The organism is Paenibacillus sp. 10L310 (assembly GCF_056395745.1).
Genome location: NZ_JBFTKC010000029.1, coordinates 1 through 56,553 on the forward strand (window position 1 = coordinate 1; position 56,553 = coordinate 56,553).

The window sequence follows — 56,553 nt, forward strand, 5'->3', positions numbered from 1 at the left end:
TGCAAGGTGCCATGGCCATATTTACTGTTAATCTCAAGCGAATCATTACACTCATGAAAGACTCAAAGTAAAAGGATAGAGAAAAAGGCTATATTCCGTTCCAATGTGAACGAAATATAGCCTTTTTGATTTAAAATGAATCTTAACAATTGAAATGGTAAGTTTTTCAGTGGCCTCTGAAATGTATAGTGTGTTTTTTATATTCATTAATTTAGGTTTCTTATAGTCTATCGGTTCTCCTTAATTGTTACTAAGCTTCTCATAAGCCATCACCGAGTCCGCATTGGTGTAAATATAAGGCGCGGATGGCTCGGCTACAGGTGTCACCTTTGTGGCGCGAATTTCAATCGTATCCTTACCGTTCACCTGTGCAGAGCCAATGCTGCCATCAATTTGCACCCAGCTGTCTGTAGTGAAGCTATCCGCTTCTGGGATGTGAATCATTACGCCGAAGGGAGCCGCATCCGCGGGGCAACACATGACGAGAAATCGTCCTAGTGCAAAATGTGATTCATGATCCATGCTTTTGTCCCGGTAAACGAACCCGGTTAAGGAGATATCTTTGCCTGCAAATTGTCGCTGGAACATATCAATCGTGCCGAGGGTTTCAGAGAAAATTTCAGGATAGACTCGAATGACCTGTTCTGCATACAACTTCTCCGCCAGTTCAGCGAATTCGCGGCTATACTCGTCTGGGGGAATGAATTGTACTTTGGTAGCCGAAGCAGCCTGAACAGCCGTTGGTTTTTGCGTGAGATCTTGTACTTTCAATTGCGTTGCCGGATCAGGTAAAGGCTCTTTTCGACGAATCTCGGGAGGGGCATAGGTGAGAGACATGCCTTTCTGACTGGCCATGGAACTGCCGAGAGCCCGATCAGGTAACAGAAACCCCAGCAACAAGGGGATAGCAATCAGACCATATACCATTAAGCTACGAAGGAACCCCGAGGGTGGTGGATGTTCACAGTCGCAATGAACCTCGTTTCTGCCGAACAGTCCGTGCCATGCCATGATAACGGCAATAAACAATAAGGGAACAGGACAGCATAATAGCAGTTTTTGCATGGTAGGAGCCAAATAATAATGAAGCGAATCACTTGAATTCAACTGAATAATGTACACTGCCACCCCGCCGATCCAGCCTGCACGGATCAGGTTATGCCATTGGATGACGTGTGACCTTGGAACAGGAGGCTTGGTCATCGTATAGATAGTGTGGTTCATATATCATCACCTCATTTCTATTCATAGTCAGAATGCAAGTTCATGGGATTAACCATTCAGGTCATGAAGTATTGGGCTCAACCTTTATACCAGCAGGTTAATCAACCACGAGCCGGCGAAGACGAGTGTGATAATCGCTAGACTTAAACCTATAACAAACCGAGTACGGAAGGTTGAGAGCAACATGAGCGTGCTTTTGAAATCCAGCATTGGACCAAGAACAAGGAAGGATACCAGCGGCCCCAGTGCAAACGTATGTGAGAACGCAGAAGCCACAAAAGCATCAGAAGTGGAGCAGAGAGACAGTACATAAGCAAATCCCATCATGAACACATAGGAGGCAACAGGACCATTACCAAGAGAGATCAGATCGCTGCGGCTAATGAATGTTTGGATGCAGGCTGTAATCAGGGCACCGATCACCAGATATTTGCTCATATCGACAAATTCGTCTCCGGCGTGAATGAAGAAGCTGCGCCAGTTTTTTACATGGTTATGGTCATGAGCGTTTGCGTGTGCATGAGCATGAGGTTGCGCCATTTTAAACCCGGCATGTGTCTTGACCTCTGTCACTGCGATCTTTGGCATCCGAAGGGGATTTCGACGAACAAACACATACACAAGCATCCCTATGGAAGCTGCTACAGCAAAGGCCAGTCCCATACGGGCAATGGTAATCTCAGGATGGGAGGGAAAGGCAAGCAAGGTTGCGGTAAATACGATGGGATTGACTACGGGACCACTCAAGATGAATGTAACTGCGATATAGGCTGGCATGCCTTTGTGCATCAACCTTCTCACTACCGGGATCATGCCACATTCACAGATGGGAAAAATAATACCGAGTAGTCCTGCGACCAGCACACCACCGATCGGATTCTTGGGTATGAGTCTGCGGACCATTTCTTCAGATACGAACCACTGCATGAGCGAGGACAATAGTACACCCATGAGCAGAAAAGGCGCGGCTTCAAGAAAGATACCTATGAATACGGTTTTCATATTTTGCAAAGCTTCACTGTTCCATGCTTCCTTCAAGTCTGGAGCCATTGTGATCAACACGGGAACAAGAAATGCACAAGGGACCAGGAAGGACAGGAGCTTCAGATTGGCTGCCATTTTCATGAAACAGACCTCCACAACTAGGACTTTGCTAAAATATATGCTTGTACGTGCGGCAACATACATCATTCCTATGTTCTAATCAACATTTTTACGATTAAATTCACAACTTAAACAGAGTGGAGGAAACAGAAATGTCAGATCAACAGGTTCAACAGCGGGATCCAGTAACCGTACTTAGTGGATATTTGGGTGCAGGCAAAACGACACTTCTCAATCATGCAAAGGCCTGATGTGGCTGGCGACAAGAAACCATATGGCAATCTCTTTCAGTCATGCAGGTACATCGAAGCAGCTTGCACCAGCAGGAATATGGGTAGGTGCGATGAGTGAGGAGGAAAGGGAACTTCATTTTGGCGACACGCTGCCAAGCATACCGGACTGGGATGATGAGTTGGGTGACCGGGTAACCAAATTAGTATTCATCTGCATTGACATGGACCGGGCGGAGATTAAACGTACATTGGATGAGACCCTTCTTACGGAGGAGGAGATGTTGATGAACTGGCGTGAACTGAAAGATCCTTTTCCAGCGTGGAGTTGAAGTGAAAAGAAAAGATCTTCAAGTGCAATAGTGCCCCTGAAGATCAATGATTATATTGCATTAAGGACTTTAGCTAAAGTACAAATCGCCAAGATAAAAATCACCGTTACCACTTTTTTGCGGACTAAACACAAAGGTAAGGTACACTCCATAGGAACCCGTCCATCCTTGTGGATAATAAATGGCTTTGTAACTGTGTCTTGTTTTGGTTTTATCATTCATTGCAATCACTTTAAAATCAGCTGATTTCACATTAATCAACTGATCTGCATATTTAGTCAGCGTTTTTTTATCATTTGCTGCAATGATACCTTTGACTGTAGTCTTAAATTTATCTTTCTGGGATTGCTTACCCAGATCAAAAATGTCGATCTCGGGATTTTCAATAACTTTAGCATCTATGTATTTATCAAATTCACTAGTGCTACCTGTTTTAAGTGCTTTACCATACATCTTGATCAGTGTTAAAGATTCTTTTTGCAATTTGACTATCATCTGAGCGTCAGTTCCAGTCATCTTGATTGAGCCTGAATTAGAAGTACTTGAGTTACTTGAACTACTTGGTTTACTTGAATCTTCAGAACCTTTGGTACCTGTACTGCTGTTATTACTACTCGAACTGCTTGACTTACCGCTACCTGAATTAGTGATACTTACAACTTTGTTACTAACATTCAGAGATACGTTGGCTCCGAGTGCTTCTGCTGTGGTACTTACAGGCAAGTATACATCACCGTCATATACCAGTGCATTCAGTTTGTCTCCAGCTTCATTCTTGGGTGTCCAAGACAGACCGTTTACTTTAAAGCTAATGTTGCTGTCGAGTGCTGCTTCAATATCTTGAATTCCGTTTGAAGCTGCTACACCCAGGGCACCGAAAGCCAAACTGCATGCTACCAATGACCCAATAAAAGTTGATTTTTTGATCTTCATCTAGTTCCTCCGTAGGTAAAGTATAATGATACCAAAGCAGTATATCATATGAAATTATATTATGCATACAAAATTTTACTGTAACAGATATGGAGTTGACAAAATAAAAGCTATAGACTAATATCATTAAATAGTAATAATTACGATTAAATAAGAGGAGGCAACAACCATGAGAGTCATTGTAACTTTAGCCTGCACCGAGTGCGGGGACCGCAACTATACAACAACCAAGAACAAACGTAACCATCCAGAGAGACTTGAGATGAAGAAGTACTCCCCACGTTTGAAGAAAATGACGATCCACCGGGAAACCAGATAAAATTTTTTTGTTATTTTTAAATCGTAATATTTACGAAAAGAGGGAATGGCATGATACTATCCTCCATGCGTGATGTTGTATTTGGATATGGCAAAGAGCCGGTCATTGATCAACTGTCGCTGGATATCCATGTGGGAGAGTTCATAGGCATCACAGGTCCCAATGGTTCTGCCAAAACGACCCTGTTAAAGCTGCTACTAGGGCTATTAAAGCCCTGGAGCGGCACGATACATATGAATCCGCAGTTGAAACGTGGGAACAAGTCCAATATTGGTTATGTGCCCCAGCAGGTGGCATCGTTCAATAGTGGATTTCCCAGTACGGTGAATGAGCTGGTCCGGTCCGGGTGTTACACCAGGCTGGGACTATTCCGAAGCTTCACAGCAGAGCAGGTTGCCATCGTTGAACGCAGTTTGCGGGAAGTTGGCATGTGGGAATATCGGAATACACGAATCGGTGAGCTGTCTGGTGGACAGAAGCAACGGATCTGTATTGCAAGGGCTATGGCTGGGCAACCGCAGGTTCTGGTACTGGATGAGCCAACCACGGGAATGGACCGCCACAACCGTGAAGGATTTTACAATCTGATGCGCCACTATGTTGATGCTCATGGGATAACGATTATTATGGTTACTCACGGACTGGAAGAGATGGGGAATCGATTGGATCGAACGATTACTTTGGAGCGGCAAGAAAGTGAGGAATGGCAGTGTTTGAGTACGAATTCATGCAACGTGCCTTCTGGGCAGGTGGACTGATTGGAGTCATCGCTCCAATTCTCGGGGTCTATCTGATGCTCAGGCGGCAGGTACTAATGGCAGACACGTTATCCCATGTCTCACTCGCAGGGGTTGCGCTCGGTTCGGTCATGAATCTTAACCCGGTGATCTGCGGATTCGCCATTGCAATTATCGGTGCATTACTGGTTGAACAACTGCGGCGAAGTTACCGAACCTACAGCGAGGTACCTGTGGCGATCATCATGACTTCGGGGCTGGCTCTTGCTGTGGTATTGATGAGTCTCAAAACCAATCTGTCCAAGACCTTCAGCTCATACTTATTTGGATCTATTGTCGCGGTTAGCGATATACAATTGTGGATGATGGCAGGTGTGTGTGTCATTGGTTTACTTTTTTTCATCCTGCTCCGAAGACCGTTATATAACTTTACGTTTGATGAAGAGACTGCTTCCATTGGAGGCGTTCAGGTAAGAGGTTTATCGTTTGCATTTGCCATTCTGACAGGAATGACTGTAGCTTCAGCCATGCCGATCGTCGGTGTGTTGCTGGTATCTGCTCTCATTGTTTTACCTGCTGCCTTGGCATTGAGAGTGTCTCGCAGTTTTACATCAGCGATTATTGTCGCGGTAATTACAGGATTAATCGGTATTTTTAGCGGGCTCACAACATCTTACCATCTAAATACACCACCGGGAGGAACAATTGCACTCATCCTGTTGGTTATCCTATTGACTGGAATATCAGCGCAAAAGCTGATTGCACGATATAACCGCAAGCGTCACCGCAAAGAAACGAAATCACAGCACGTCATTCTGGTCAACCATTCTAGGAGGAATACATCACATGAAATTCAGTAAAAAAGCTACGCTCGGATTGTTGTTTAGTCTTACACTTATCGTCGCAGGATGCGGACAAAAATCCGCTTCTGATGCAAATACAGCTTCGACAGGCACTTCCGTTCCAGTCGAGACGGAAACTGCAAAATTAAACGTGCAGGTCAGCTTCTACCCGATGTATGAGTTCACCAAAAATGTGGCAGGTGATCTGGCCGATGTGCATACACTCGTTCCAGCAGGAATAGAGCCCCATGATTGGGAGCCTACACCACAAGATATTGCCAGCATTGAAAAAGCGGATGTGCTTGTATACAACGGTGCGGGCATGGAATCTTGGATTGATCAGGTCACCGGAAGTCTGAGCAATGCTTCACTCATTCAGGTGGAAGCGAGCAAAGGCATCAACCTTCTTGAAGGTGGAGAGCATGAACACCATCAAGAAGATTCAGAGGCAACAGAACATGACCACGATCATGAGCATGCGAATGAAGCGACTACAGAAGAACACGACCATGATTATGACGCAGAGGCAGAAGCAGAAGCAGGACATGATCACGATCACGGTGGACTCGATCCCCACGTATGGCTGTCACCTGCATTGGCTGTAAAAGAAGTGCGCAATATTGAAGCAGGTTTGGCGCAGGCTGCCCCGGAACATGCCGAACAGTTCAAGCAGAATGCAGATGCCTACATTGCTCAACTGGAGTCACTGGATCAGGACTTCAAGGCGGCTGTGACGGATAGCAAACGTAAGGATTTCATCACACAACACGCTGCATTTGGTTATCTTGCCAAGGAATATGGATTGCAACAGGTGCCCATCGCAGGTTTGTCTCCTGAGCAAGAACCTTCAGCAGCGCAGATGGCATCTGTCATTGATTTTGCAAAAGAGCATCAGGTGAAAACGATTTTCTTCGAAACACTGGTTTCATCCAAAGTGTCTGAGACAATCGCAAGTGAAGTGGGGGCCAAGACGGCTGTATTGAATCCGATTGAGGGACTCACCGAGGAAGAAATTGCGGCGGGAATGGACTACATTAGCGTGATGAGACAGAATCTGGAGGCTCTGAAACTGGCACTAAACGAATAATTAAAAATCAGTTTGATGCCTGTCACCGAAAAAGGTACAATAATACAACATGCTGAGGAATGGATCGCCATTCCTTTGCCTTTTTGCAAAGCAGAGAGCACAGGGATGTGCTCTCTCTTTGTTTAATAAGGTGACCGGATCAAGGAGAACAGGAGGACACATTGCATGAATTTAAATGAGGAACATGAAGTGCTGTTAAGTGAACAGCCTGCCCATCTGTGGAGACGGCGTAAGCTGGAGCTGATGAACTGGACGGAACGTGATAAACATACAGTAGCCGCGAAGAAAACAGAGATTTGGAACGGTGTTGAAGTTGATGCCGAGCTTGTGAAGGCATTGTCCATACTTCAGAGTGCGGGCGTGAGGACGGAATTTTCATGTGCAGGGGTGAGTCCGCTTGATGAACCTGTCGATCATTCCCTTTATGCTTATGTTACCCTGATACAAAGTGAGGTAGCAGATCAATTCGTGCACTATGCCCTCCGTCGGATGCGGAATCGACTGCTCGTTACGCTAGAGGCCGAAAAGGGCCGTTATGATCTATCTTCTTTTTTCATTGGACACAATCGAAGCTTCTGCTGGTGGATGGAGCACTGTGCCTTACAGTTTGGAAGCCGAAACGAATCGAGTGAAAAAAGCGTAGTATAAAGGATAGGCTTGTTTACTTGAAGGTAAAGGAGGTATACACGATTGAATAAGTGGGTCAAAACGATACTTTTTCTACTAGGCTCCGTCTTTCTTACACGATTCATCCCATTTTCGTCCTTGTTCCGCAATCTGGATACGATGATTCACGAATTCGGTCATGCACTAATGACACTAATATTGTCTGGTAAAGTGCTACGGATTGAATTGTACGCTGATCATAGTGGTGTAACTTACTCTTCCATGCTGACGCCAGGCAGATCGATCCTAGTTTCTCTGGCGGGATATATCAGTGCATCACTGTTCGCCTTGCTGTTGTTTTACTTATACCGTAAAGGCTTGCACATGTGGGGACTCGGTATTATGACGGCTGTCGCTCTGGTGTCGCTCCTGTTATATGTAAGAGGGGAGTTCGGCATGTTATGGCTGACCGGGTTCATCGTACTGAACGTTGTCATTATGATTTTTGGTGCCAAGATCGTGAAGTACTATTATCTGTTACTGGCGTTTCTTACGCTGGAAGAGTCGGTTGTTAGTGCTGTATACGTTGGATTTATGTCCTGGACTCAGCCCTCACGGGCAGGGGATGCAGCGAATCTCGCTCAACAGACATTCCTTCCCGCGCTGTTCTGGGGCACGCTGTTTGCTTTGTTTGCACTGTGGTGTGCCAAGGGAGCACTCGGTCTCTTTTTCCGCAAAGAAGGCACTTCGCGATCGTCAAGGCCTCGGGGATTACGAAGAGCGTAACGGATATAAAGTTATATCAAAGCAAAGAAGGCACTTCCTTTATTCATAAAAGGATAGTGCCTTTTGTTTTTAGACTTACAATCTGATATTAAGTCTGATATTAAAGATATTGAACCTAATCTCCAAGATTATCCCATAACACATAAAAGTAATAAATCTCTTCCATAATCGCCTTATCATCCTCTGCCGCAACGCCGCCCTTGATCCGAGCAAGCGTGCCCAGAATATCATATATCGTTTCACGTTCCACACTGAACTGAATGCGGTTGACGACTTTATCCCAAGCTTGCATTGCATAATTAATTTGGGACTTGGCTTCAGTCCATTGTTTTCCCTCGACTTGTTTCTCCAACATCTGTACAGATTCAAGCAAGCGATCATCGGTACCAAAGGGCTTTTTGAGAAAGGCTCCGCTAGCCATAATCGCAACGAACACAAGAATGAGGAAGATCGGAAGCACATATAACAGCCAGAAACGCGTTTTCATTCAACCGCCTCCTTGATGTAAAGAGTTTAGAAAGGCCCCTCATAATCGCCCATGTCGATTTTTTCGGTGATCTTATCCTTGAACAGATCAACATACAATTTGTCATTAGGCAATATGGCGGCAAAAGCAATATCCTGTATCGTGATCTTTTGTTTCTTAAGCTGTTCACTGAGCCAATTAATATCTTTGTGTCTTTCCTCCAGATTTTGCTTAATCAGCAGGCCATCAATGATAATCTCGGTCATCAGCTTGCTCTTGGGCGGGTGCATATGCATATCTTTGGCGGTTACAGGCTGATTCTCAGGTTTCAAAACAACCGAGAGGCTACCATCCGGTTCCAGAATCGCATAATCCAGCGTTGTAATATCAAATACATCCTTTTGCCGTAGCATCATGGTCAATTCGTCAAATTTGACTCGCATTTTACTCAGGTTCTGTTCAAGAATTTTACCGTTCTGGATGATCAATGTGGGATCAGAGTCCATTAGTTTGGAAATGGTGCGATTTTTCAGCGTAATATACTGAAAGATGATCGTAATGATTGTGAAAATGGTCAAGGCCACAAAATGAATCCACGCCTTGGAGGAAAGATCGGTTGCAAAAGTCCCCGCAATGGAACCGATTGTGATACCGTTAATGTAATCAAAATACGTCAAGTTACCCATCTGTTGTTTGCCCAGCACCCTTGTGTAGATGATCAGGGTCAGAAAAGCAATAATAGACCGTACGGCAACAACCCATGTTTCTTCCATCATATATGTATCACCTTCCTTTAGTTCACCGTAGCTGTAATAAGAGATTGTTTAAAAAGTTTGCTTTTGAACATGTATTATAACAAGCTTTTCCTATGCTGGAGGATCTTATGCTTGAACGCAAAAAACCGAAACCTGGGTATGTATCCCAAGCTTCGGTTTCATTAAATACCTATATTAGTTGAACTGATTCATTTACACGTTAATCATTATACACCTGAATAGGCCATAAATCCGCCATCTACCGGAATGACTGTGCCAGTGACAAAGCCGGACTGCCTTTCATCCACAAGCCACATCAATGTGCCAAGCAGGTCTTCCGGTTTGCCAAAACGGCGCATGGGTGTATGCGCAATAATTTTACTGGAACGTTCCGTAGGTGAGCCGTCTGGTTGCAGTAATAGATTACGGTTTTGCTCAGTCAGGAAAAACCCGGGTGCAATAGCGTTGACACGAATTCCGGATTCGGCCAGATGAACGGCGAGCCATTGCGTGAAGTTGTTAATGGCTGCCTTCGCAGCGCTATACGCAGGAACTTTCGTCATGGGCGATGGGGCGCTCATGGAAGAAATGTTTATGACAGTAGCGGGAACATCGCGCTCTATCATATGTTTTGCAAAGATCTGAGTAGGGATGAGAGAACCGACAAAATTCAAATCCATCACCTGACGAAATCCCTCTACACTCACATCAAAAAATGTAGTGACATCGCTCTTTTCCAGATCTTCCAATCTGAAGATTTCATTGGTGGTGTTGGCACTGGCGTTATTGCCACCCGCGCCATTGATCAGAATATCACATGGTCCGAGCTGTTCCAGCACCGCATCTGCCGCTGCTTGCACACTATCGGCCTGGGTTACGTCACAGGCAATAGCAATCGCTTTGCCACCGGCAGCTTCTATCGCAGATACAACTTCCTGTCCCTTGGACACCGTGCGGTTCAGGATGGCTACACTTGCACCGTGCCGAGCGAGTTCTTCCGCCATGGAGCGGCATAATACTCCAGCACCTCCGGTGATTACAGCTGTTCTGCCTTCAAGACGAGATGAGCGTTCATATTGAAGTTCACTCATGCTTTTGCCCTCCTTTGCAGGGAATCCCAGACGCCCCAGAGATACATGATGCCCAAAGCCCGGTCATAGAGTCCATACCCAGGTCGGCACTGTTCTCCCCAGAGATGACGACCGTGGTCGGGTCTTGCATAACCTTCATAACCGATATCGTGATAAGCCTCAACAACCCCTGCAATATCAACACTGCCATCCTGACTGCGATGTGAGGTTTCGATAAAGTCACCATTATCGTAGATTTTGACATTACGAATGTGGGCAAATGGAATCCGATCCTTGAACTCGTGTATCATCCCGATAATGTCATTATCAGCATTCGCTCCCAAAGAGCCACTGCATAGTGTCACGCTGTTGTAAGGGCTATCATAAAGATTCAAATATTTCCGAACATTCTCCTGACTTGTAATAATCTTTGGTAATCCAAAGATTGGCCATGGCGGGTCATCTGGATGGATGGCCATTCGAATCCCCAGCCGTTTGGCTGTAGGCATAATCTCTTGCAGGAAATAACGTGCGTGCTCCCACATATGATCCTCGGTTACATCCTTGTAGGCTTCGAACAGACCTGTTAAATACTGCAATCGTTCCGGTTCCCAACCTGGCATGGTGAGTGCGGAGTTTTCCGTAATGCGTCGAACGAGTTCTAGAGGTTCTATATCTGCAAGTTTACTGTGCTCATAGAAGAGGGCAGTTGAGCCATCCTCCATTTCCTTGTGCATATCCGTGCGAAGCCAGTCGAAGATCGGCATAAAGTTGTAACAGATGACCTTCACACCAACTTGAGCCAGTTTCTCCATTGTTTTAATATAGTTCGCAATGTATTTATCCCTTGATGGCAGGCCCAACTTGATATCCTCATGGATGTTCACACTCTCAACGACATCCAGATGTAACCCGGCCTTGTCTGCTGCTGTTTTGACAGCGAGTATTTTGTCCATTGGCCATTCCTCGCCAGCAGGAACATCGTGCAGTGCCCACACAATACCTTCAACACCCGGAATCTGCCGGATATGATCCAGCGTTACCGTATCATTGCCTTCGCCGAACCAGCGAAAAACCATTCTCATCACGTTCACCTCATCATGAATAGTAGGAAGAAAATTCAGTCATTGAAAATAGGACGGATATGTATCCTGCAGAACAGCCAAATCGGTGACAGTTAAATGCAAGTGTTCCTGCATCAGTCGCTCTGCTGTGTCGGCATCATGCTGCTGAATGGCCTTGACCATAGACCGGTGCTGTTCAATCAGATGATCCCACTGGTGGTCCGAGGACAGGCGTAACATGCGACTTCGATTCAAATGTACATTCATCTGCTGGATAACAGTCCAGGTGTTGCTTTTGTTGCAGCCTGCAAAAAGAGTGCTATGGAATTCCTCATCCAATTGGAACATTCGTTCATCATCCGGTTTGACCCTGCATTCCTGTTGCCACGCAAGGTTCTGTTCAAGAGCTACCATCTGTTCGTTCGGAAAGTTCTCGCAGGCGAGTCTGATTACGGCTCGTTCGAGCTGTTCACGCATGAACCGTGCTTCCTCAACGAGATCGACCTGAATCAGAGAGACGTATGTGCCACGCTGTGGATACACTTCCAGCAGACCTTCCTGTGCAAGCCTTACAAAACTTTCTCGAACAGGTGTCCGGCTTACCTGGAACTCCAGCGAAATTTCCTTCTCTGAAATAGCTGTTCCCGGAGGCATTTTCAAACTCAAAATGAGTTGTTTCAGCGTGAAGTAAACGACATCTCGCGTTGAGTAAGATTGCTTATTATTCATGGAAGACATATTGCTCGCAACAGGCAACAAACCGGCTCTGGATGATAACTTTGGGGTATATTCCACAACTTCAACTCCTTCAATGACATACTACCATACTTGTATGGTAGTATGGAAGCGCTTTATAAGCATTATTTTAAATTTAGTTGATGGTTCACTTGCAGTTCAAGTGATTAAAGAGTACAATTCAGTCATTAGGTTCGAATGTTTAAACTAACAGACATCAAACAGATAAAATATACGTAGAAACAATGAAGAAGAAATAGTATAGAGGTGAAACCATGGGACAAAAAGCAATTAGCGTTTTTCAAACCTGTATTCCGTTATTTCAGGTGTTAAGTGACAACCATCGTCAATCCATTTTGCTGACACTCACCGAGAAAGGCAGAATGACAGTGAATGAAATTACCGAACAATCCAGCCTATCCCGACCAGCCATATCTCATCATCTCAAGCTGTTGTTAGAGAAGGGACTGATATCTGTGGAGCAGAAGGGCACACAGCGTTATTATTCGGCTTCATTGAATGCATCGGTGGAACTGCTGAAGGAACTGGTAGCTGCTTTGGAAGAAGAGTGTCTGTAGATTAATCGTGATAAAACATGCTTTTGCATGTGCCTTATAGGTTCGTAAGTTTAAACGCTTGATCAATAATGAATAGAGGAGTATGTATATATGACAACGACTATACAGGAAGTAACCAGTCTGGAAGTTGAACAGATTTTGGAGCAGCAACGACAGTTCTTTCGTTCCGGGGCAACAAGATCGGCAGAAGTTCGAATTGCACATCTGACCCAACTGAAGCAGGCCATTCAAAAGTACGAATCCAGACTGACAGAAGCTCTCTATCAGGATTTGGGCAAAAGTGAGTTCGAATCCTACACAACCGAGATCGGATTTATGATGGATAGCATCACACACACCATTCGTAAAGTGAATAAATGGGTGAAACCCGTTAAAGTGAAAACACAAATGGCACTCCTGGGTTCCAAAAGTTATATCATACCCGAACCCTACGGGGCGGTTCTGATTATCGGACCGTTTAATTATCCTTTTCAACTCTTAATCGAACCATTGGTAGGTGCTATTGCAGCAGGTAACACAGCCGTGCTCAAAGCGTCAGAGAATACACCTGCGGTATCCGCTGTTGTACGTGAAATGATTGCGAGCGTGTTCGAACCGGCATACGTACAGGTACTTGACGGTGCTAAAGACACAACAACAGCGCTGATTAACGCGCCATTCGACTATATCTTTTTTACAGGCAGTGTACCGGTAGGCAAGATTGTAATGGAGGCAGCTGCCAGAAATCTCGTTCCCGTTACGTTGGAACTGGGCGGCAAAAGTCCGGTCATCGTTGATGATCAGGCGGATATCAAAGTAGCAGCAGAGCGTATTATATGGGGCAAACTGCTCAATACAGGACAGACCTGTATCGCACCCGATTATTTACTTGTGCATGAGCGCGTGAAGGAACCGTTAATTACGGAGATGAAGGCAGCAATCGTGTCCTTCTTTGGTTCGGATATCCAACACAACAAGGACTATGGGCGAATCGTGAACAAGGGACATTTTAAACGTCTGACGACTTTGATTGAGCGGGATCAGGCCAAAGTGATATATGGGGGAGCTTCGGATGAGGAAGATCGCTTCATTGAACCTACACTGATTGATGCGGAGTCCTGGGATGCAGCGACGATGGAAGATGAGATTTTTGGACCCATTCTGCCAATCATTAGCTACCGTAACATTGATGAAGCCATTGTAGAAATCGTAAAGCGGCCGAAACCACTCGCCTTGTATCTGTTTACTTCCGACACCCGGGTTCAGGACAAAGTGCTGCGTGAAGTTTCTTTTGGAGGCGGCTGCATTAACGATACCATCACTCATGTAGCGAATCCACGTCTGCCGTTTGGCGGTGTTGGTCATTCCGGTGTTGGCTCGTATCATGGGCAGTACAGCTTCGAAACCTTCTCTCATCTCAAAAGTGTACTGAAAAAAAGCACCAAGTTGAATCTGCCGATTCTATATCCACCGTATGATAACAAGCTGAAGTTGATTAAGCGTTTGTTGAAATGAAAAATAAGAAAGACAAACAGCTTGCTACTGGACTTCATTCCAGAGCAGGCTGTTCCTGTCGGTAACGGGAGGGTGACATGCCGGACCAGCGCTTGAATTGACGACTGAAATGGGCAATATCCTTGTAACCAAGCATGACGGCAATATTTTGAACGGAGAGCTTCGGATTGCCCAGAAGAAGCTTCGCTTCATGCAAAACCAACTGGGATAATACAGCACGTGGAGACTGACCGAACACCTCCTTGAACACGCGATTACAGTGAGAAGAACTGATGCCCAGCTCTGCTGCAATATCATCAATGCCATAGTGACCGTTGGACTCGTGTCCCTGTTTGAATTGCTGACTCATCAGGCCTTGCAACCGATTACGAATCTGGTGGGCGAGTTCGATCTTCTCGTGTCCGTCGGTAAACCAGTGAGCTGCCTCTTTCGAGACCGCCTCCCACAGATGGCCAAATAGTTCAAATACCGCAGATTGCAGCTGCATACGCTGTACCATCGTATTTGCTGTTTCATCATCCGCAGATGACATCAATTTGCGCAGAACCGGCTCAATCTGCTGTGTAACCGGACTATCCGCACTGAATCGCACTTGTTTGATGCGCGCCAGCAACGATAAGAACAACTGATCATCAATGTCAAAATGCATGCAAAAATATGTGAATCCCTTGCCGTTATGGCTCTGGCTGGAATGAATGCTTCCCGGAGGAATCAGGAGCAGTTCGCCAGCCTTTTGAATGTATAGGGTACCATTCACCATCATGCGTTGCTCGCCTTCCGTGACATAATTCAATTCATATTGAGGGTGCTCATGTGCCGGATAATCCCAGTCCATACCCACACTTCGTAAATGAATGGCAAACAGATTGACCGTTGTTTGTACATCTGGATAAAAAACTTCATGGACACTTTCTCCCAAAGTAGGAGGCAAATACGTTGAAGACATGGAAGATCCCCCTTCATATGAGGTTGTTCAAAAAATGTGATTTTGATTACGCACGTATATCTAATGGAATGTTTTTGTGTAACCGCTTTAATCTATTATAGTCTATCAGCTTGATTTGGGTAAATATCCGATTGATTTGATCATGGTCGGAGGTGGAACCACGTGTTAGGATGGGGCTAATGAAAACGTATGCAACCATTCTGAGAGGGGTTATGATTCATGAATACGTCGAAATCCATCTTTTATAATGCACATCACGCACCGATTGGTGCTTTTGCGAGTTTTACACTGGGTTACAAAGGAGCCAAAGGCGGGCTGGGTCTTGAACTCGGCAAGCCGGCTGACCAGAATGTATATATTGGATTACAATCTCGCGATGGCGACAATTATCAGGCGCTTCCTTTTTATGAAGCTTCCGAGGATGAGAGCAGCCGCTATGATGTAGAGAAGTTGGATGACGGGGAAACGGCGTCGACAACAGCGTCCAAAGTTCCAAAACCTCTTATTACGGCTTTTCGCGATGAAGATATTACCCGTGAATTTACCTCAGGTACGGATACGTGGACCGCTGGAGATCTGACGTTCCGTATCTACTCTCCTGTACGTCCAGTACCTGATCCAACGAATGGGGATCGTGAAGAATTAATGGATGCACTCGTACCTGCCGTATTGGTTGAGATGACGATTGACAATACGGCAGGTCAACAACCCCGTAAAGCCTACTTTGGTTATCAGGGCAATGATCCGTACTCTGCTTTGCGTCTGATTGGGGGACCGGAAGGTGGCTCCATCACAGGTGTGGGACAAGGTCGACTTACAGCGATTATGTCAGCAGATGATGGACTGTGGCCCGCACGCGGATTTACGCTGGAGAAACTGTTGCAGGAGAAACATCGGGAGAATCTGGCATTTGGACTTGGCTCAACCGCTGCACTACTGATGGAGGTGCCGGCTGGAGAGAAACGTACGTATCAATTCGCAGTATGTTTCTATCGCGGGGGCATTGTGACGACCGGCATGGACACAACGTATTGGTATACGCGCTATTTCTCCGATATTCAGGCAGCAGGAGAGTATGCACTACAACGCTTCAGTGAGTTGACCGCATCCTGTGGAGAGGTTGAACAGCGCCTTGGATCCGCTGCTTTGACCGAAGATCAATCATTCATGCTTGCTCATTCCATTCACAGTTATTATGCCAGTACTCAACTGCTGGATGCCGATGGCGAGCCACTATGGGTGGTGAACGAAGGGGAGTATCGGATGATGAACACACTTGATCTGACAGCTGATCAGTTGTACTTCGAGCTTGCCTTGAACCCATGGACGGTGCGTAATGAGCTGGAGTGGTTTGTGAAACGATACAGTTATACGGATCAGGTTCGTTTCCCGGGGGAAGAGAAGTTATATCCGGGCGGAATTACCTTTACCCATGATATTGGTGTTGCCAATGTGTTCTCACGCCCTGGACACTCGGCGTATGAGCTGGTTGGCATTGACGACTGTTTCTCACAGATGAGCCACGAGGAGCTGGTGAACTGGCTCTGCTGCGCGACAGTATACATTGAACAGACACAGGATCAAGCTTTTGTGAAAAACATGTTGCCTGTTATCGAGGATTGCTTCGAAAGCATGCTTAATCGGGACCATCCCGACGCAGAGCAGCGTAACGGTCTGATGGGTCTGGATAGCAGTCGTACCCAAGGTGGAGCGGAGATTACAACTTACGACAGCCTGGATGTGTCACTTGGTCAGTCTCGCAATAATATCTATCTGGCGGGTAAATGTTGGGCGGTCTATGTTGCATTGGAGAAGCTGTTCGCAACTGAGAAGTTGGCAGATCTGTCCCATCAAGCAGGGATTCAAGCAGATCGCTGCGCTGCCAGTATTGCTGCACAATTGACTGATGGCGGCTACATTCCAGCTGTTATTGCAGAAAATAATGATTCTCGAATCATTCCGGCGATTGAAGGTTTGGTGTTCCCGTACTTTACAGGCTGTGAAGCAGCACTGGATGTCAATGGTCGCTTTGGCCCTTATCTGAAAGCACTCCAAACTCATCTGAAGACGGTTCTTGTACCGGGAACATGTCTGTTCGAAGATGGGGGCTGGAAACTGTCCTCAACAAGCAATAACTCGTGGCTGAGCAAAATCTATTTGTCCCAGTTTATCGCTAGAGAGCTGCTGGGTGTGGAATGGAATGAGACAGGCAAGGCAGCAGACGCGGCTCATGTCAACTGGCTGTTGCATCCGGAGGAATCCTACTGGTGCTGGAGTGACCAGATCCTGTCTGGTGTGGCGGTTGGCAGCAAATATTATCCGCGTGGTGTAACGTCGATTCTATGGCTACTCGAAGGAAAAGGGAATCGCCTTGGGCAGATCTATGCCAGCAAGGAGGCGGTACAATGAGCCAATCCGTCGTTCAATCTGCTTTGTCGGGTCCACAGTACGATGCGTGGCTGGGGTATCACTCTAAATTGCCAGGAGCGAATGGACTTGCCCAAAAGACGGCTCCTGCGTGGAGCAAGCTGATATTGGTGGAAGAGAACCATGGAGTGATCACAACAGCTCTGACCGAACTTTCACGGGGACTGGGAAGGTTATATGGCGTGAAACCGTCGGTCAGTCATCTGTCTGATGCTCAGGAAAGTGAACGGAACAATCACGCTTCCGCTCCCGCAATACGAATCGGCACTTGGACAGGGAGCGATTCCGTGGCTGGGTCGTTCAGTGAGACAGAGCGTTCAACTGTTCAAGGAGAAGGCTATGTCATTCGTGAGAACGAGACCGAGGGTATACTGGTCATTGGATCAGAGACCCCCCAAGGTGTGCTGTATGGTGCATTCCATCTGCTTCGTGAGCTGACAATGGATCAAGGAAGAGCACATGAGGCGGATGGCGCTGTGAATAAGTGGAGCTTCATTACAGAGCAGCCAACCAATGCACTACGGATGATTAATCAGTGGGATAACGTGGACGGCAGCATTGAGCGTGGGTACGCAGGAGAATCCATTTTCTATGATAACGGGGAATTCACGCTGGACTTGGGTCGCATCCGGGATTACGCACGTTTGCTCGCTTCCACGGGAATCAATGCCATATCGATCAACAACGTCAATGTACACCGCCGTGAGAGTCTGTTTCTGACAGAACGTTATCTTAGTGATGTGGCGAAGGTTGCCGCTGAATTCAGAGCGTATGGCATTCAATTGTTCCTGAGCGCCAACTACGCAAGTCCAATTGAGATTGGTGGTTTGCGTACGGCTGATCCGCTGGATGCGCAGGTACGGGAATGGTGGAACATTCAAACGGCCAAGGTGTACGCAGCGATTCCGGATTTTGGCGGTTACCTGATCAAGGCAGACTCCGAGAATCGTCCGGGACCATTCACGTATAACCGTGATCATGCCGATGGTGCGAACATGTTGGCTGAAGCCCTTCGGCCATTCGGTGGATTGGTCATCTGGCGTTGCTTTGTCTATAACTGCAAGCAGGACTGGCGGGATCGTTCCACTGACCGTGCACGTGCAGCCTATGACCACTTTACGCCGCTGGACGGGCGTTTTGCTGAAAATGTCATTTTGCAGATCAAAAACGGGCCGATGGACTTTCAGGTGAGAGAGGCGGTATCCCCGCTGTTTGGTGCCATGGAAAATACAAATCAGGTGATTGAATTTCAAATTACACAGGAGTATACCGGGCAACAACGTCATCTCTGTTATCTGGTTCCCCAGTGGAAAGAAGTATTGGACTTTGACACATACGCCAAAGGCGAAGGTTCAGAGATCAAGCGAATTGCGGACGGTTCTCTGTATAAACGACCATACAGTGGCTTCGCCGCAGTATCTAATATTGGTGCAGATGCCTGTTGGACAGGACATCCACTCGCGCAGGCGAATCTATATGGATACGGAAGACTTGCGTGGAACCCGGAGCTGTCCGCGGAAGAGATTGCCGATGAGTGGGTGAGACTCACATTTGGACATGAAGACGAAGTTGTGCGGCAGGTTACGGGCATGCTTCTGACTTCACTAGAAATCTATGAGAATTATACGGCGCCTCTCGGTTTAGGTTGGATGGTTAATCCGGATCATCATTACGGGCCGAATGTAGATGGATACGAGTATTCCAAATGGGGAACGTATCACTTTGCCGATTGTCATGGCATTGGTGTAGATCGAACCGTGAACAGTGGTACAGGATACACTTCACAGTATCACCCTGAGAATGCTGATCGTTATGAGTCCGTAGACACCTGTCCGGATGAGCTGATCTTATTTTTCCATCACGTGCCATACACCCATGTTCTGCATTCGGGTAAAACGGTCATTCAGCATATTTATGATACACACTTTGAAGGTGTTGCGCAGGCGGAGGCGTTAGCCGAGACATGGAGAGGGCTGGAGGGCAAAATCGACCCGGTCATTTTCAGTAAAGTTGCTTCATTACAGGACAACCAGGCCGAACATGCGAAGGAATGGCGGGACATGATCAATACGTACTTCTATCGCAAGAGCGGCATAGCGGATGAACAAGGTCGAACAATCTATTGAGTGGAATTGCGGATGCAGATGAACTTGGTAATTAGGAAGGAAGTAAGAAGATACCTTGTTTTCTTTAATGTACAATAGACAGCATGGACATACATGAGGAGGAGAACCGTATGGGACAACATCAACTGCCTGAGACCATGAAAGCTGCTATCATGACAGAGCCAGGACACATTATTATTGAGGAACAACCCGTCCCGCAACCGGCAGCGGATGAGGTGTTAATCCAGGTGATGGCTGTCGGGGTATGTGGCTCGGATGTGCATTATTTTGAACATGGACGCATTGGCAGATTTGTGGTGGAGAAACCGATCATTCTGGGTCATGAGTGTGCGGGGATCATTGCTGCTGTTGGCTCGAACATATCACGTCTGAAAACAGGGGATCGGGTTGCTATTGAGCCTGGGGTGACTTGCGGACGTTGTACGGCATGCAAAGAAGGTCGTTATAACCTGTGTCCGGATGTACAATTTCTAGCGACTCCTCCGGTGGATGGGGCATTTGTACAATACATGGTGATACGTGAAGATATGGTATTCCCGATCCCGGATCATCTGTCTTATGAGGAAGCAGCTATGAACGAGCCATTCTCTGTTGGTATTCATGCTGCACGCCGCAGCAAACTGGCTCCGGGTACAACCCTGACGATTATGGGCATGGGTCCCGTTGGACTCATGGCTGTGGCTGCTGCCAAATCTTTCGGTGTAGAGAAGATCATAGTAACGGATCTGGAGGAAGTTAGGCTGGAAGCAGCTCGCCGCATGGGTGCCACTCATACCATTAATGTGCGGAATGAAGATGCGCTGGCTGTGATTCGCGAGTTAACAAATGGTGTGGGTGTTGATACTGTATGGGAAACAGCGGGGAATCCGAAGGCGCTACAATCTGCTCTGTATTCACTTCGACGTGGAGGAAAACTTGCGATTGTGGGCCTGCCTGCACAGGACGAGATCGCACTCAATGTTCCATTTATTGCGGACAATGAAGTTGATATCTATGGCATATTCCGTTATGCCAATACGTATCCGGCAGGAATTGAATTTCTGAGCTCCGGCCAGCATGACGTGATGTCCCTGATTACAGATCGTTATTCACTCGAAGAGACACAGCAAGCGATGGAGCGTGCATTACACAATAAAAGCGGCAGTCTGAAGGTCATGGTATATCCGAATGGTATGTAAGAACAACCTGGAAGAGTCCTGCGGTTCAGGACTCTTTTTTTGTTTTTTTTGCAAAAAAGTATGGGTCAAGCTCCCATAACATGGTATAATTCATGATGATTTTAATATATAAATGGATACACACCATATTGGTGAATAAGTACTTAGCGAAAGGAACTGAAGGTTGTGAGAGTACATGAATTTATGATACACGCTGATTTTCATCGGGATGATTTGATGTCGGTATCTTCTCAAGCGTCGCGTTTTTCCTCGGATATTATTTTGTCGTATATGGAGTCTGAGCATGAGCATCGTGTAGATGTCAAAAGCCTGCTTGGAATGGCGTTACTACCCATTCGATATGGTAGTGTTGTCAGATTACAGACAAGAGGCAGGGATGAACTGGAGGCTTTGGAGTACATGTTGAATGTACTGGAGAAAGGGACGGCGTGACACCTGATTAGGTGCAAAATCACAGATATCATATTTTTTTTAGCTATTCCTCAAAACCTGCTGGTACTTTGTCCAAAAAAAGAGTATAATAAAATGTAGTTTGATTCTAAAGAAGTACCCATATTAAAGGAGTGTAAATAGATTATGCCAAAAGTTGACATCCATCCAAAGACACAACTCGTAATTTTTTACGATGCAAGTGCTGATTTCAAATTCCTGAGTTCTTCCACGAAGTTCTCTAACGAAACTATGGAATGGGAAGACGGTAACTCTTACCCAGTAATCCGTGTGGACACTAGCTCCGCATCACACCCATTCTTCACTGGTAAACAAAGAAACGTGGATATCGGTGGCCGTGTTGATAAATTTAACCGTAAATACAACATCACCAAATAAGTTTGTCCATACATTACAAAAAAACCTCGGGATTTGTCCTGAGGTTTTTTTGTGTACATTAAAAATTAATTCAACCAATTATTGCGCTTACAACACATTCGGATGTACACTAGAAAACGAGTACGAACATATTGGAGGAGGAAATAGAGATGAGTAGCATCACACATATGGTAACGTTTACACTTTACGCGGGTAAAGATACACCGGAGGCCGAAGCCTTTTTGAAGGAAAGTTCGGATGCACTGGCTGTCATTCCTGGCGTAGAGCAATTTCAGGTTCTGAAACAGGTAAGTGAGAAGAATGAGTTTGACTACAGTTTCTCTATGGTCTTTGCAGATCAGGCTGCGTATGATGCATACAACAATCACCCGGTTCACCGTCAATATGTAGAAGAGCGTTGGGAAAAGGAAGTCAGTCGCTTCCAGGAAATTGATCTTATTCAACAACATAATTAATAGTCTCCACATATAGGAAAAAAGTTGAACTACCATATACAGCATTGAACAATGCTGTATATCTCTCTGAATAACGCGCAATGAATGAAAAAAGTAACATATTTCCGAAATCGTTTTCGGGTAAATGAATTTAAGGAGGTTTTCGCTGTTATGCAATTGGATCTCTCAGGAAAAACGGCTCTGGTTACAGGCGCAACCGGACAACTGGGGAGAGTCATCGCCCGTACGTTGGCATCCTGTGGCGCCAATCTGGCTCTACATTACATAAATAATGATACCAAGGCTCGGGAGCTTCAAGGTGAGATTGAAGCACTCGATCGTAAGGCTGTAATTGTACAGGGGGATATTACAAAGCAGGATACAGCATTTCGGATGCGTGATGAAATTCAGCCTGTCCTCGGTGGAGTGGATATCGTTGTTGCCAATGCAGTCATTCAATATGAATGGACAACGGTGTTGGAACAGTCTCCTGAAGATTACTTGAGCCAGTTTGAATCCTGTGTCATGCAGAGTGTGTATCTTGCCAAAGCTTTCATTCCACATATGCAAGATATCAGAGCCGGTCGGTTCATTGGCATCAATACGGAATGTGCGATGCAAAATTTCGCTCATCAATCGGCCTACACCGCTGGTAAGCGTGGAATGGATGGTGTATATCGCGTGCTTGCCAAGGAGGTTGGTGAGTATCAGATTACCGTAAACCAGATTGCACCTGGATGGACAATTAGTGAACGTGATCGGTCCAGTGAGCCTGGACATGATGAGGCATATACGCGTACCGTGCCGCTGAAGCGCAGGGGTGAAGATCAGGAAATCGCCAATGCGGTAGCTTTTCTTGCGTCGGACCTGTCCTCATTTATCACGGGTGCCTATATCCCGGTTAGTGGTGGCAATGTGATGCCTGCTATCTAATGTCTGATTTGGATTCGGAAATCCAGATGGAATAACAATAAACCTAGTTTAACCGTAATCCGTTTGTCATTCGACAAGCGGATTTTTTGGCATTTTGCTATAGCTGGAATAAAGGTTTAAGGGGCTGGTTTTGTTTCATATATCCAGACATACATATTGAGTTGGTTCGGTTTTCGAAAGATTGGGGTATAAGAATAGGTATATTAACCGAGTGGAAACATAATCAAAATGAGCAATTAAAGGAGACTCACCTATTATGAAAAAAACAGTCGCGGACGTTCTGGTTGAATCCTTATTGAACGCTGGCATCAAACGTATATATGGCATTGTTGGAGACTCCTTGAATGCGGTACTCGACTCCATTCGTCGTTCTGGGAAAATTGAATGGATTCATGTACGACATGAAGAAGTAGCTGCATTTGCTGCTGGGGCGGACGCTCAGGTCAGTGGAAGTATCGCTGTCTGCGCAGGTAGTAGTGGTCCTGGTAATATGCATCTGATCAATGGTCTGTACGATTGTCACCGCAATCGTGTTCCTGTACTCGCCATCGCTGCACATATCCCAAGTGACGAGATTGGCAGTGAATATTTTCAGGCGACCCATCCGGAGTATCTGTTCCAGGAATGTAGCGATTATTGTGAAGTCATTACAACAGCCAAACAGATGCCGCGTTCTCTGACGATGGCCATTCAGACAGCAGTTGCACGTTCAGGTGTGTCCGTCGTTGTATTGCCGGGGGATGTAGCAGGACTTGAAGCAGCGGATCTGCCTGTGCCTGAGCATGTGTATCACGCAACCAACCCCGTGGTACATCCCTCTGAGCCTGAACTCGTGAAACTGGCGGAATATCTGAATGAAGGCAAAAAAATCACGTTGTTGTGCGGTGCAGGCTGCGCGGGCGCTCGGGAACCCCTCATGCAGCTCTGTGATCGATTGAAATCCCCGATGGTTATTGCGCTAAGAGGCAAGGAATATTTGGAGTATGACAACCCCTATTCCGTGGGTCTTACGGGTTTAATTGGGTATTCATCCGGTTATCATGCCATGATGGACTGTGATGTATTATTAATGCTGGGAACGGATTTCCCATATCGTCAATTCTATCCCGAAGATGCGAAAGTCCTTCAGGTCGACATTCAATCTTCCCATCTGGGTCGGCGCACGAAGCTGGATTACGGCGTATGTGGGGATGTGAAAGCGACCATTGAAACTTTGCTTCCTTATCTGACAGAAGAACACAGTGACAAACATCTGCGTAAAAGTGTGGATCGTTATGTGAAAGTACGCAAAGATCTAGACGAGCTGGCCGTTGGAAAACCGGGTAAAAAGCCCATTCATCCGCAGTACCTGACCAAGGTCATTAGTGATGCAGCAGCTGAAAATGCCATCTTCACCTGTGATGTCGGTACTCCGACAGTATGGGCGGCCCGTTATATCGAGATGTCTCGTAATCGCAGACTGCTCGGTTCATTCAGTCATGGTACGATGGCAAACGCTTTGCCACAGGCAATTGGTGCTCAGGTCGCTGATCCGGGCAGACAAGTCATCTCGTTGTCGGGTGATGGCGGTATTACGATGCTGATGGGTGATCTGTTGACATTGAAACAGCATAATCTGCCGATTAAAGTTGTGGTGTTTAATAATGGAGCACTCGGTTTTGTTGAGCTGGAGATGAAAGCTGCCGGATTCCTGGAATCGGGAACAGAGCTTATTAATCCCAACTTTGCGATGGTTGCTCAAGCCATGGGCATGGAAGGGATTCGGGTTGAGGATCCGGATGAACTCGAAGGAGCTGTACAGCGTGCGCTTCAGCATGATGGTCCTGTGCTGATTGACGTGGTGGTGAATCGTCAGGAATTGTCCTTACCTCCGAAGATTGATATCAAACAGGCGGAAGGATTCACCTTATGGATGATGAAAGCCGTGCTCAACGGACGAGGGGACGAAATTATTGAATTGGCAAAAACGAATTTGCTGCGTTAAAGTGTTTTGATAAGCGGATATGCACCGTTTGAAGTTATAGAGATACCGAATTAAAAAGTATTGTATTTGTAAAAGAGGAGCATGCAACAAGACGTAATAGTTGTGTGCTCCTTCAATAAAAATGCTGAAAATGTGACAGGTGATATAGTATGAATACATATTATATGATTTGTTTTTATGTCGAAAGTCTATTAGAATAGGTAAAGTCAGGAAGGTTTTATGCCATTTTTGACCTACATATTGCATCATTGCATGTAAGTACGTTTCATATCGTATTCATCGATCCAATCACAAGATGACACACACACATGGAGGAGATCAACATGAGTCACGCAGGAAAAGTAGCCATTATTACTGGAGCAGGAAGTGGATTGGGCCAAGCAGCAGCATTGAAGCTGGCTGAGAAGGGTGCATCCATTGTCGTTGTGGATCTTGTCGAAGAGACAGGTCTTGAAACGGTTAAGCAGATTGAGAAGCTGGGAAGTAAAGCTATTTTTGTACAAGCAGATGTAAGTAAAGCACCTGAAGTTGAGAATTATGTGAAAAAAACAGTCGAAGAGTTCGGACGAATCGACATGTTCTTTAATAATGCAGGTATTGCAGGTCCTGGTATCAAGCTGATCGAACATACAATTGAGCAGTTTGACCAGATTATTGATATTAACCTGAGAAGTGTATTCTACGGGTTGAAGTATGTAATTACTGAAATGCTCAAAACAGGTGGAGGTTCCATTCTGAACACGGCCTCTACGGCCGGTATTGTTGGTGTACCCGCAGTTGCACCATACGCAGCAACCAAACATGGCGTAGTGGGCTTGACCCGCACAGCTGCGATTGAATACGGCAAGGACAACATTCGTGTAAATGCGATTGCCCCAGGTACAATTGAGACACCGATGGTCATTCAGTTCGGTAAAGACAATCCTGAAGTGTTCAAGGCAACTGTTGACAGCATTCCATCCGGACGTCTGGGCAGACCGGAAGAGATCGCGAACTTGGTTTCCTTCCTGCTTGGAGATGAAGCGCCTTATATCAATGGTGCAGTATATCCGATCGATGGTGCAGTTACGGCCCAATAAGAGTTCTGCTTATCGGTAATAGAATAGCCGTTAAAATGCTTAAAGAGAGGCAACTGTATACGTACAGTGCCTCTCTTTTTGGTTTGTTTTTTGTACTACAAATTCATATCATGCAACGTTGTGCGATGTATTGGTTTGTGTACTTTTGAGAGGTGCTGAACGATACGAGCCTATAACGATGATGACGGCAACAGCGACTCCGACAGCGCCAATCCAGGTAATGGATGATAATGAAACGTTGCTGACCGCGATTCCGCCAATACCTGCGCCGGTAGCCATGGCTAATTGCATAACCGAACTATTCAGACTTAGCATAATGCCAGAGGATTCCGGAGCCATGGTGATCAGGTTATATTGCTGAGTTGGACCCGAAGACCAGGCGGCAAAAGACCACAAAATCAGAACAAGGAAGACAGCCAGATGAGAGCTTGCCGTTATATTCAACAGGACCAGACTTACGATATGCAATGTCATGCCTGTGATCAGCGTTCGTTTGACACCCAATCGGTCAGCACTGAACCCTCCAACTTTTGAACCGATCAGACTTGCTATGCCAAATGCAAGTAAAGCTGAACTGAGTAGTGCTTCGCTCATTCCTGAAACGGATACAAGGTAAGGTGAAATGTACGTGTAGGCAATGGAATAACCACCTAACCAGAAAAATGTCACCAGCAGTGCCAAAACAATTCGTGGCTGTTTGAGCAAAGACAGTTGTTTCTTCAGCGGAACAGGCGCTTCTGCTTTGGAAGGCGGAATGGCGGCCGCGATTACCAGCATGGCGAGAACTCCAAGAACGGCGATACCGGCAAAAACAAGCTTCCAATCCCAAGATGCAGCTACAAGCCTTCCGAGCGGAACGCCAACGATCAAAGAAGCCGTAAATCCAGTGATTACTGTGGCGATTGCACTAGCTTGTTTGCCCTCCGCCGCTATTTGGGAAGCAACCGTTAATGCCGTGACAACAACAACGCCCGCGCCTAAAGCCATCAACACTCGTGTTGCGACGAACAGTCCATAACCCGGCAACAGGTAAGCAAGAACATTAGCCACAACGAATAGACCGAGGAAGTATAGCAACAGCTTGCGACGGTCCCAGCGCGAAGTCAGTGCAATAATGACAGGTGTACCGAGCGCATATACGAGTGAAAAAATTGTAATGAGCTGTCCGGCAGCGATTAAAGAGATATTCATGGTATCTGCAATGCGATCCAAAATGCCAGCAATGACATATTCGGACGTTCCTACAAGGAAACTGACCAAGGCAAGAACATAGATTTTGAGCGTAGAAGACATGGAAACATAACCTCTTTCTGATTATTATTATATTTTTAGAAATATAGAAATAAAGACGATAGAACAAGACATGAATGCTCTAAATGCAACCCATCTGCGCGAATGGTAATGCTACAACCTAGATAATGAATATTGGTATAAGCGTAAACTTAGGTGACCTAGTTTTACTAATAAATATTGTACATTGCTTCAATATTTCTAATTATATAGAAATATAAATCAAATTTTTTATTTATTTAGCAGATAGGGAACAAACTTTTGTGCGGTCTCCGTGTTTAGGCTGTAGTAGATATACGTACCCTTCTTCTGCGATGTGAGCAGGCCGCAATCGGATAGCTGTTTCAGATGATGAGACAGAGTTGATAGCGCAACCGTAACAAGGCGGCTCTCCAGATCAGCAGGACACAGGTTGCTTTCGCCCGATAAAATCTGAATGATTTTGTAGCGTGTTTGCTCGCCCAGTGCTTTATGAATTTTGACGACTTGTTCAATCTCATTTGAGTTTGATTGCATAATGATCGGTCCTTTCGTCTTTATTTCTTATTTCTAGTAATATAGAAATAACAGTAGCATATGTCGTTTGAAAAGTAAACTCTCGGTGAAGATTCCAGACTTTCTACTGCGTCTGTGTTAACAGCCGAAAGTCTCGAGTAACTTCCCCCGAGAGTTATGTGAGTTGTATATTACCGATCGAGAGAATCAACATAGTCTTTGGCTTCCTTCAACGAAAGACCTCTGGCTTCACGCAGTCGTTTGATCGCCATAATTTTTTTCCCTTGTTGTATCAGTGTAAGCAGTTCCTGATCCAGATCCGTTTGGGCTGGTTGGCTTGTGTGGGAAAGAGATGCTTCTTTCGGCGACAAGGTGTAATTGAAGTCGGATCGGACGCTGTCGGTTGAACCGTTCTCCAGACGCTCGACATCTCTTTTCAATTCATTTAATTGGCGTTGCAGGCTGGTGACTCTGACCAGTAACACAAAGATCAGAAGCAGCAAAACGATCGATACCAAGGTGTTCATTTCCATGATGTAATGTGCCTCACTTTCATTTATTCATATTTAGCCATTATTTTAGTTGAACCGGGATTTCCTTGACACCACGAACATTCATACCAGGTCTCCATTCCAGTTCATTCACATCTGCCTGAAGTTGTATATTTGGAAAACGATTCAGAAGTGTGCTGACTGCAATCTCACCTTCCAGACGAGCAAGCGGTGCTCCCAAGCAGAGATGAATGCCTTTGCCAAAAGCCAGATGCGAACTCTTCTCGCGTGTGATATCGAAAATATCAGCATCCTTAAACTGCTGTTCGTCCCGGTTGGCGGAATCAAGCGCAACAATGACAAGATCACCTTGAGCGATACGTTCTCCACGGAATTCAATATCTTCCAGAGCCCAGCGGGATGTGCTGAACTCCACCGGTCCGTTATAGCGAAGCATCTCTTCAATGGCATTGTGAATAAGCTCGGGCTGGTTGATGAGCAGTTCGCGTTGCTCCGGATGCTCCAGCAGGGCGAGAATCCCATTTCCAATCAGATTCACGGTTGTTTCATGACCGGCAATAATTAATAAGGAGACAACGCCAAGCAGTTCTTGTTCAGTTAACTGCTGCCCGGATTCTTCCGCAATAACGAGCTGGCTGATCAGATCAGTGCCGGGATCTTGGCGAACTTTTGCAAACCAGGCCGTAAGGTAATCCGTAAACTCCCTGGCATGTTGCTCAAACAGCTCGGCGCTCTTGGCTATGGAAGCATCAATTATCGTATTGGACCAGATGCGGAATTTGTCACGATCGTCAAGAGGGACTCCCAGAATTTCACTAATGACAATGATGGGCAGTGGGAAGGCAAAGTCATCGATCAGATTCATTTTTTCCTGTGACGGGAGGTTGTCCAGCAGTTCATCAGCAATGCCCTGAATATGGCTCCGCATGTCTGCGACCAGTTTGGGTGTGAATGCTTTCTGCACAAGTCCCCGAAGACGTTTATGATCCGGCGGATCGGAGAACAACATATTATTGGAGAAGATGCTTTGATTGTCAGCGCCGTAACGTCGGACCATATCTTTGCTGAAGCGAGGATCTTTCAGGATCTGAACTGCATCCTCGTATCGCGTAATAATCCAGCCGAATTCCCCGTGAGGAAACATGACTCTGAAAACAGGCTCCTCTTTTCTTAACATTTCATATACCGAGTAAGGGTTATGCGTGAATTCTTTCGTGAAAAACGCTGGCTTTGAGGACTCGTTGGATTCATTCGGATTCAAATGCAAAATCTCCTCTCATATTCCTGCATAATACCTGCACCCTCTATATATTCAATACACAAGCTTTTGAAACCTTGTTTTTTCTTCATATGGATGATAGAGCAGGAAAATAGAGGAAGATGGAAGAAGACATGGTAGAGAGAATCGGTTATTATGCTTGGTAAAAATGAAAATGAGGTGAACGCTGACATGTCTTACGCACAACTTCCTTTGCATCATCACCAGATTCCGGCAAGTCGAATGGTTCTTGGCTGTATGCGGTTTGGGGGTGAATGGGATGGGTTCCCCATTACTTCAGATCTTGTCGTAGAAGGTCATCAAGCGGTAGAGGCAGCTATTGAAATCGGCATTAATCACTTTGACCTGGCGGATATTTACACACGTGGTAAGGCAGAGCATGTCTTGGGACGAGTTTTATCCGAAACTCCCGGTTTGCGTGAACAGATCATTATACAGTCGAAGTGCGGTATACGTCTTGTGGGTGATGATGAAGGACCGCAGCGTTATGACACCTCAGGTGCACATATCCTGGCGAGTGTGGACGGTATCCTGGAACGGCTCGGAATCGGATATCTGGATATTTTGCTGTTACATCGTCCTGACCCACTTGCCCATCCGCAAGAGATTGGAGAAGCACTGGCTGAGCTGCATCATTCCGGTAAAGTGCGCCATTTTGGTGTGTCTAACATGGGTTCTGAACAGATTCGTCTTCTTCAGCTTCATAGTAAAGTACCTCTGATTGTGAACCAGCTGGAGATGAGTCTGGACAAAATCGGATTCGTAGAGGCTGGTGTGACGGTAAATCGTCCTCAAGCCAGAGACAACGTGTTTCCCTATGGCACGATGGAATATTGTCAGGCAGAGCATATTCAACTGCAAGCTTGGGGTTCCCTTGCTCAGGGGCGATTTACTGGCAGGGTAGTTGAGGGACAGCGTCCTGAACTTGAGCATACGGCTCAATTAGTTGATCGAATGGCTAAGGAGCGTGGAGTTACACCGGAGTCTATTGTATTGGCTTGGTTAATGAAGCATCCAGCAGGGATTCAACCTGTCATTGGTTCGATTCGACCAGAACGTATTCTGGCCTGTCGTGATGCAACGAATATTGAACTTACCCGTTATGAGTGGTACGAGCTGTATTCCGCCTCATGCGGGCGTAGAATGTAAGTAGGAACTTCTAAGAGATTGGTTGTTTCGATCAAAATTCATAGATATTGGGTGAAAATTGAACATATAAGAAGACACAGGCTCTGATGGCCTGTGTCTTCTTTGTAATAATGGGCTTGATTTGGTTGAAACACACGATCGAAAGTGTAATGATTCCTAAGGTCATATGGCCTACAATGCTTTTAAATGGGTAATAAGCATGCTGATTCTGATCCGAAACCAGTGTGTTGGCACGGCTGTAAGGATATTTCACCTTCATATTTGCGCTAGAGGCTATGTCCATGGACTTAGAAGAAGTGCTGATAAGAAGGACGTTTCAACCATTTTTATCGTTTTACCGGGTAGTTGCTGGAGTGCTGTGATAAAATGATAGGAATAAGAACATACGATCTGTTTACGTGAGAGGAGACACCTTGACGATGGAGATGCTTAAACCACCCGCCGAGACATTATACGAGGTTGAATTACGTGCGCTGCGAGAGGAAGATCAGGGGAAACGTCCCCCGAACTGGCTGTTATCTCCCGCCTATGTGCGCGATTTTATTATTGGCAGGGATAAGCCTGCGTTATTAAATGGAGAAGAGATCACGATTACCCGCAAATTCTATGGCAATGACGTGTTAATTGAACGTGCAGTGGTTACTCTGGCAGGCAATCGAGGATTAATGCTCGTGGGAGAACCCGGGACAGCCAAGACCATGCTTAGCGAACTGCTGACCGCAGCGATCTCCGGTACCAGTTTAAACACGATTCAAGGTACAGCAGGCACAACAGAGGATATGATCAAGTATTCCTGGAATTACGCCATGTTGCTTGATAAAGGCCCTTCGGAAGCTGCGCTTGTGCCATCACCGTTATATAACGGCATGAAGAAAGGTATTCTTACCCGTTTTGAAGAGATTACACGTTGTCCGGCTGAAGCGCAGGATAGTCTGATCAGTATTCTCAGTGACAAGGTTATGAGCATTCCTGAACTGGATGGTGGTGTATTGTTTGCCCAACCGGGATTTAACGTTATTGCTACAGCCAATATTCGGGATAAAGGTGTAAACGAAATGAGTGGTGCATTGAAACGTCGGTTCAATTTTGAAACGATCAAGCCCATTCATAACGTGAAGATGGAAGCCAAAATTATTGAATCCCAGGCACGAAGCCTGTTATTACATAGTGGAATTGATATTGACATTAACTCGGATGTGGTTGAATTGCTGGCTACAACATTTATGGAACTACGCACCGGCATGACACGGGAAGGATACAAGCTCGATACCCCTCAAGCATCCATGAGTACGGCGGAAGCAGTGTCTGTCTATGTCCAGAGTGCGATGACTTCCTATTATTACGAAGATAAAGCTATTGCACTGGATCGGTTGGTGCAGAACATGCTGGGCACCATTGCGAAGGAAAACGACAAGGATCTGTCCATTCTCAAAACCTACTTCTCCAAGGTCGTAAAAGAGCGTTCCAGAGAAGAGGGAATGTGGAAGGACTATTATGAGGAGAGAAAATGGATCGGTTAACAGCAGTTCTGGACCCTGATGTTGAGCAGTTACAATCCTTGTTCGAGTCCCAGGTATATAACCTGAGTAATCATACGGTTTATTATCCAATACGACACCATAGCCCTGCATGTTCATATCACTTGTTACGATTAATCGGGGACTACAAACCGGATATTATTCTGATCGAAGGACCGGAGAGCGGTAATCCATTAATTTCGGTGCTGAGTGATGAGGCAACGATACCTCCTGTCAGTCTGTACTATACCTATGAGAGTGAATTGGAGAGAGAAGCTTGCTATTATCCGATGCTTCGTTATTCGCCTGAATATGTAGCTTTGAAAGAAGCAAAACGGCTGGATATTCCGGCGAAGTTTATTGACCTGGACTATCAACACTTCTCCACTCGTGCATCCAAATCCGGCCAGACAGAACAAAAGGAGATCTCCATTCAGGACGAAACCTTGCTTGCGGGGTCTGATTTCATTAACCGATTATGCCAAAAAACAAACTGCCGCAGTTTTGATGAATTGTGGGAAAAGGTGTTTGAAATTGGCGGTCTGGAGAAATCCACTCGGGCATTCGTGCAGGATGTATTCACGTATTGTACCTTATCCCGAATGTGTTATTCCACGGAACGATTACAGTCTTCAGGTGATCTGGCAAGAGAAGCACATATGAGACAACGTATTAATCAAGCGGTGCAGGAGCATGACCGTGTGCTTGTCATTACCGGTGGATTTCATACGTATGGACTGTTGATGTCAGAGAAACATGAATCCCAATTGGAACAGCCAGAAATGGATAAACGGCATACAGACCAACGTTTGGATGGACAAGGTAAACCAGGAACGTCTCAACAAAGTGCGGTTAATCCAGATACGGTTCACCAACAAATGTACCCAATGGTCTATACCTTTGCTGAAGCGGATCGGCTCAATGGATATGCGAGCGGCATGCCTTATGTTAATTATTACGATCAGATCTGGAACCAGCTGCTTCGCAAAAAGAGTACACCGTATAATCTAACGGCTCTGGACTTGTTATCTCGGCTGATGCGCCAATTACGGGATGGACACGAGCATGTATCAACGAGTGATGCAATTGAGGCGTACAGCATGATTCAAGGTCTTGCCGGGCTTCGTGGTAAAAGGGAAGGCGGCGTCTATGAGTTGATGGATGCAGCACTCTCTTCCTTTGTGAAGGGTGAGCTTACCTTGGCGACTGATAAACCGCTGCAAGAGCTGCAGCAGTTATTGACAGGAGACGTCATTGGAAGCGTGGCTCCCAATTCATTCAGTATTCCCATCGTGGAGGACTTCAAGGCTCGTTGTACAGAGTACAAACTGCAGATTCGTACAACAGGCCAACACAAGAAAGTGCTGGATCTGTATGCGAAACCGGAGCATCGTCAGATAAGCCAATTGATTCAATGCATCACCTATCTGGTTCCGGAATTCGCGAAACGGCAATCGGGGCCGGACTGGATCGCAGAGCGTGATATGAATCTTGTTCGCGAAACATGGGTTTATATGTACTCATCTCGCATTGAAGCCAGATTGATAGAGAACTCTCTCTATGGTGGAACACTTGCCGGGGCTGCTACACGCAAAATGGAAGAACAGATGCAGGAAGTACCGGATCATCATAGCGGTGAACTTGCCCGACTCATGCTTCAAGCGCTGCTCATGGGACTTCAGGACACTGCGATGAAACTCTATGAACAGGTCCGCTCAGCGCTGAGAACGGACGGGAATTTTCTATCCTTATGTAATAGTCTGCATGTCTTGAACCGAATTCATCAACACCGCAGGCTACTGGGACTATCTGACGAGCAACAACTCCCTGAGCTAGTATCCGAGGCTTACAGGAATGCCGTAGACAAGTTGTTACAGCTCTCCAGAGCCAATCCGGATGAACATGAAGCCATTATTCAGGGATTGAAGCTGTTAGCTATGCTCGCGGAGTCATCAGAGGGGTATTTTCAGGATGAGACATTCCGAATACATCTGAATGAGCTTCTGTCGAATTACCAGCTTCCGGCTCAGCTGGAGGGTGTGTGTGTCGCTATTTCCTCAGGGCTCGGTGACAGGCCCAGGGATGAGATTGTTGATCGTGCTCGCGGGTATATCCATGGTACACCGGATCAGACCCGTCAAACGGCACTTTTTTTACAGGGAGTATTCACTGTAGCACGTGACGCTTTTTTATATGAAGAACAGCTCTTGTCTGAGTTGAATTATTTGATTGAACAGCTGTCATACGAGGATTTCATCAGTATGGTACCGGAATTGCGGCTGGCATTCACCTACTTTACACCCATGGAGACGGGCTTGATTGCTGAACGGGTGGCGAGTCTGCATCAGGTTGAGCCAGAGGAGATGTTGAGGCCTGCGGTGGATGAGCAGATGCTGATTCAGTCCAAAGCATGGGACGAAGCGCTTCGAAAGGAGTTTGCCGCATGGAAGCTAATATGAATGAAGCGAATCGGACAACGGCCGAAACCGGAGAAATCAATGAAAGTTCCAATACGGATGGAAGCAACCGAGGGGATCAACATTCTGCTGAAACCTTAAATCGATGGCGTCTGATTCTCGGTGAATCGGCGGAAGAAGGGTTGTGTAATACAGACCAATACACTTCTGCTGAATTTCAATATACGGAAATCGATGAGATTCTGGGGTATCTGTATAACCGTGAATACGGTGAAGAACAAGGTTACCGAAAAGAGGGAGGACGCGGTGCGTCTAACCTGACTGTACCAAAATGGCTGCACAAAGTAAGGGATCTATTCCCCAAACCAACGGTAGAAATTTTGGAAAAACAGGCGCTTGATCGTTATGGGCTGACAGAATTGTTAACGGACAAAAAGCTGCTTGAATCCCTTGAACCCAACATGAATCTGCTCAAGAACATTATGCAGTTCAAAGGACGGATGAAAGGTGAGGTATTAAAGAGCGCCAAGGATATCGTGCGAACTGTGGTTGAAGAGCTCCGCAGCAAGCTGGAATCGCAGACCCGAGCGAGTATCATGGGCAAGCGCAGTCGCTATACCTCCAGTTCAGTGCGATCCTTGCGCAATCTGAATTTCAAGCGAACCATCACCAAGAATTTGAAGAATTACGATAAAAACAAGCGCAGGTTTGTGATTGATCGTCTGTATTTCGACGGGAATATCCAGCCCCATAACAAGTGGAACATCATCATTGGTGTGGACGAGAGTGGCAGTATGCTGGATTCAGTCATCTACAGTTCGGTAATGGCGAGCATCTTCTATCGCTTGAATGCGCTGCGCACGAAATTATTCATATTTGATACGCAGGTTGTTGATCTGAGCGACAGGCTGGAAGACCCCGTAGACGTGCTCATGAATGTACAGCTCGGTGGGGGGACACATATTACCAAAGCGTTGCGATATGGCGAAACGTTAATCGATAATCCAGGCAAAACGATCTTTATTCTGGTCAGTGATCTGGAGGAAGGGTACCCGATCGCGCAAATGTATAAAGCCTGTAAAGATATTATTGATGCAGGATGCAAGCTACTGGTTCTCACCGCGCTCGATTTTAACGGGGATTCAGTCTATAACAAACATGCCGCACAGACATTAACCAATATGGGGGCACATGTAGCAGCAATTACGCCTAACGAACTCGCGGATTGGATTGGCGAGATCATCACTTAAATTCAAGGAGGAATGTGTAATGCTTACCGCAGACCGCGCAGTTGAAACTTTGGTGGAGAAATTCGCAGTAACTTGTTCAAACGAGTATTCATTAAAAACAGATCGAAGCTCCGAAATTATTGATTACGTCTTGGGAACGACAGACAATTTCCCGGATATGTTGGGAAATTCGAGTCATTATGTGTATCAAACAATTGATCTGCTCATGAAGCTTGCCAAAAAAGACGACGGAGATATCTTTTACCGTGCCGGGGCTATTGTGATATATCTGGAATCCAATTATTCCAAAAGAAATTCATGGAGAACGGATGCCTTTACTGTCTGTATGGGAAATGACTCCGAAGCCTACGGATTAAGCGGGAAGAGCAAAAGTGCTGATCGTATGGATGGATTGTTGTCCCGGTTGGAGAAGATCAAACAGTTTGCAGGCGAGAACGAAATTTTGACTGAATTAAAGAGTAAATTAAAGCGTGCCCAGTGGCTTTTTGATTCCAAAAAAGCGGACAGTCAAGGGGATTACCGGGATGTAATTAATGCATTAATGCTGCTGCAATTATATTCAAGACTCAGTGACACGGCTTCTCATCTTGCAGAGGTTCAATCTTCTGTTCAATCGTTACCAGTGTTGTTTCAACATGTAATGGCTAATGATGCAGATAAGTTGCGGGACGAGTTACATACGTTGATTGAACCTGTAGTGGTCAGTAATATTCAAGGAAAGCATAACGGATCTTCCCAAGAATTGAAGGATGAATTCCTCAAGGAGAAGCGTAGTCAGCTCATAGCTGAACTGTATCCCAATACGTCTTTCTCTTCAAAAGAGCAATGTTCAAACACAGTATTCCATCAAACTATGGTACTTGTGAGTGGTGCCTTGTTGTACCTGATTAACATTAGTGGAGGTAAACAACGGTTCCTTGATACAAATAGTGAGATTGGGCATGTTTTGCTTCACACAGTACATCAATTACATGAGATTTATCCACTTGAAGTTCGCCGTTACTTGCTGAGTATGGACCCTAGAGCCAAGAGTCCAAATGATCTGCTTGCTGGACTTGTGCCTCTGGATGAGCCTTATCAGTTGGTTGAAATGTTGCGGGACGAGCTTAATTCGTACACGGTATCTTGGAACATGTTACAATCCGCGATCGCGAATCGTCCTGAACAAGCGATTCGAGCATACGAGATTATCAAACCGCCATTCCTCAAACTCTGCATTCAGAAATTCATGGAGGATCAAGGATTGACATTGCCTAATGCGGAGGGATCACTGGAGCAAGCGGTATTTAACGCTCTTCGGCATCCTTTGGACGGGGGACGTCAAGGACTTGCGATTGCAAGATACTTAAGTGGGGAAAACACCCTGGAGGAATATTGGGAGGACCCAAATAGTCGCGGGTTGTTTAATCAACTGAATCGGGATAAGAAGCGTGTTCACAACCTCATTAGTATTAGTTTTCTGCCCTTGGATTCGGAGGCGATGCGCAGGTTCGCAATCCTGACTACTCATCCCGATTGGACACTGGATATTATCTCGGACATGTACAATTCATACGCTTTTAGTGGAGAGCAGCTGCTTCAACGTTACGGGCAAGACCCTGAGGTGCAACGTGAGAAATTGCTAACCAGCCTGATCTCACTTAATGGCATGACCGACTACAGATACAAATCGATGCCGCATGACGAATACCGCCGAATCATTCAGCAGAATCTGGACTATGCACTGACACAGTACAAGAAACTGCCAACAGATACACGCATTTTAATTCTGGAGATTACCTTTGAACAGCGTGATGAGTTATCGAAGAAAATATTGGCCGAAGCGATTCGTGCCGGATTGCAGGATTCTTCCAAAAAGGCCAACGGCGTGGCGTTAGCGGAATTCAACCGAATTCCTGATCAGGACTTGTATACGCTCGTATACCTCTCGGAGAAAAAAGTGGCGATCAAAGAAATGGCTCTGACCGCAATCCGCAGTCTGGAAAACAGCAAGGAACTGTACGGTGAGCTTTTGAAGAAAGAGAAGTCCGACGATTGGAAGAGCTTGATCCAAATTCTGCTGGATACCGCAGATCTAAGTCCAGAGTATGCCCATGCTGCACTCGCTGATCAGGCGGATGCCAAAAAGTTGTCGAGACTGAGCTGGTTGTCCTTGAAAGATCTCCCTTCACTGATACGTATTGAAGACAATCAGCCTTTAGATGACCGGATTAAACAGTATGCTTTGGTCCAATCATTGGATCATACATCCGGTCCTAATGAACGGTTGAATGAATTACGAGATTACGTAAGTGAGGCATCGCTCGCTCGTTTTGCAAGTGAACTGCTCCAGGTCTGGATTCAGGAAGGTGCTCCTGCAAAAGAGAAATGGGTGATGTATGTATCAGCACTCTTTGGCGATATTCAGATTGTAAATATTTTAGCTCCGCAAATTAAGGAATGGACAGAAAACAGTCGTGGCGCGATTGCAGCAGATGCTGTAAAAGTGCTCGCTTATCTGAAAGATCCATCCGCTCTTATGGCGATTGACAAGATCAAACGTGGCGTGAAGAACCGTCAGGTGAAAGGTGCAGCAGAAGAAGCATTGCAACTTGCAGCCGATAATATGGGACTTACCTCGGAACAACTGGAGGATCGGCTGGTCACCACACTTGGTTTTGATGAAAAAGGAACCATGCAGCTGAGTTACGGAGAGCGTTCCTTCCTGGTTAAGGTCAATGGAGACTTACAAGTCGTTGTCTTAAATGAAGAAACGGGCAAATCCGTGAAGAGTTTGCCTGCTCCTGCACAGAAAGATGATCCTGAATTGGCAGCGCAGTCCAAGGCACGTTTCACACAGCTGAAAAAAGATCTCAAATCCATGGTTAACATTCAGGCGCAGCGTCTGGAAGAGTCATTGTCCAAGCAACGTCTGTGGTCTGCCGATGAGTGGAAAGCATTGTTTGTACAAAATGTAATCATGCAAAAATTTGCTGTTGGTCTGATCTGGGGAACGTATGAGGATGGCGCTCTGATCAGCACCTTCCGTTATATGGAGGACGGCACCTTCAATTCTGTGGATGAAGATGAGGTCGATCTGCCTTCGGATGCGCAAGTGGGACTTATACACCCGCTGGAACTGGATCAGGCAACGCTTGAAGGTTGGACAACGCAGTTGGAGGATTACGAGATCAAGCAACCATTCGAGCAATTGAATCGTGAGATTCACCAGCCAGAAGATGAGGATAAAACGAAGAATGAATACGATCATCTGCCCGAGTCTGATTTTTCACCAACGGCTTTCCCCAAAGCACTGGAGAAATACGGTTGGATCAAAGGACCGGCACAGGACGGCGGCTGGTATCATGAATTTTATAAAGAGTACGGAGATCTTGTTGCAGAATTGCAATTCAGCGGTACGAGCATCACGTATTACGAGGGATTGGATGACATTACCCTGGAATCCCTTCATTTCTTCAAACCGAATAACAAGCAATATTATTACTATGGTGACAACAAACCCATTGCTCTAGGCAACGTTCCAGGTCGCGTGTTCAGTGAAACGATCTACGATATTCTGAGAGCAACGGGGCGTTGATGACGTGAAAGGATTCAAGGAAAAATTCCGGATTTTTTCGAAGCTGTGTACGGAGGATTATTTGATTCGGTATGCCAACAAGGGGTTGTACAAAAGGTCTTTGAAAGAGTTGGACAATGGTGTAAGTGTAACGTACACATGGAATGCATCATCTGTGAGTTGTCAGCTCAGTGACGGGACACAATGTACGCTTGAAAATACGCTGGATCATTGGGAATGCTCCTGCCCGGCCGATCATATCTGCAAGCATGTGCTTATTGCAATTCTGTATGATCAACGGGAATATACGGCAGAGGATTCAATGAATGCAGACGAGAAGCATGCGCTGGATAAGGACTCAGGGATATCGGATAATGATCCGTTGGACGTACCAAAAAACGTATCAGTAACAGAATCAGCATCAAACTTAGTATCAAATGTGGACGATCCAAGCGAAATTCCGCATACAGTATCACGTGAGATCGAGTCTCGCTTTCGCTGGATGACGGAGTCTGACCTTCCCGTGTTAATTAAATCGTATAGTTCTTCCATGATTGAGGAAGTTGTTTTCCGACTGAGATACCCAGAGGAAATTAAGATCTTTGAAGATTCACTTCTTACGGTTCATCTGACCACCCAGAATATCGAGGTGTCTTTTACGGAGGAACCGAATCTTGCAAAAGCACTATGTAAGGTGAAGCAGACAGCCGGGAAAATGGCCAAGCTTGAAGCTTTGTTACGGTACCGGAACTTTAAAGGTCTGGATGATAGGGATGCATTAAGTGGACGGGTGTACGAGGCCAAGTTCTCTCTTCAGACAGTGCAGGAATGTCGGGTTATGCTGGCAGGATTGTTGAAGACGGGACTGGCCCGCCTTCCTCAGTCCTATATGGCACAACTGGAGACATTGGCAATTGCAGCTCATAGTGGCAACCTGCCTGACATAGAACGCAGTTTACGAGGGATTCAAGGAGAACTACAGTTGTTTTTCAACAGACATATACGTTTCTCCATGCAATCCATGTTGGATCGGGTAAGCAAGCTGTATCTTGCACTCCAGGTTCTTGAAGAAGAAAAGGTGTCTGCCATTCAGCAGAGTCAGCTCATTGGCAGTTTTCGAAGTAAATACTATACGGTGCCTTCACTTCATCTGTATGGACTGGGAGCTGACGCGTGGGAGACACGATCCGGTTTCCGTGGAATCACCTATTATTTCTATTGTTTCGATGATGAGGAAATCTACACCTATAGCGATGTACGTGCTGTATATTATGATGATCAGCAGTTCTCGTATACAGAGCATTATGGTGCATTCACACCATGGCTACCTAATCTGACCTTTCGCCAGTTCGTCGGTGAAGAAGTTCAATTCCATTCAGTTAAAGTGAATGAAGAACGCCGGATCTCTTCCGGGGAAGGTGCCAAGCTTGCGATTTTGCCACGAACGGGTGTGGAAACGTTGAATCTGGGCAAAACCATGCAAGATGTAACGACTGTACTTCAAGAGGAATCGCGGTCGTTCGACTTGTTTGCTGCTCCCAAAGAACGATTGGCTGTAATCAAAGTTGCTCGAATCGTGGACCATAACTTTGTCAAACAAACGCAGGAGCTTGTCCTGACGGTTGAGAATACCGAAGGGGAAAGACTGGCACTCACTCTCCCGTATTCATCTGACTGGCAGGCGATGATCCAAAGACTGGAGTCAGGATATGGTTCCCAATCGCTTGAACACTTCTATGCCTTTGTGCGTGTGGAACCAAAACGGATTAGCCCAATCAGTTTCCTGAAAGGCAAAACGGTGCTCAGTCTGAAACTGGATATCGGTAATGGGAGGATGGGCAGACTTGGAAGAATATAATCAGTTCATGCAGAGAATTAACGGCTGGTCAGAAGAGTTGCTGCTGCGCGGGTTATCTCAGTTTACGATCCGAGATATTGAGGTACTTGAGCAGCTCGCAGCGGAATCCTTGCGGTTGCAGATGAGTTTCCTGCATGAGTTGTTGAATCACCTCATCAAGGAAGGGCGTAGCGTGGCTCTTGGACAAGGTAATGAAGAGTTGCTGTTATTTCAGTATTGTCGTCTCACCCAATATGTACAATTGAGTGTGCAAGAAGAGGCGTAATATTGGTTAGTATTCCAAGCGAAGACCCATGAGAGCGATATGATGTAATAAACAAGATGTATTACAAGATGTATTATAGGATAAAAAAAGATTTGTAGAAGACCACAAGGTCACTGCAAATCTTTTTTTATCCTGGAGTAAGTAAAAGTCATTTGCCAAACGAATATAGGTAGGAAGCACGGATCAACACGAGCACTCGTGATCATATGAGCATGGAAGGGAGGGGGCATCTAATCGTGGAAGAAGAACAGATACGGAAGGCAGTAGCGAATCGTGATCCTGAAGCCATGGAATGGGTGATGAACCACTACGCAGGTTTGTTATGGAAGATTGCTCATTCCATCCTACATCATGCATCGACAGAAGAGATTGAAGAATGCGTAGCAGATACATTTTTTGCTTTTTGGCAGAATCCGGATGCATTCCAGTCTGGGCGAAGTAGCCTGAAAAATTACCTTGCAACAATCACAAAACATAAAGCGATTGATCGCTACCGGAAACTTAATCGAAGAACTGAGCTTACATATGAAGAGGAGATTCATTCGGTGCAAACGGATGATTTGTTGGTTCAGATGATCAGTAAAGAGACATATACGGAACTTAATCAAATGATTGAATCTTTTCCAGAACCGGAACGGGAGATTATGAAACGTCGGTTTTATGAAGGACAGAGACCCCATGAGATATCGGAAGCATTGTCCCTACACGTTAGGCAAGTCCATAACAAGCTTTATCGCTCCAGGCAACGATTGAGGACATGGTGGATGAATAGGAAATAAAGGAGGCGATCAAATGCGAAAATCCGAAAAAGAATTCACTGAGCAGAACCTCTTTAATATTAAAAAGTTGTTCTATGATAAATTGGCGATGAATGAACCACCAACCGTTACGAGATCAGATTCATCATTTTATCCACCTATATTATATCCATCCGATCCATCCGCACAGACCAAGAAGTCCATGAATAAAAGAAAAAGGTATCGCAAAGCCATCTATATTCCTGTAACCGCTGCGTTATCGTTATGTCTTGTTACAGGGGCAGCTGCATCGGTGGGCATCATTGATCTGTCTACTGTTCTTCATTTTCTAGGTGTAGATCGGATTGGCATTCTTCAGCCTGTTCATCAGGTGAGTGAAGATCAAGGGATTCGAATGGAGGTTATAGGTGCTGTCAGGGACGGAGATACAACGGAAATCTATGTTTCATTATCGGATCTGACGGGTCATCGCATTGACGATACACTGGATGTATATGATTACAGAGTAACCGGAGGTAATGCAAACAACGCTCAGATTATTCATTATGATGATGCGAACAAAACGGCTATTGTCCGATTCCTCATTCAAGGAAAAGTCAGCAAAAATCGGATTACCGTTCAGATCAATACGCTGATGTCAGGTGCATCTCGACAAGATGGTTACAACGTACAAGTGGACTGGGAGCAGTTGTTACAAGAAAAGCAAAACAATAGCTATGATATCGTGGATCAAGATCGTATAAGTGGCTTGGGAGGTACAACGGATATTCAATTGGAAACCGATCCAATTCCGGTACTGCATCAAGATGTAACGAATGTCCCCGTTTCCGGTATTGATTGGATGCATATTTCCAATATAGGTTTTGTGGAGGGCAAGTTACACATTCAGATTAATCCGAATAATGAGATTGGCGAGTATAATCATGGATACTTCTACTTCACGGATGAGCAAGGCCAAAAGCTCGATATTCCCCAATATTCCATTAGCTACGGGAGATACATGAAAAATGGAGTAGACATTGGTGGGGATTACATTGAGTATGTGTATGATCTGTCTGCTGTTGACGAATTAGATAAGCTGAGACTTCAAGGCAGCTTTACGAGTATTAGTGAAGTTGTACAGGGGAATTGGAAAACGACCTTTAACTTGAGTCAAAATGGTTTGAGCAAAACAGGAAACGTTCAGCTTGATGCAAATGGAGCCTCACGGGCAAAAGTAACCCTATCCGCAGTTGGCGTCACGCTTACAGGTGAGGCGCTGAACAAGATTCGGATGGAGGACTTGAGTATTGAAGTACACCTGAAGGATGGTACAAAGTTGTCTGGCGCATCCGGTTTCCTCCAGCTGGATCAGGATTTCATTAAGTGGATATCCCCTAAGACCATTCCGGTGAATGATGTGAGCTACCTGCTAATCAATGGAGAGAAAGTAACTTTGCAAGATAAATAATATAAAAAGTGAATCAAAGAATCGGGGAATAAGTGCAATCAGAAGGCTGTTCTGTTATCGGAGTGGTAAGTGAGAATATTCTTTAGTTCAACTTATATAAAATGAATTACATGTCATATCCCGATTTATGACGCATACCATTAGGCGAATGCGGTCATAAGGGAGGAAACTGAGATGTCCATGAGCGAACCGCTGTTAACGCAAATTGTGAATCAACATATTCCGGCTGGTGCAACGGTCGTCACTATTGATAAACCTGTTCAACATCCAGCGATCTATGCGGCAGATCTTACCGGTGACGGCATGCCGGAGATTGCTGCAGTCTATCAGTTGAATGGTGAGCTGTATTTGCTCATTCTGAAATTTGTTCAAGGACATTGGATCAAGATGGCACTAATTAAGGGATTGGGGTATGGGGTGACTTTAATGACTGCAGCCCCTGTAACTTCAACTGCAAGGAACAATCTTATTATCGGTTGGCGGATTGGTTCTATATGGTCTAAGCTTGCCGTATATGAGTGGACGGAATCAGGGCTCAAAGATCTGGCGCCTGACGATCTATACTATAGCTATGCAGAGATTATAGATATGCCTGGTCCGCATGGCCGAGATGGGAAAGTGGAGATTGCACTCTGGATACATGACACAGGTGAAGCCTATCGTGTGGAGATTATCCGATGGCAGAATGGGAAATGGGTTCCTGCACCGGACGTATATGCAACCTATTATCCCAAAGTGGTGCAATATTACGAGAAACTAACCCAGCAATATCCTGATTATATCTTTTACTGGTATTACCTTGCGGATGCTCAGTACCACGCGGGCCAGTATCCGGCAGCTCTCGCTTCAGTTCAGAAGGCACTCAGTTTCCCGGAAGCGTATCCTTCCAGAGAGGTACTACAAGAGCTGGAAAAGAAAATTAAGCAGGCGATGGTCCCTATAAGTCATGCCCGGGTAAGGACATGGTTATATCCAGTCTCCGTTCGAACCACAAGTGGGACGCGTTGGGGGTATATGGATGCCCAAGGCCACATTCGGCTTGAGCCGGTTCTGGATGACGCGCAAGAGTTCCAACCAAATGGATTGGCTGTGGTTGTGAAGGATGGTCGTGCCGGCGTAATTAACCTTCAGGGGCAGTATGTCGTTCAACCTGTATACGATTCCATCAATTCCTTTTCCGAAGAACGGGCGATAACAATTGATTCTCAAGGATTTAAGATGATTAATGAACAAGGTACAGTCCTGACCAAACGGGCGTACCCGTATATCTCGAATATGAACGACGGTCGAGCGTTATTTTACGATTCTAATCCTGGTCAGGCAGATGGATCGGTGAGTCGGTATGGTTATTTGGATGCGTCGGGCAATGAGGTGATACCTGCACAGTTCGCTTCTGCGAATGATTTTCAAGATGGTAAAGCGGTTGTGCAGATTAAGGACAATGAATATGCGCTCATTAATCGCAATGGACATCGGCTCGCAACGTATCCATATGCCTATGTGGGACCACTAGGGGATGGACTGCTTGCTTTTCAAAAAGAGGCCTCGGGCAAATATGGGTACATCGACGAACGGGGTAATATTCGCATTCAGCCCAAATTTTCATCGGCATTTGCTTTTAGCGGCGGGCAAGCGATTGTGAATACAGCGGAGGATTACAAATCGATCTACGGTGTTATTAATACGCAAGGATCGTTTATCATTCAACCCGCCTATAATGACATCCGCGAACTAGGCGAGCATCGTTATGCGCTAGGGCAAGCAATTAATCCGGAGCAGCCGTATATTGGCTCTGTATACGCGATTGCAGATACCAATGGCAGAAGACTTACGGAGTTCCTATATCGCGAAGTAGGCAATTACAAAAATGGCCTTGCTTCCGCATCGGATGGCAGACAAACCTATCTGCTGGATCTGAGTGGAAGACCTGCCGCTGGGTATCCCCATGTAGAAGGTTCGGGTACGCTGGAGGTCGTGGCACCAGATCTGATTAAGGCCTATGTAGACCAGCGTTTATCGTATGTGAATCGGGCAGGACAGATCATCTGGCGGCAAAATACAATCGTTCCACTTCATCCACCGTACCGTGTACGCGAAGAGAAGTACAAACCAAACAGGGACTACCTCGTATATTATCCGCAGGTGGAGGGATTAACGAACCAAGCGGAGCAAATTGCGCTGAATGCCAAGTTGAAGCAACTCTCTCAGGTTAAACCGATCCCTGCCGATCAGCAGCTGGATTATACGTATACAGGTGATTTTGATGTTACGTTTTATCAGCAGCAATTGCTACAACTGCAACTCACAGGTTATAACTACCCGGCGGGTGCAGCGCATGGTATGCCTACGATGATCTATGCGATCATTAATCTGACGAATGGTCAGTTGTATGAGTTGAAGGATTTATTTAAACCGAATAGTGACTATGTAAAAGTGTTGAGCCAGATTGTGGGGGATCAGATCAAAAATGATCCTCAATACTCGTATGTGTTTCCGGACACCTATACGGGGATTAGTGCGGATCAGCCGTTTTTTGTCACAGCGGATGCTCTTCATCTCTACTTCAACCCGTATGATATCGCACCCTATGCGGCAGGGTTTCCAACGTTTACGATTCCTTTTGTCCAGATCAAGGATATCATTAATACAGAAGGTTCGTTCTGGAAAGCATTCCATGGTTGAGTGTCCATTCACAGGTTAAGCGATGAAGCCATATATCCAATATGGCTTCCTTTTGGATTCAATAGGCGACAGTTAAGTGATGTAAGTAACTCCTTCAGAACTCCTTCAGAACTCCTTCACATATTTATCCATACTAAATGGAAAATATTACGGGAGTTATAGATCAAAGAAGTCACATTTATCTATACAAGAAAAAACGAAAACTTTCTCCAACAACACTTCTTTTACTTGGCGAGAATGTAAATACTTCACCAGTCATTCTCAAGTTACGCGACGAGGTCATATGTCCAATAGGGCTTATAAGATGCTGTGAGACAACAATAATCCGTGATGAGGTATTATTGCTCCGTGAAGAGGTAGTGATCATTCAGGGCTCTATGAGATATTAATGTGCGTATACAGCACTGAGCTATATTGAGAATGATTATTAATATCAGGAGGGGCGAGATGAACAACTCATCTGAAGTGTCCGGACTAATGCAAGTAACGAAGGAGCGTAAAGGTCTGCTGATCACAGCAAGTATCTTCTCGACCCTGTCGAGTCTGTTGCAGATTGTTCCTTTTGTCGGAGTGTATAAGATCGTCGAGGAACTGCTAACGCATGCGGGGCAACCCTCTGCCATGGACAAAGATCTGTTGATCTATTGGGGGATCGTCGCATTCGTAGCCCTCATTGCAGGGCTTGTTGCGCTCTATATCGGGGGGATGTGCTCACACATTGCTGCGTTCAACATTTTGTACCAGCTCAGAGTGAGACTTGCGGAACATGTTGCCAAAGTACCCATGGGGTATCACACCCGGACGGCAACCGGTGAGCTGAAGAAGATCATCGAAGTCAGTGTGGAGAAAATTGAGAAGTTTATCGCTCATCAGTTGCCGGATCTGGTAAGTGCGATCGTTATTCCACTGATGCTCTTGGGATATCTGTTCTGGCTCGATTATCGCATGGCGCTGACGCTTTTGGTTCCGATTGGAATCGGGTTCTGGCTCCAAAGTCGCCTTTTCCGCAGCGAAAAAGGCCGTCAGGCTTATCGTGATTTTCAACTTGCCATCGAAGAGATGAATGCGACGGGTGTTGAATACGTGAGAGGTATGCCGGCGGTGAAAGTATTTGGCATTACAGCTGATTCGTTTCTAACGTTTAAACAGGCGGTGACGCGGTACCGGGATATTTCGTTGAAAATAACTGATTTGTGTAAAACATCCTACGGGCTGTTTTTTGTAATCATGATCTCGTTATTTACCTTCATCGTTCCGGTGGGTATTCTGCTGTCGAGTGGAAATGCAGGCAATCAGTCGTTTGCGATCACGTTTATTCTGTTTCTAATCATTACCCCGAGTCTATCTGCTCCGTTATTGAAGTTAATGTATCTGGGTAGTGGGATGCGAGAGATTGTGGAAGGACAGAAACGGATAGAATCGGTGTTTGCCGAGCCGGTTGTACAAGAACCTGAGTTGCCCAAAGTTCCGGATACATATGAGGTTGCCTTTCGTCAGGTATCTTTTGCTTATGAACGTAAGGAGAGCGAAGCATATAAACCTGTACTTGATCAGGTTGATTTTGTAGCCAACGCAGGAGAGATGACCGCACTTGTCGGACCTTCTGGTGGGGGGAAGTCAACCATTGCGAATCTATTGCTTCGTTTCTGGGATGTGCAGGAAGGTGAGATTACGATTGGTGGAATTCCGATTCAGGAGATGGGTACGGAGAAACTGATGGATACCGTGTCCTTTGTATTTCAGGATGTACATCTGTTCTACGATACAATTGAAGAAAATATTCGGATGGGCAATACATCAGCTTCACGACAGGACGTTATAGCTGCGGCTCAAACTGCTTGCTGTCATGAATTCATTGAGAAACTGGATGCCGGATATGACACCAAAATCGGAGAAGGCGGTACGTATCTATCTGGCGGTGAAGCACAGCGAATTGCAATTGCACGAGCACTGCTTAAAAATGCTCCCATTCTGGTCTTGGATGAAGCGACGGCCTACGCGGATGCAGAGAATGAGCACAAGATACAGCAAGGTCTGGCCCAATTGGTTCAAGGCAAAACGGTACTGATTATTGCTCATCGTCTAACAACGATTCGTGCAGCAGAGCAAATTCTTGTGATCCGGCAAGGGACAATTGCTGAGCGTGGGACACATGATCAATTGCGTGCATTAGRCGGAGTATATGAGCATATGTGGCAGGCCCATATCAGTGCGGCTTCCTGGAAGCTTGGAGGTGCAGGACGATGAAGAATTATTTATACAATATATCTGGGGGTAACCCGCGTAGTCTGCTACCTTCGGTAATTGCAGCGATTCTGGACGGGATTGCAAAGATTGTTCCTGCGGCGCTGCTTGTGGATATATTCAATACGATCTATAAGTCTTTCGCTGAACCAGACAAAGGACTGGATATCAACCGAATGTGGGTTGTATGCTGCATCCTGTTTGCCTGGCTTCTGGTGGAGTATGTGGCTTATGCTTCGCTCTATGACAAGACCTATCGGGCAGCATACAGCCTCGCGGCCTCAGGAAGGTTAAAGCTGGCCGAACATATTCGCCATCTGTCGCTAGGATTCTTCGGAAAACGTGATCCTGGGGATTTGACGAACCTGATCCTGAGTGATTATGGTCAGGTCGAGCATACGATTTCTCACAATCTGTCGCAGCTGATCAGCGCGATTGTGCTTCCGGTACTTGCTTTTGGCGGACTTCTGTTGGTGGATTGGAGAATGGCCGTAGCCATGTTTGTTGCGGTTCCCTTAGGTGTGGCTCTGTTATGGCTTACGGATTCGATTCAGGCACGACTGAGTGAGAACCATGTTCGAGCCAAAAACGAAGCCGCCAGTCGGCTACAGGAGTATCTGAGCGGTATTCGTGAGATTAAGGCCCACAATATGGGGGGCAAACGTTTTGAACGGCTACGTCGTTCTTTTGACGAATTGAAATCAGCTTCCATTCGGTTAGAAGGTATTATGGGACCGATGATCATGGGCGCGATGTTGCTTGCACGATCAGGGATGACATGGATGATTCTAGTGGGCAGTTATTTGCTTGCTGGTGGTGAGTTGTCCCTACCGGTATTTCTGTTATTTTTGCTGGTAGGTACAAAGGTATTCGAACCGTTAACGGTTGTACTGATGAGTTATGGGGAGATGCGGTACTCTGCATATAGTGCAAGACGCATTATGGATGTGCAGCAGGAGGCCCCGATGGCAGGAACGGGAGATGTACAGCCCAATCAGGCAATTTCATTTGACCAAGTGACCTTTGGATATGATGATCAGCAGCCGGTGTTGAAAGACTTGTCCTTTACGATTGAGCCGCATACCATTACTGCCTTGGTTGGCCCATCCGGTAGTGGTAAAAGTACAGTCACACGTCTCATTGCCCCCTTCTGGGATGTACAGCAAGGCACCATTCGCATTGGTGGCAAACCCGTTGATCAGATGGACCCCGAGAAGCTGTTGCAGGATATCTCAGTGGTCTTCCAGGACGTATATCTGTTCCAGGATACGATCGGCAACAACATTCGTGTAGGAAAGAAAGACGCTTCGCAATTCGAGATTGAAGAGGCAGCACGCAGAGCTTGTTGTCATGAGTTTATCTCCAGTCTGCCTCAAGGGTACGATACGCTCGTTGGCGAGGGTGGATCGACGTTATCTGGTGGGGAGAAGCAACGGATTTCCATTGCACGTGCCTTGTTGAAAAATGCATCAATCGTATTGCTCGATGAAGCTACAGCTTCACTTGATCCGGAGAACGAAGCCGCCGTGCAGCAAGCGATTAATGAATTGGTCGCGGATAAGACGGTTATTTTGATTGCGCACCGATTAAAGACCATTCAGAATGCCGATCAGATCCTTGTATTGGACCAAGGTCAGCTCGTAGAGCAAGGAACTCATGCGCATTTGTTAGATCACTCAGGCATCTACGCTCGGTTGTGGCAATTACAACAGGATGCAGAAGGCTGGCAGGTAAAAGTAAACGTATAATAATGAGTTCGATGAGATAGATAAAGTAACTGAAGCAAATAAGCCTAATGTGGCTAATGAACTGACATAAAAGGAGAATGACAACGATGTTTAAACGAATTCCTGTATGGATTGCACTATGCTGTATGCTCACCTTGGCGGCCTGTGGAACGACCCAGACCACCAGTGAAGTGGCCAGCTCCTCAGAGGGGACTGCACAAGCAACGACCAAATTGATTACCAACCCAAATGGAGAAGAGATTACGATCCCTTTGAATCCAGAGCGCATTGTTGATCTATCCGGCTCTACAGAAGAGTTACTGATTATTGGGAAAACACCTGTGGCCACGATGAGTGCGGATTACGGTAACCCGGAGGAAATCACTCCAACCATTAAGGATCAGCTGAGTGCAGATACCGTTAATCTGGGCTGGTATGGTTTCCCGTTCAGTATTGAAGCTATAGCGGGTGCCAATCCGGATCTGATTATTCTGGGAAAGGATTTTAACACGGATCAATATGAAACTTTATCTAAAATTGCACCTACAATTGCATTGCCTTACTCTTACTATGATTGGAGAGAACGCCTGACATTCTTGGCAGATACGTTTGGAGAAGAAAGCAAGAAAGATGAATATCTGGCCAAGTATGATGCGAAATCTGCAGAGTGGAAACAAAAGCTGGAGGCGGCTGTACATGGTGAATCCTTTGCCGTAATTGAGACATATCCAAACAACCTGGTCATCTATTCCAATAAAGGGGCAGCTGAGATGTTATACGGTGAATGGGGCCTGAAGCGCACAGAGGGTATCCCTGATCCAGAGGGCTGGGGAGGTAAACAGATCGCACTGGAGGCTCTGGCTACCGTTAATCCGGATCGTCTGCTGCTGATGGAGAATAGCGAGAATAAGATGGTAGACAGCAAGGTGTGGAATAACATGAACGCAGTGAAGAATGGCAAGATCTATAAAATCTCTAATGTCGATAATTATAATTATTCGTACACAGCGATGGGGAGAATGGAGCTTATGGACCGTTTGGGTACGATGATTCTGGAAGGTAAGAAGTAGTCGTTGGATTAGAGCAATTGAAACGATAGATTAAATTTAACATTTAACAGAACCTAATAACGCCTATGTGTAATTGTGTAATTTGTTCGAAATCATGTAACTTGAGTGGTTCTGGCTACGTTTAGACATTGGGGTGATCTGATGTTGGTGAACGCGGTTCAACGGTACATGGTATTAGGACTTATATTTATAGGGATAAGCTTGACGGCATATCTCGTTCTTGAAAGGATTGAAGGGTACCATATAACAACGACAGAGTATTACGGCTTACGCAATGCAGGGGGAGTAATATATATTCTTTCGCTCATCCTGGGATTCGGTCACTATTTAGTCGCTTTTTATGTTGTTATTATTAGCCCGATCACATGGCTGCTGCGGAAATATGTATGCTTTCCTATGATGAGAACTTTCATCTATATGATTGGGTTTGGATGGGGCGGGCTGTGGGTTTTTGATCTCATGTACAATCCATATTTCGCGAAAGGATACCATCTGAACCGCATGACATCGATATGGATATTTGCCATCGCGGGGTTAGTTTATGCCATTGTGGAGAATAAGATTTGGCGAAGAGGGCAGATGCAGAACGAACAGAAAGCTACTTAACAAAAGTTGAGTAGCTTTCTCGGTTTACATAATTATTATGGTGTTTTCATTGGGGGCTCAGTAGCTAAATACAATTTTTGAAAAGGATTATGTAAGAGTAAGTAGTGAACATGTACAGCAGTAAGTTAATTCGATAGTTTGTTATAAAATTCACAAAAGATGCAATTAAAATGAAATAGGAGTTTTATCGTAAAAAGGTAAAATTTTCTGTTATACTATTTGGGTTGTGTACATAAAGTTAGATATTTTAATGAAGGGAGTTCATGAAGTAAATTAGCCGTTTAGTTTAAAATTGTAGTTTGGAGGAAAGCATTTTGTATAAAGCAGGTTTTTGGATTAGATTAGGAGCAGGTGTATTGGATAGTCTTATTATTTCAATTCCGTTAGTGATTATTGCAGGTGTGCTGACGGGCAACTTTGATACGGATGAGCCGATTGCCAAACTGCTTAGTGCGTTATACTCAATTTTATTACCAGTTTACTGGTATGGTCGAACCATAGGCAAACGTATATGTGGAATTCGAATCCGCCAATACGATACACACGAACCGCCAAAAATTGGTACGATGCTGATGCGAGTTGTTGTAGCTGGACTTGTGTACGTATTAACTTTGGGTATCGGAGTTATTGTGAGTGCTTTTATGGTCGGTTTGCGTGAGGATCGACGTGCGATTCATGACTTTGTAGCAGGAACAGAAGTAGTTTGGGATTAACTCGAAGATTATAAAGAATTGCTGTACAGGGGTAAAAATCACTGTACAGCTTTTAAATCATTAGTACTGTTTCACAAAACTCGTATTTTGTACATATGTATAAACGTTTAGTTAAGCTAACCTATAAACAAGCTAACCTCCGACGTTCTCTAAGCAAAATGATTCCCAATACACGGCCCTGTTGCCTCTTATTCTTACTTAATGATGTAGTAGCTGATTGAGATTCATATCTATCCGAAATCCGAACTTTTTTATTCATTTAAGGTACCATAAGATTAAATAACCACAGTCACTATAAAATGCGACTGTGGTTATTTGTCCATAATGTATTACTGTTATAATGTCCGTTTATTTTGTGTACCGTATTTAAGAAGTAAATAATCGAATGTTTTTTTTATCCTTTTCAGACATAGACTCCTCTAAAACAGAACTAACTTCTGTAATAATATCTCTCGTATATTTCTCACCGTTTGGAGTAAGAACAACATAGAAGCCTCTCTTATCTTCTTCATACACAACTCGTTCTACAGGTTGAAAAGTATGGTTTTCCAATCTGGTTATTAGACGAGTAAGAGCACTCTGGCTTAAACCAATCATATTCGATGCAGTAGACAGACGTAGTTTGTTGTCTTCGGAATGATAAAGGTACATAAGCAAATAAAACTCTTTTAAGCTAAATTGATAACGTTCCTGAAGAATATGGTTTAAAGCATTATTAATTCGATCATGATATTTGGAGAAATTGACCCAGTCATGAATTAGATAATCCGAATCGCTCAAGTATATCTTCCTTTCGTTCTATACGTTGTATTGTCCCACATATAGTATTACCTCAACTTAAGCTGATGTCAAAAGATCAAATCGATGCCGTCTCCTCAAAATGAGTATAGCTTTAATGCATGCATTTCCTTAGCATATATTGACATAGGGGTACAGCATTACTTACATGAATTAATAATTATCTCTGTGTAACAATTTTCTTATATGTGGTTGGTCATAATTGCAGATGTTATGGTGTAAAACGTTTTGCTTCACTATCTTCAGGGTAGTTTAATCCATGCGGTGTATAGCTAATGAGTTCAATTAACATTCCCCATGGTGCACGCCCATATACAAAATGACCTGTTCCATCTTCAAGATCTCCTAACAATTCACCGGGATCATTTAATAACTCTCCACCTGCTTCAACAAATGCTTTAGCTGCTTCTTTAATGTCATCCACATAGAAACCAAAATGTTGAACACCCAAGTCAGAAGCAATTGACGGTCTCCGTTGATCAGCATCGACGTAATTAAATAGTTCGATACTAGCGCTATTATTAAAAGAAAGCAAGCGCATATGGATAACTTTGGTTCCCTTTTTTAGACCTAATGTTTTCTCTAGATTTGGTCCAGCTAAAGGCTCATCTTCAATTTTTTTATTATCATAAGCAATTTTAGCGTCAAAAGCCTTTTTAAAGAAAACTGTTGCTTCTTCGATATCGGGCACGGTTACTCCAATATGATCGATTCCTCTTGTAATACTTTTCACGTTTTATCTCTCCCTTTATTTAAATTTACGATTAATCCTTTAACGAATTCCTCTCGAATACTGAAAAGGCGCTTCCACTTTCTTTGTTGTCGCTTTGATCGCATGCAATGTCCAATAAGGATCATTCAACATTCCTCTCGCCACCGCAACCAGATCTGCATCACCATTTGTAATAGTTGCTTGAGCAAGTTCAGCATTTTCAATCTTTCCTACAGCAATCACAGGAAGACCAAGACGATCCTTAAACATTCTTGCGAAAGGGACTTGGTAACCAGGCGTGTTTAATGGCTTCAATTTTCCTGGGATTCCTTCTCCACCGCTAGAAATATGGAAAATGTCTACACCTGCAGCTTTAAATCTCTCTCCCATATTCAATGCATGTTCAATATCATACCCGCCATCAATGTATTCAATTGCAGAAAGTCTCATAATCAGGGGCATATTTTTAGGCATGACACTTTTCACCGCTTGAATGACCTCTACACCAAATTTCGAAAGGTCTGTTCCATATACATCTTTTCTGATATTAATACTGGGTGACATAAACTGATGAAGCAAATACCCATGGGCACCATGAAGTTCAATGGTATCAAACCCGGCTTCAACTGCACGTCTAGCAGCATCCTTAAATTGACTAATTACTCGATTAATCTCTTCGATTGTTAGGGCTCTGGGGAGTTTCAACTCTCCATATTTCGTCTCTTCAGGTAGCGCTCCACCTTGAACAGAGGACGGTGCTACTGGTTGAAGAGCATCCTCTGCCTTTCTGCCCGCATGCCCAATCTGTATACCTATCTTAGATCCATGCTTCTGGACTTCAGAGACGAGACGTTGATATGGAGGAATTTGATCATCGGACCACAGACCAAGATCACCATCTGTGATTCTTCCATCAGGATCAACTCCTGTCATTTCTACAATGATTAATCCTGTTCCACCAACGGCTCTGGAAGCATAGTGCACAAAATGCCAATCATTGGGTACGCCATCTTTTAGTTCAACAGAATATTGACACATCGGAGCCATGACAGTTCTATTTTTGAGTTCCAGGTTTTTTAGTTTGAAAGGTGTGGATAAATTATTCATTTTTTTTACCTCCAATATTATTTGTTTGCACATGCAAATAATATCATTAGAATCTCTTCTTGTCAAAACAGTAGTCATTTCATTAAAGCCATACCAAGCTATCCTGTCCTTTAGCTTAAGGTTTTGATAGCTGAGTTTTTCAAACCAAGCAAAAAACACGGGCATGGTTTTCCCCTCTACTTACTAACTATGCTGAAGTAAGATTCAACGATTAGATAAACCTCTAATCTGAAATAGGAACATGTTCTTGTCCCTCGACAAATCCTGCTAAAATTTGAGTAATCTCCAGCACCAATTAAAACTGCTAATGCTTCATCCATATACTAAATAAAGCTAAGGATCGCCCTTGTCGGGAAACGATCATTAGCTTTATTTTCATCAGAGTGATCTCTGGAACTATAGGTGATAAACTCTACACTATTTAGTCGGGTCTCTGTGCCACTTATCATCTCCCATTATTCTATCAACAATATGATGAGCTTCCCAAGCAGCCGCCATCTCTAACCCTTCACATTCTTCGCGAGTAGAAGGTCTAATCTCTCCCAAATGATATATTTCATACCCTCCTGATATCCTATCAATGATACAGGCAGGTGGGGGCCACGCCTCTTCTTCATCCGGGAACGGACGATTCTCAACGACCGGCCAATCGCCTGATTTCAGTACATCATCATATACACCCACGATAAATTGGTATTCCTCTTCTTGAGGTATCTCTTCTATCGTGTCACTTATCACATTATAGATTGCAATGCTGGCATCTTTAAGCCTTCTCCCAAAGGCAAACTTAGCGTTAGGCAG

At 45.2% G+C, this 56,553-nt stretch carries 51 protein-coding genes; 34 read left to right on the top strand and 17 right to left on the bottom strand.

The window, feature by feature from the left end; genetic code table 11:
* Positions 1 to 240: 240 nt before the first annotated feature.
* A complete protein-coding gene (locus AC1DE7_RS29905) occupies positions 241 to 1,224 on the bottom strand; it encodes a TIGR03943 family putative permease subunit (protein ID WP_477535755.1) in 984 nt (327 codons plus the stop codon).
* A gap of 84 nt (positions 1,225 to 1,308) precedes the next feature.
* Positions 1,309 to 2,349 carry a permease gene (locus AC1DE7_RS29910; protein WP_477535756.1) on the bottom strand — a complete coding sequence of 347 codons (1,041 nt, stop codon included), beginning with the start codon at positions 2,347 to 2,349 and terminating at the stop codon, positions 1,309 to 1,311.
* A 131-nt stretch (positions 2,350 to 2,480) separates the two neighbouring features.
* Between AC1DE7_RS29910 and AC1DE7_RS29915 the strand changes: the two genes are divergently transcribed.
* Both AC1DE7_RS29915 and AC1DE7_RS29920 read left to right on the top strand, forming a co-directional pair.
* Positions 2,481 to 2,579 carry a GTP-binding protein gene (locus AC1DE7_RS29915; protein WP_127549146.1) on the top strand — a complete coding sequence of 33 codons (99 nt, stop codon included), beginning with the start codon at positions 2,481 to 2,483 and terminating at the stop codon, positions 2,577 to 2,579.
* Between the two features lie 23 nt (positions 2,580 to 2,602).
* Positions 2,603 to 2,890, top strand: a complete 288-nt coding sequence (locus tag AC1DE7_RS29920) for a GTP-binding protein (RefSeq protein ID WP_477535757.1) — start codon at positions 2,603 to 2,605, stop codon at positions 2,888 to 2,890.
* A gap of 69 nt (positions 2,891 to 2,959) precedes the next feature.
* Here AC1DE7_RS29920 and AC1DE7_RS29925 read toward each other — a convergent pair whose 3' ends face one another.
* Positions 2,960 to 3,823, bottom strand: coding sequence for a stalk domain-containing protein (locus tag AC1DE7_RS29925; RefSeq protein WP_340982355.1), 864 nt, complete (start codon positions 3,821 to 3,823; stop codon positions 2,960 to 2,962).
* Between the two features lie 169 nt (positions 3,824 to 3,992).
* On the opposite strand from AC1DE7_RS29925, the gene rpmG reads away from it, so the two are divergent.
* The 6 genes from rpmG to AC1DE7_RS29955 all read left to right on the top strand — a co-directional run bounded on the left by rpmG (position 3,993) and on the right by AC1DE7_RS29955 (position 8,200).
* Positions 3,993 to 4,142, top strand: coding sequence for a 50S ribosomal protein L33 (gene rpmG, locus AC1DE7_RS29930; protein ID WP_036613813.1), 150 nt, complete (start codon positions 3,993 to 3,995; stop codon positions 4,140 to 4,142).
* Between the two features lie 50 nt (positions 4,143 to 4,192).
* Complete coding sequence (locus AC1DE7_RS29935; protein WP_477535758.1) at positions 4,193 to 4,900, top strand: metal ABC transporter ATP-binding protein; 708 nt, start codon at positions 4,193 to 4,195, stop codon at positions 4,898 to 4,900.
* The gene (locus tag AC1DE7_RS29940; protein ID WP_127549154.1) at positions 4,846 to 5,739 is read left to right on the top strand and encodes a metal ABC transporter permease; all 894 of its coding nucleotides are present in this window, start codon (positions 4,846 to 4,848) and stop codon (positions 5,737 to 5,739) included. The genes AC1DE7_RS29935 and AC1DE7_RS29940 overlap by 55 nt, the downstream gene beginning before the upstream one ends.
* Entirely contained in the window at positions 5,726 to 6,808 is a 1,083-nt protein-coding gene (locus AC1DE7_RS29945) for a metal ABC transporter substrate-binding protein (protein ID WP_477535759.1), read from the top strand. Before AC1DE7_RS29940 ends, AC1DE7_RS29945 begins: the two co-directional genes overlap by 14 nt.
* A gap of 165 nt (positions 6,809 to 6,973) precedes the next feature.
* A complete protein-coding gene (locus AC1DE7_RS29950) occupies positions 6,974 to 7,456 on the top strand; it encodes a hypothetical protein (RefSeq protein WP_477535760.1) in 483 nt (160 codons plus the stop codon).
* A gap of 42 nt (positions 7,457 to 7,498) precedes the next feature.
* Positions 7,499 to 8,200: a M50 family metallopeptidase gene (locus tag AC1DE7_RS29955; protein WP_477535761.1), complete on the top strand. Its 702-nt coding sequence runs from the start codon at positions 7,499 to 7,501 to the stop codon at positions 8,198 to 8,200.
* Positions 8,201 to 8,315: 115 nt separating this feature from the next.
* Here AC1DE7_RS29955 and AC1DE7_RS29960 read toward each other — a convergent pair whose 3' ends face one another.
* The 5 genes from AC1DE7_RS29960 to AC1DE7_RS29980 all read right to left on the bottom strand — a co-directional run bounded on the left by AC1DE7_RS29960 (position 8,316) and on the right by AC1DE7_RS29980 (position 12,293).
* Positions 8,316 to 8,687 carry a DUF4363 family protein gene (locus AC1DE7_RS29960; RefSeq protein WP_477535762.1) on the bottom strand — a complete coding sequence of 124 codons (372 nt, stop codon included), beginning with the start codon at positions 8,685 to 8,687 and terminating at the stop codon, positions 8,316 to 8,318.
* Positions 8,688 to 8,713: 26 nt separating this feature from the next.
* Complete coding sequence (locus tag AC1DE7_RS29965) at positions 8,714 to 9,442, bottom strand: DUF421 domain-containing protein (RefSeq protein ID WP_051447333.1); 729 nt, start codon at positions 9,440 to 9,442, stop codon at positions 8,714 to 8,716.
* Between the two features lie 206 nt (positions 9,443 to 9,648).
* Positions 9,649 to 10,512, bottom strand: a complete 864-nt coding sequence (locus AC1DE7_RS29970) for an SDR family oxidoreductase (protein ID WP_477535763.1) — start codon at positions 10,510 to 10,512, stop codon at positions 9,649 to 9,651.
* Positions 10,509 to 11,576, bottom strand: a complete 1,068-nt coding sequence (uxuA, locus tag AC1DE7_RS29975; RefSeq protein ID WP_477535764.1) for a mannonate dehydratase — start codon at positions 11,574 to 11,576, stop codon at positions 10,509 to 10,511. The genes AC1DE7_RS29970 and uxuA overlap by 4 nt, the downstream gene beginning before the upstream one ends.
* Positions 11,577 to 11,615: 39 nt before the next feature.
* The gene (locus AC1DE7_RS29980; protein ID WP_026081054.1) at positions 11,616 to 12,293 is read right to left on the bottom strand and encodes a GntR family transcriptional regulator; all 678 of its coding nucleotides are present in this window, start codon (positions 12,291 to 12,293) and stop codon (positions 11,616 to 11,618) included.
* Between the two features lie 272 nt (positions 12,294 to 12,565).
* On the opposite strand from AC1DE7_RS29980, the gene AC1DE7_RS29985 reads away from it, so the two are divergent.
* Both AC1DE7_RS29985 and AC1DE7_RS29990 read left to right on the top strand, forming a co-directional pair.
* Positions 12,566 to 12,868, top strand: coding sequence for an ArsR/SmtB family transcription factor (locus AC1DE7_RS29985; RefSeq protein WP_017688208.1), 303 nt, complete (start codon positions 12,566 to 12,568; stop codon positions 12,866 to 12,868).
* A 90-nt stretch (positions 12,869 to 12,958) separates the two neighbouring features.
* Positions 12,959 to 14,362: an aldehyde dehydrogenase gene (locus AC1DE7_RS29990; protein WP_477535765.1), complete on the top strand. Its 1,404-nt coding sequence runs from the start codon at positions 12,959 to 12,961 to the stop codon at positions 14,360 to 14,362.
* Positions 14,363 to 14,396: 34 nt separating this feature from the next.
* On the opposite strand, the gene AC1DE7_RS29995 is transcribed toward AC1DE7_RS29990, so the two are convergent.
* Positions 14,397 to 15,308: a helix-turn-helix domain-containing protein gene (locus tag AC1DE7_RS29995; RefSeq protein ID WP_477535766.1), complete on the bottom strand. Its 912-nt coding sequence runs from the start codon at positions 15,306 to 15,308 to the stop codon at positions 14,397 to 14,399.
* Positions 15,309 to 15,527: 219 nt separating this feature from the next.
* On the opposite strand from AC1DE7_RS29995, the gene AC1DE7_RS30000 reads away from it, so the two are divergent.
* The 9 genes from AC1DE7_RS30000 (at position 15,528) to AC1DE7_RS30040 (ending at position 26,297) form a co-directional block, all read left to right on the top strand.
* Positions 15,528 to 17,717, top strand: a complete 2,190-nt coding sequence (locus AC1DE7_RS30000; RefSeq protein ID WP_477535767.1) for a glycoside hydrolase family 52 protein — start codon at positions 15,528 to 15,530, stop codon at positions 17,715 to 17,717.
* Positions 17,714 to 19,861, top strand: coding sequence for an alpha-glucuronidase family glycosyl hydrolase (locus AC1DE7_RS30005; RefSeq protein WP_477535768.1), 2,148 nt, complete (start codon positions 17,714 to 17,716; stop codon positions 19,859 to 19,861). The genes AC1DE7_RS30000 and AC1DE7_RS30005 overlap by 4 nt, the downstream gene beginning before the upstream one ends.
* Positions 19,862 to 19,971: 110 nt before the next feature.
* On the top strand, positions 19,972 to 21,039 hold the full coding sequence (locus AC1DE7_RS30010) for an NAD(P)-dependent alcohol dehydrogenase (RefSeq protein ID WP_477535769.1): 1,068 nt from the start codon (positions 19,972 to 19,974) through the stop codon (positions 21,037 to 21,039).
* A 183-nt stretch (positions 21,040 to 21,222) separates the two neighbouring features.
* Positions 21,223 to 21,471: an HPr family phosphocarrier protein gene (locus AC1DE7_RS30015; protein WP_017688214.1), complete on the top strand. Its 249-nt coding sequence runs from the start codon at positions 21,223 to 21,225 to the stop codon at positions 21,469 to 21,471.
* A gap of 144 nt (positions 21,472 to 21,615) precedes the next feature.
* A complete protein-coding gene (locus AC1DE7_RS30020) occupies positions 21,616 to 21,867 on the top strand; it encodes a type B 50S ribosomal protein L31 (RefSeq protein WP_036613829.1) in 252 nt (83 codons plus the stop codon).
* Between the two features lie 149 nt (positions 21,868 to 22,016).
* The gene (locus AC1DE7_RS30025; RefSeq protein WP_477535770.1) at positions 22,017 to 22,322 is read left to right on the top strand and encodes a Dabb family protein; all 306 of its coding nucleotides are present in this window, start codon (positions 22,017 to 22,019) and stop codon (positions 22,320 to 22,322) included.
* 150 nt (positions 22,323 to 22,472) lie between these two features.
* Positions 22,473 to 23,234, top strand: coding sequence for an SDR family NAD(P)-dependent oxidoreductase (locus AC1DE7_RS30030; RefSeq protein ID WP_477535771.1), 762 nt, complete (start codon positions 22,473 to 22,475; stop codon positions 23,232 to 23,234).
* Between the two features lie 256 nt (positions 23,235 to 23,490).
* Positions 23,491 to 25,218: a ubiquinone-dependent pyruvate dehydrogenase gene (poxB, locus tag AC1DE7_RS30035; protein ID WP_282321182.1), complete on the top strand. Its 1,728-nt coding sequence runs from the start codon at positions 23,491 to 23,493 to the stop codon at positions 25,216 to 25,218.
* A 323-nt stretch (positions 25,219 to 25,541) separates the two neighbouring features.
* Positions 25,542 to 26,297 carry an SDR family NAD(P)-dependent oxidoreductase gene (locus tag AC1DE7_RS30040; RefSeq protein ID WP_076250445.1) on the top strand — a complete coding sequence of 252 codons (756 nt, stop codon included), beginning with the start codon at positions 25,542 to 25,544 and terminating at the stop codon, positions 26,295 to 26,297.
* A 108-nt stretch (positions 26,298 to 26,405) separates the two neighbouring features.
* Here the strand turns inward: AC1DE7_RS30040 and AC1DE7_RS30045 are convergent, their stop codons facing one another.
* The 4 genes from AC1DE7_RS30045 to AC1DE7_RS30060 all read right to left on the bottom strand — a co-directional run bounded on the left by AC1DE7_RS30045 (position 26,406) and on the right by AC1DE7_RS30060 (position 29,855).
* Positions 26,406 to 27,590: an MFS transporter gene (locus AC1DE7_RS30045; protein WP_477535772.1), complete on the bottom strand. Its 1,185-nt coding sequence runs from the start codon at positions 27,588 to 27,590 to the stop codon at positions 26,406 to 26,408.
* Positions 27,591 to 27,818: 228 nt separating this feature from the next.
* Complete coding sequence (locus tag AC1DE7_RS30050; RefSeq protein WP_036613842.1) at positions 27,819 to 28,103, bottom strand: ArsR/SmtB family transcription factor; 285 nt, start codon at positions 28,101 to 28,103, stop codon at positions 27,819 to 27,821.
* 170 nt (positions 28,104 to 28,273) lie between these two features.
* Entirely contained in the window at positions 28,274 to 28,615 is a 342-nt protein-coding gene (locus AC1DE7_RS30055) for a ribosomal protein L7/L12 (RefSeq protein ID WP_477535773.1), read from the bottom strand.
* Between the two features lie 40 nt (positions 28,616 to 28,655).
* Positions 28,656 to 29,855: a cytochrome P450 family protein gene (locus AC1DE7_RS30060; RefSeq protein ID WP_477535774.1), complete on the bottom strand. Its 1,200-nt coding sequence runs from the start codon at positions 29,853 to 29,855 to the stop codon at positions 28,656 to 28,658.
* A 189-nt stretch (positions 29,856 to 30,044) separates the two neighbouring features.
* Between AC1DE7_RS30060 and AC1DE7_RS30065 the strand changes: the two genes are divergently transcribed.
* The 15 genes from AC1DE7_RS30065 to AC1DE7_RS30135 all read left to right on the top strand — a co-directional run bounded on the left by AC1DE7_RS30065 (position 30,045) and on the right by AC1DE7_RS30135 (position 53,135).
* Entirely contained in the window at positions 30,045 to 31,022 is a 978-nt protein-coding gene (locus tag AC1DE7_RS30065) for an aldo/keto reductase (RefSeq protein WP_477535775.1), read from the top strand.
* 419 nt (positions 31,023 to 31,441) lie between these two features.
* Positions 31,442 to 32,542 (top strand): ATP-binding protein, encoded by a 1,101-nt coding sequence (locus tag AC1DE7_RS30070; protein WP_477535776.1) that lies wholly within the window; start codon positions 31,442 to 31,444, stop codon positions 32,540 to 32,542.
* Positions 32,530 to 34,998, top strand: coding sequence for a DUF5682 family protein (locus AC1DE7_RS30075; protein WP_477535777.1), 2,469 nt, complete (start codon positions 32,530 to 32,532; stop codon positions 34,996 to 34,998). Before AC1DE7_RS30070 ends, AC1DE7_RS30075 begins: the two co-directional genes overlap by 13 nt.
* A complete protein-coding gene (locus AC1DE7_RS30080) occupies positions 34,983 to 36,206 on the top strand; it encodes a VWA domain-containing protein (RefSeq protein WP_477535778.1) in 1,224 nt (407 codons plus the stop codon). Before AC1DE7_RS30075 ends, AC1DE7_RS30080 begins: the two co-directional genes overlap by 16 nt.
* A 19-nt stretch (positions 36,207 to 36,225) precedes the next feature.
* A complete protein-coding gene (locus tag AC1DE7_RS30085; RefSeq protein ID WP_477535779.1) occupies positions 36,226 to 39,783 on the top strand; it encodes a DUF4132 domain-containing protein in 3,558 nt (1,185 codons plus the stop codon).
* Positions 39,784 to 39,868: 85 nt separating this feature from the next.
* The gene (locus tag AC1DE7_RS30090; RefSeq protein ID WP_477535780.1) at positions 39,869 to 41,620 is read left to right on the top strand and encodes a hypothetical protein; all 1,752 of its coding nucleotides are present in this window, start codon (positions 39,869 to 39,871) and stop codon (positions 41,618 to 41,620) included.
* Positions 41,607 to 41,885: a hypothetical protein gene (locus AC1DE7_RS30095; protein WP_076250459.1), complete on the top strand. Its 279-nt coding sequence runs from the start codon at positions 41,607 to 41,609 to the stop codon at positions 41,883 to 41,885. Before AC1DE7_RS30090 ends, AC1DE7_RS30095 begins: the two co-directional genes overlap by 14 nt.
* 236 nt (positions 41,886 to 42,121) lie before the next feature.
* Positions 42,122 to 42,664 carry a sigma-70 family RNA polymerase sigma factor gene (locus tag AC1DE7_RS30100; protein WP_211083611.1) on the top strand — a complete coding sequence of 181 codons (543 nt, stop codon included), beginning with the start codon at positions 42,122 to 42,124 and terminating at the stop codon, positions 42,662 to 42,664.
* Between the two features lie 13 nt (positions 42,665 to 42,677).
* On the top strand, positions 42,678 to 44,093 hold the full coding sequence (locus AC1DE7_RS30105; RefSeq protein ID WP_477535781.1) for a hypothetical protein: 1,416 nt from the start codon (positions 42,678 to 42,680) through the stop codon (positions 44,091 to 44,093).
* Between the two features lie 174 nt (positions 44,094 to 44,267).
* Positions 44,268 to 46,775, top strand: coding sequence for a WG repeat-containing protein (locus tag AC1DE7_RS30110; RefSeq protein ID WP_477535782.1), 2,508 nt, complete (start codon positions 44,268 to 44,270; stop codon positions 46,773 to 46,775).
* 447 nt (positions 46,776 to 47,222) lie between these two features.
* The gene (locus AC1DE7_RS30115; RefSeq protein WP_477535783.1) at positions 47,223 to 49,022 is read left to right on the top strand and encodes an ABC transporter ATP-binding protein; all 1,800 of its coding nucleotides are present in this window, start codon (positions 47,223 to 47,225) and stop codon (positions 49,020 to 49,022) included.
* Positions 49,019 to 50,767 carry an ABC transporter ATP-binding protein gene (locus tag AC1DE7_RS30120; protein ID WP_477535784.1) on the top strand — a complete coding sequence of 583 codons (1,749 nt, stop codon included), beginning with the start codon at positions 49,019 to 49,021 and terminating at the stop codon, positions 50,765 to 50,767. The genes AC1DE7_RS30115 and AC1DE7_RS30120 overlap by 4 nt, the downstream gene beginning before the upstream one ends.
* An 86-nt stretch (positions 50,768 to 50,853) precedes the next feature.
* Positions 50,854 to 51,816, top strand: coding sequence for an ABC transporter substrate-binding protein (locus AC1DE7_RS30125; protein WP_477535785.1), 963 nt, complete (start codon positions 50,854 to 50,856; stop codon positions 51,814 to 51,816).
* Positions 51,817 to 52,212: 396 nt separating this feature from the next.
* Positions 52,213 to 52,422, top strand: coding sequence for a hypothetical protein (locus AC1DE7_RS30130; RefSeq protein ID WP_477535786.1), 210 nt, complete (start codon positions 52,213 to 52,215; stop codon positions 52,420 to 52,422).
* Between the two features lie 314 nt (positions 52,423 to 52,736).
* Positions 52,737 to 53,135, top strand: a complete 399-nt coding sequence (locus AC1DE7_RS30135; protein ID WP_081746009.1) for an RDD family protein — start codon at positions 52,737 to 52,739, stop codon at positions 53,133 to 53,135.
* 366 nt (positions 53,136 to 53,501) lie between these two features.
* Here AC1DE7_RS30135 and AC1DE7_RS30140 read toward each other — a convergent pair whose 3' ends face one another.
* The 4 genes from AC1DE7_RS30140 to AC1DE7_RS30155 form a co-directional block, all read right to left on the bottom strand.
* Positions 53,502 to 53,915, bottom strand: coding sequence for a MarR family winged helix-turn-helix transcriptional regulator (locus tag AC1DE7_RS30140; protein ID WP_127549209.1), 414 nt, complete (start codon positions 53,913 to 53,915; stop codon positions 53,502 to 53,504).
* Between the two features lie 229 nt (positions 53,916 to 54,144).
* Positions 54,145 to 54,666 (bottom strand): VOC family protein, encoded by a 522-nt coding sequence (locus AC1DE7_RS30145; protein ID WP_477535787.1) that lies wholly within the window; start codon positions 54,664 to 54,666, stop codon positions 54,145 to 54,147.
* A gap of 39 nt (positions 54,667 to 54,705) precedes the next feature.
* Entirely contained in the window at positions 54,706 to 55,752 is a 1,047-nt protein-coding gene (locus AC1DE7_RS30150; RefSeq protein WP_477535789.1) for an NADH:flavin oxidoreductase/NADH oxidase, read from the bottom strand.
* A 417-nt stretch (positions 55,753 to 56,169) separates the two neighbouring features.
* On the bottom strand, positions 56,170 to 56,553 hold a 384-nt coding region (locus AC1DE7_RS30155; protein ID WP_477535788.1), incomplete at its 5' end, for an Imm26 family immunity protein.

Excerpts from the sequence above, each read along its gene's own strand:
- AC1DE7_RS29935 (WP_477535758.1), top strand. The coding sequence starts at position 4,193 with ATGATACTATCCTCCATGCGTGATGTTGTATTTGGATATGGCAAAGAG.
- AC1DE7_RS30075 (WP_477535777.1), top strand. The coding sequence starts at position 32,530 with ATGGATCGGTTAACAGCAGTTCTGGACCCTGATGTTGAGCAGTTACAA.
- AC1DE7_RS30120 (WP_477535784.1), top strand. The coding sequence starts at position 49,019 with ATGAAGAATTATTTATACAATATATCTGGGGGTAACCCGCGTAGTCTG.
- AC1DE7_RS29940 (WP_127549154.1), top strand. The coding sequence starts at position 4,846 with ATGGCAGTGTTTGAGTACGAATTCATGCAACGTGCCTTCTGGGCAGGT.
- AC1DE7_RS30020 (WP_036613829.1), top strand. The coding sequence starts at position 21,616 with ATGCCAAAAGTTGACATCCATCCAAAGACACAACTCGTAATTTTTTAC.
- AC1DE7_RS30130 (WP_477535786.1), top strand. The coding sequence starts at position 52,213 with ATGATGAGAACTTTCATCTATATGATTGGGTTTGGATGGGGCGGGCTG.
- AC1DE7_RS29925 (WP_340982355.1), bottom strand. The coding sequence starts at position 3,823 with ATGAAGATCAAAAAATCAACTTTTATTGGGTCATTGGTAGCATGCAGT.
- rpmG (WP_036613813.1), top strand. The coding sequence starts at position 3,993 with ATGAGAGTCATTGTAACTTTAGCCTGCACCGAGTGCGGGGACCGCAAC.
- AC1DE7_RS30070 (WP_477535776.1), top strand. The coding sequence starts at position 31,442 with ATGGAGATGCTTAAACCACCCGCCGAGACATTATACGAGGTTGAATTA.
- AC1DE7_RS29980 (WP_026081054.1), bottom strand. The coding sequence starts at position 12,293 with ATGTCTTCCATGAATAATAAGCAATCTTACTCAACGCGAGATGTCGTT.
- AC1DE7_RS29950 (WP_477535760.1), top strand. The coding sequence starts at position 6,974 with ATGAATTTAAATGAGGAACATGAAGTGCTGTTAAGTGAACAGCCTGCC.
- AC1DE7_RS29985 (WP_017688208.1), top strand. The coding sequence starts at position 12,566 with ATGGGACAAAAAGCAATTAGCGTTTTTCAAACCTGTATTCCGTTATTT.
- AC1DE7_RS30080 (WP_477535778.1), top strand. The coding sequence starts at position 34,983 with ATGGAAGCTAATATGAATGAAGCGAATCGGACAACGGCCGAAACCGGA.
- AC1DE7_RS30150 (WP_477535789.1), bottom strand. The coding sequence starts at position 55,752 with ATGAATAATTTATCCACACCTTTCAAACTAAAAAACCTGGAACTCAAA.
- AC1DE7_RS30110 (WP_477535782.1), top strand. The coding sequence starts at position 44,268 with ATGTCCATGAGCGAACCGCTGTTAACGCAAATTGTGAATCAACATATT.
- AC1DE7_RS30055 (WP_477535773.1), bottom strand. The coding sequence starts at position 28,615 with ATGGAAATGAACACCTTGGTATCGATCGTTTTGCTGCTTCTGATCTTT.
- AC1DE7_RS30030 (WP_477535771.1), top strand. The coding sequence starts at position 22,473 with ATGCAATTGGATCTCTCAGGAAAAACGGCTCTGGTTACAGGCGCAACC.
- AC1DE7_RS30085 (WP_477535779.1), top strand. The coding sequence starts at position 36,226 with ATGCTTACCGCAGACCGCGCAGTTGAAACTTTGGTGGAGAAATTCGCA.
- AC1DE7_RS30045 (WP_477535772.1), bottom strand. The coding sequence starts at position 27,590 with ATGTCTTCTACGCTCAAAATCTATGTTCTTGCCTTGGTCAGTTTCCTT.
- AC1DE7_RS29920 (WP_477535757.1), top strand. The coding sequence starts at position 2,603 with ATGGCAATCTCTTTCAGTCATGCAGGTACATCGAAGCAGCTTGCACCA.
- AC1DE7_RS30105 (WP_477535781.1), top strand. The coding sequence starts at position 42,678 with ATGCGAAAATCCGAAAAAGAATTCACTGAGCAGAACCTCTTTAATATT.
- AC1DE7_RS30000 (WP_477535767.1), top strand. The coding sequence starts at position 15,528 with ATGAATACGTCGAAATCCATCTTTTATAATGCACATCACGCACCGATT.
- AC1DE7_RS29970 (WP_477535763.1), bottom strand. The coding sequence starts at position 10,512 with ATGAGTGAACTTCAATATGAACGCTCATCTCGTCTTGAAGGCAGAACA.
- AC1DE7_RS30010 (WP_477535769.1), top strand. The coding sequence starts at position 19,972 with ATGGGACAACATCAACTGCCTGAGACCATGAAAGCTGCTATCATGACA.
- AC1DE7_RS30065 (WP_477535775.1), top strand. The coding sequence starts at position 30,045 with ATGTCTTACGCACAACTTCCTTTGCATCATCACCAGATTCCGGCAAGT.
- AC1DE7_RS29945 (WP_477535759.1), top strand. The coding sequence starts at position 5,726 with ATGAAATTCAGTAAAAAAGCTACGCTCGGATTGTTGTTTAGTCTTACA.
- AC1DE7_RS29990 (WP_477535765.1), top strand. The coding sequence starts at position 12,959 with ATGACAACGACTATACAGGAAGTAACCAGTCTGGAAGTTGAACAGATT.
- AC1DE7_RS29910 (WP_477535756.1), bottom strand. The coding sequence starts at position 2,349 with ATGAAAATGGCAGCCAATCTGAAGCTCCTGTCCTTCCTGGTCCCTTGT.
- AC1DE7_RS30125 (WP_477535785.1), top strand. The coding sequence starts at position 50,854 with ATGTTTAAACGAATTCCTGTATGGATTGCACTATGCTGTATGCTCACC.
- AC1DE7_RS30050 (WP_036613842.1), bottom strand. The coding sequence starts at position 28,103 with ATGCAATCAAACTCAAATGAGATTGAACAAGTCGTCAAAATTCATAAA.
- AC1DE7_RS30005 (WP_477535768.1), top strand. The coding sequence starts at position 17,714 with ATGAGCCAATCCGTCGTTCAATCTGCTTTGTCGGGTCCACAGTACGAT.
- AC1DE7_RS29995 (WP_477535766.1), bottom strand. The coding sequence starts at position 15,308 with ATGTCTTCAACGTATTTGCCTCCTACTTTGGGAGAAAGTGTCCATGAA.
- AC1DE7_RS29960 (WP_477535762.1), bottom strand. The coding sequence starts at position 8,687 with ATGAAAACGCGTTTCTGGCTGTTATATGTGCTTCCGATCTTCCTCATT.
- AC1DE7_RS30040 (WP_076250445.1), top strand. The coding sequence starts at position 25,542 with ATGAGTCACGCAGGAAAAGTAGCCATTATTACTGGAGCAGGAAGTGGA.
- uxuA (WP_477535764.1), bottom strand. The coding sequence starts at position 11,576 with ATGAGAATGGTTTTTCGCTGGTTCGGCGAAGGCAATGATACGGTAACG.
- AC1DE7_RS29965 (WP_051447333.1), bottom strand. The coding sequence starts at position 9,442 with ATGATGGAAGAAACATGGGTTGTTGCCGTACGGTCTATTATTGCTTTT.
- AC1DE7_RS30015 (WP_017688214.1), top strand. The coding sequence starts at position 21,223 with ATGATACACGCTGATTTTCATCGGGATGATTTGATGTCGGTATCTTCT.
- AC1DE7_RS29905 (WP_477535755.1), bottom strand. The coding sequence starts at position 1,224 with ATGAACCACACTATCTATACGATGACCAAGCCTCCTGTTCCAAGGTCA.
- AC1DE7_RS29915 (WP_127549146.1), top strand. The coding sequence starts at position 2,481 with ATGTCAGATCAACAGGTTCAACAGCGGGATCCAGTAACCGTACTTAGT.
- poxB (WP_282321182.1), top strand. The coding sequence starts at position 23,491 with ATGAAAAAAACAGTCGCGGACGTTCTGGTTGAATCCTTATTGAACGCT.
- AC1DE7_RS30025 (WP_477535770.1), top strand. The coding sequence starts at position 22,017 with ATGAGTAGCATCACACATATGGTAACGTTTACACTTTACGCGGGTAAA.